Annotated in this window: 48 protein-coding genes and 2 pseudogenes (1 of these 50 cut by a window edge); 24 read left to right on the top strand and 26 right to left on the bottom strand. The window is 61.6% G+C overall.

Annotated features, from left to right (window positions below; genetic code table 11):
- Nucleotides 1-1,551: the 3' portion of a xanthine dehydrogenase family protein molybdopterin-binding subunit gene (locus CIT25_RS21305; RefSeq protein WP_095486464.1), read on the top strand. Its footprint begins 729 nt before the window's first position; the window shows 1,551 of its 2,280 coding nt (coding positions 730-2,280); its start codon lies beyond the left edge, outside the window; it ends in the stop codon at nt 1,549-1,551.
- Between the two features lie 54 nt (nt 1,552-1,605).
- On the opposite strand, the gene CIT25_RS21310 is transcribed toward CIT25_RS21305, so the two are convergent.
- The 3 genes from CIT25_RS21310 to CIT25_RS21320 all read right to left on the bottom strand — a co-directional run bounded on the left by CIT25_RS21310 (nt 1,606) and on the right by CIT25_RS21320 (nt 5,294).
- On the bottom strand, nt 1,606-2,466 hold the full coding sequence (locus tag CIT25_RS21310; RefSeq protein WP_095486465.1) for an NmrA family NAD(P)-binding protein: 861 nt from the start codon (nt 2,464-2,466) through the stop codon (nt 1,606-1,608).
- Between the two features lie 18 nt (nt 2,467-2,484).
- Nucleotides 2,485-4,197 carry an HAD family hydrolase gene (locus CIT25_RS21315; RefSeq protein WP_095486466.1) on the bottom strand — a complete coding sequence of 571 codons (1,713 nt, stop codon included), beginning with the start codon at nt 4,195-4,197 and terminating at the stop codon, nt 2,485-2,487.
- A gap of 125 nt (nt 4,198-4,322) precedes the next feature.
- Nucleotides 4,323-5,294, bottom strand: a complete 972-nt coding sequence (locus tag CIT25_RS21320; protein ID WP_095486618.1) for an SDR family oxidoreductase — start codon at nt 5,292-5,294, stop codon at nt 4,323-4,325.
- Nucleotides 5,295-5,327: 33 nt separating this feature from the next.
- Between CIT25_RS21320 and CIT25_RS36395 the strand changes: the two genes are divergently transcribed.
- On the top strand, nt 5,328-5,555 hold the full coding sequence (locus CIT25_RS36395) for a hypothetical protein (RefSeq protein WP_158302619.1): 228 nt from the start codon (nt 5,328-5,330) through the stop codon (nt 5,553-5,555).
- A gap of 150 nt (nt 5,556-5,705) precedes the next feature.
- Complete coding sequence (locus tag CIT25_RS21325; protein WP_095486467.1) at nt 5,706-7,238, top strand: FAD-dependent oxidoreductase; 1,533 nt, start codon at nt 5,706-5,708, stop codon at nt 7,236-7,238.
- Nucleotides 7,239-7,250: 12 nt separating this feature from the next.
- Here the strand turns inward: CIT25_RS21325 and CIT25_RS21330 are convergent, their stop codons facing one another.
- From CIT25_RS21330 to CIT25_RS21345, 5 genes and pseudogenes are all read right to left on the bottom strand, one after another.
- Complete coding sequence (locus tag CIT25_RS21330; protein WP_342587107.1) at nt 7,251-7,850, bottom strand: HAD-IA family hydrolase; 600 nt, start codon at nt 7,848-7,850, stop codon at nt 7,251-7,253.
- A gap of 82 nt (nt 7,851-7,932) precedes the next feature.
- Nucleotides 7,933-8,022, bottom strand: a pseudogene (locus CIT25_RS38275) (TIGR01458 family HAD-type hydrolase); the annotation flags it as partial.
- A gap of 105 nt (nt 8,023-8,127) precedes the next feature.
- Nucleotides 8,128-9,081, bottom strand: a complete 954-nt coding sequence (locus tag CIT25_RS21335; protein ID WP_280953380.1) for a dihydrodipicolinate synthase family protein — start codon at nt 9,079-9,081, stop codon at nt 8,128-8,130.
- The gene (locus CIT25_RS21340; protein ID WP_095486469.1) at nt 9,071-10,066 is read right to left on the bottom strand and encodes a Gfo/Idh/MocA family protein; all 996 of its coding nucleotides are present in this window, start codon (nt 10,064-10,066) and stop codon (nt 9,071-9,073) included. The genes CIT25_RS21335 and CIT25_RS21340 overlap by 11 nt, the downstream gene beginning before the upstream one ends.
- On the bottom strand, nt 10,063-11,034 hold the full coding sequence (locus CIT25_RS21345) for a Gfo/Idh/MocA family protein (protein ID WP_095486470.1): 972 nt from the start codon (nt 11,032-11,034) through the stop codon (nt 10,063-10,065). The genes CIT25_RS21340 and CIT25_RS21345 overlap by 4 nt, the downstream gene beginning before the upstream one ends.
- A 129-nt stretch (nt 11,035-11,163) precedes the next feature.
- Here CIT25_RS21345 and CIT25_RS21350 point away from each other — a divergent pair, with 129 nt between their 5' ends.
- The 7 genes from CIT25_RS21350 to CIT25_RS21380 all read left to right on the top strand — a co-directional run bounded on the left by CIT25_RS21350 (nt 11,164) and on the right by CIT25_RS21380 (nt 18,369).
- Entirely contained in the window at nt 11,164-11,895 is a 732-nt protein-coding gene (locus CIT25_RS21350) for a FadR/GntR family transcriptional regulator (RefSeq protein ID WP_245329942.1), read from the top strand.
- Between the two features lie 40 nt (nt 11,896-11,935).
- Nucleotides 11,936-13,522 (top strand): ABC transporter substrate-binding protein, encoded by a 1,587-nt coding sequence (locus CIT25_RS21355; RefSeq protein WP_095486472.1) that lies wholly within the window; start codon nt 11,936-11,938, stop codon nt 13,520-13,522.
- 84 nt (nt 13,523-13,606) lie between these two features.
- Nucleotides 13,607-14,566: an ABC transporter permease gene (locus tag CIT25_RS21360; protein WP_095486473.1), complete on the top strand. Its 960-nt coding sequence runs from the start codon at nt 13,607-13,609 to the stop codon at nt 14,564-14,566.
- Nucleotides 14,566-15,456, top strand: a complete 891-nt coding sequence (locus CIT25_RS21365) for an ABC transporter permease (RefSeq protein WP_095486474.1) — start codon at nt 14,566-14,568, stop codon at nt 15,454-15,456. Before CIT25_RS21360 ends, CIT25_RS21365 begins: the two co-directional genes overlap by 1 nt.
- 17 nt (nt 15,457-15,473) lie before the next feature.
- Nucleotides 15,474-16,391, top strand: coding sequence for a dihydrodipicolinate synthase family protein (locus tag CIT25_RS21370; protein WP_095486475.1), 918 nt, complete (start codon nt 15,474-15,476; stop codon nt 16,389-16,391).
- Between the two features lie 2 nt (nt 16,392-16,393).
- Nucleotides 16,394-17,401, top strand: a complete 1,008-nt coding sequence (locus tag CIT25_RS21375; protein WP_095486476.1) for an ABC transporter ATP-binding protein — start codon at nt 16,394-16,396, stop codon at nt 17,399-17,401.
- A 2-nt stretch (nt 17,402-17,403) separates the two neighbouring features.
- On the top strand, nt 17,404-18,369 hold the full coding sequence (locus CIT25_RS21380; protein ID WP_095486477.1) for an ABC transporter ATP-binding protein: 966 nt from the start codon (nt 17,404-17,406) through the stop codon (nt 18,367-18,369).
- Nucleotides 18,370-18,426: 57 nt separating this feature from the next.
- Here CIT25_RS21380 and CIT25_RS38280 read toward each other — a convergent pair.
- The 9 genes and pseudogenes from CIT25_RS38280 to CIT25_RS21425 form a co-directional block, all read right to left on the bottom strand.
- Nucleotides 18,427-18,516 (bottom strand): annotated as a pseudogene (locus tag CIT25_RS38280) (SAM-dependent methyltransferase); the annotation flags it as partial.
- A gap of 936 nt (nt 18,517-19,452) precedes the next feature.
- Nucleotides 19,453-21,099, bottom strand: coding sequence for an ABC transporter ATP-binding protein (locus tag CIT25_RS21390; protein WP_095486479.1), 1,647 nt, complete (start codon nt 21,097-21,099; stop codon nt 19,453-19,455).
- Entirely contained in the window at nt 21,096-22,019 is a 924-nt protein-coding gene (locus CIT25_RS21395) for an ABC transporter permease (RefSeq protein WP_095486480.1), read from the bottom strand. Before CIT25_RS21395 ends, CIT25_RS21390 begins: the two co-directional genes overlap by 4 nt.
- Nucleotides 22,020-22,022: 3 nt before the next feature.
- Nucleotides 22,023-22,937 (bottom strand): ABC transporter permease, encoded by a 915-nt coding sequence (locus CIT25_RS21400; protein ID WP_095486481.1) that lies wholly within the window; start codon nt 22,935-22,937, stop codon nt 22,023-22,025.
- Nucleotides 22,938-23,020: 83 nt separating this feature from the next.
- The gene (locus CIT25_RS21405) at nt 23,021-24,532 is read right to left on the bottom strand and encodes an ABC transporter substrate-binding protein (RefSeq protein WP_095486482.1); all 1,512 of its coding nucleotides are present in this window, start codon (nt 24,530-24,532) and stop codon (nt 23,021-23,023) included.
- A 93-nt stretch (nt 24,533-24,625) separates the two neighbouring features.
- Complete coding sequence (kdgD, locus tag CIT25_RS21410) at nt 24,626-25,531, bottom strand: 5-dehydro-4-deoxyglucarate dehydratase (RefSeq protein ID WP_095486483.1); 906 nt, start codon at nt 25,529-25,531, stop codon at nt 24,626-24,628.
- 63 nt (nt 25,532-25,594) lie between these two features.
- The gene (locus tag CIT25_RS21415) at nt 25,595-26,347 is read right to left on the bottom strand and encodes a FadR/GntR family transcriptional regulator (protein WP_095486484.1); all 753 of its coding nucleotides are present in this window, start codon (nt 26,345-26,347) and stop codon (nt 25,595-25,597) included.
- 220 nt (nt 26,348-26,567) lie between these two features.
- Nucleotides 26,568-27,017: a thioredoxin TrxC gene (trxC, locus tag CIT25_RS21420; protein WP_095486619.1), complete on the bottom strand. Its 450-nt coding sequence runs from the start codon at nt 27,015-27,017 to the stop codon at nt 26,568-26,570.
- A gap of 32 nt (nt 27,018-27,049) precedes the next feature.
- Nucleotides 27,050-28,612, bottom strand: coding sequence for a bifunctional aminoglycoside phosphotransferase/ATP-binding protein (locus tag CIT25_RS21425; RefSeq protein ID WP_095486485.1), 1,563 nt, complete (start codon nt 28,610-28,612; stop codon nt 27,050-27,052).
- Nucleotides 28,613-28,901: 289 nt separating this feature from the next.
- Here CIT25_RS21425 and CIT25_RS21430 point away from each other — a divergent pair, with 289 nt between their 5' ends.
- Nucleotides 28,902-29,732, top strand: a complete 831-nt coding sequence (locus CIT25_RS21430; RefSeq protein ID WP_095486486.1) for a universal stress protein — start codon at nt 28,902-28,904, stop codon at nt 29,730-29,732.
- A gap of 225 nt (nt 29,733-29,957) precedes the next feature.
- Here the strand turns inward: CIT25_RS21430 and CIT25_RS21435 are convergent, their stop codons facing one another.
- Entirely contained in the window at nt 29,958-30,284 is a 327-nt protein-coding gene (locus tag CIT25_RS21435; protein WP_127204106.1) for a hypothetical protein, read from the bottom strand.
- A gap of 351 nt (nt 30,285-30,635) precedes the next feature.
- Nucleotides 30,636-32,210: a family 16 glycosylhydrolase gene (locus CIT25_RS21440; protein WP_095486488.1), complete on the bottom strand. Its 1,575-nt coding sequence runs from the start codon at nt 32,208-32,210 to the stop codon at nt 30,636-30,638.
- 1,458 nt (nt 32,211-33,668) lie between these two features.
- Here CIT25_RS21440 and CIT25_RS21450 point away from each other — a divergent pair.
- On the top strand, nt 33,669-34,385 hold the full coding sequence (locus tag CIT25_RS21450; RefSeq protein WP_245329929.1) for a class I SAM-dependent methyltransferase: 717 nt from the start codon (nt 33,669-33,671) through the stop codon (nt 34,383-34,385).
- Nucleotides 34,386-34,798: 413 nt separating this feature from the next.
- Here the strand turns inward: CIT25_RS21450 and CIT25_RS21455 are convergent, their stop codons facing one another.
- From CIT25_RS21455 to CIT25_RS21475, 5 genes are read right to left on the bottom strand one after another with little or no spacing between them, the layout of a single operon-like run.
- Nucleotides 34,799-35,680 carry an NAD-dependent epimerase/dehydratase family protein gene (locus CIT25_RS21455; RefSeq protein ID WP_095486491.1) on the bottom strand — a complete coding sequence of 294 codons (882 nt, stop codon included), beginning with the start codon at nt 35,678-35,680 and terminating at the stop codon, nt 34,799-34,801.
- Nucleotides 35,681-35,687: 7 nt separating this feature from the next.
- Nucleotides 35,688-37,304 (bottom strand): GMC family oxidoreductase, encoded by a 1,617-nt coding sequence (locus CIT25_RS21460; RefSeq protein ID WP_095486492.1) that lies wholly within the window; start codon nt 37,302-37,304, stop codon nt 35,688-35,690.
- Nucleotides 37,289-38,482, bottom strand: a complete 1,194-nt coding sequence (locus tag CIT25_RS21465; protein ID WP_206072975.1) for a glycosyltransferase family 2 protein — start codon at nt 38,480-38,482, stop codon at nt 37,289-37,291. The genes CIT25_RS21460 and CIT25_RS21465 overlap by 16 nt, the downstream gene beginning before the upstream one ends.
- On the bottom strand, nt 38,483-39,007 hold the full coding sequence (locus tag CIT25_RS21470; RefSeq protein WP_095486493.1) for a glycosyltransferase family 2 protein: 525 nt from the start codon (nt 39,005-39,007) through the stop codon (nt 38,483-38,485). It abuts the gene before it with no gap.
- The gene (locus tag CIT25_RS21475; RefSeq protein WP_245329930.1) at nt 39,004-40,293 is read right to left on the bottom strand and encodes a glycoside hydrolase 5 family protein; all 1,290 of its coding nucleotides are present in this window, start codon (nt 40,291-40,293) and stop codon (nt 39,004-39,006) included. Before CIT25_RS21475 ends, CIT25_RS21470 begins: the two co-directional genes overlap by 4 nt.
- Before the next feature lie 358 nt (nt 40,294-40,651).
- On the opposite strand from CIT25_RS21475, the gene CIT25_RS21480 reads away from it, so the two are divergent.
- From CIT25_RS21480 to CIT25_RS21530, 11 genes are all read left to right on the top strand, one after another.
- Nucleotides 40,652-42,223: a glucosamine inositolphosphorylceramide transferase family protein gene (locus CIT25_RS21480; protein ID WP_095486495.1), complete on the top strand. Its 1,572-nt coding sequence runs from the start codon at nt 40,652-40,654 to the stop codon at nt 42,221-42,223.
- A 747-nt stretch (nt 42,224-42,970) separates the two neighbouring features.
- The gene (locus CIT25_RS21485; protein ID WP_095486496.1) at nt 42,971-43,777 is read left to right on the top strand and encodes a glycosyltransferase family 2 protein; all 807 of its coding nucleotides are present in this window, start codon (nt 42,971-42,973) and stop codon (nt 43,775-43,777) included.
- Nucleotides 43,777-44,922 (top strand): glycosyltransferase family 4 protein, encoded by a 1,146-nt coding sequence (locus CIT25_RS21490; protein ID WP_095486497.1) that lies wholly within the window; start codon nt 43,777-43,779, stop codon nt 44,920-44,922. Before CIT25_RS21485 ends, CIT25_RS21490 begins: the two co-directional genes overlap by 1 nt.
- An 8-nt stretch (nt 44,923-44,930) precedes the next feature.
- A complete protein-coding gene (locus CIT25_RS21495; RefSeq protein ID WP_158302620.1) occupies nt 44,931-46,895 on the top strand; it encodes a hypothetical protein in 1,965 nt (654 codons plus the stop codon).
- Nucleotides 46,882-47,640, top strand: a complete 759-nt coding sequence (locus CIT25_RS21500; RefSeq protein WP_126102956.1) for a hypothetical protein — start codon at nt 46,882-46,884, stop codon at nt 47,638-47,640. Before CIT25_RS21495 ends, CIT25_RS21500 begins: the two co-directional genes overlap by 14 nt.
- Before the next feature lie 14 nt (nt 47,641-47,654).
- Entirely contained in the window at nt 47,655-48,932 is a 1,278-nt protein-coding gene (locus CIT25_RS21505; RefSeq protein WP_095486500.1) for a glycosyltransferase family 4 protein, read from the top strand.
- On the top strand, nt 48,923-50,257 hold the full coding sequence (locus tag CIT25_RS21510; protein WP_095486501.1) for a lipopolysaccharide biosynthesis protein: 1,335 nt from the start codon (nt 48,923-48,925) through the stop codon (nt 50,255-50,257). Before CIT25_RS21505 ends, CIT25_RS21510 begins: the two co-directional genes overlap by 10 nt.
- Before the next feature lie 13 nt (nt 50,258-50,270).
- On the top strand, nt 50,271-50,594 hold the full coding sequence (locus tag CIT25_RS21515) for an acyltransferase family protein (protein WP_095486502.1): 324 nt from the start codon (nt 50,271-50,273) through the stop codon (nt 50,592-50,594).
- A gap of 9 nt (nt 50,595-50,603) precedes the next feature.
- A complete protein-coding gene (locus CIT25_RS21520; RefSeq protein ID WP_095486503.1) occupies nt 50,604-51,785 on the top strand; it encodes a GNAT family N-acetyltransferase in 1,182 nt (393 codons plus the stop codon).
- 96 nt (nt 51,786-51,881) lie between these two features.
- Nucleotides 51,882-52,211: an NAD(P)-binding protein gene (locus CIT25_RS21525; RefSeq protein ID WP_095486621.1), complete on the top strand. Its 330-nt coding sequence runs from the start codon at nt 51,882-51,884 to the stop codon at nt 52,209-52,211.
- Entirely contained in the window at nt 52,204-53,373 is a 1,170-nt protein-coding gene (locus CIT25_RS21530; RefSeq protein ID WP_158302621.1) for an FAD-dependent oxidoreductase, read from the top strand. Before CIT25_RS21525 ends, CIT25_RS21530 begins: the two co-directional genes overlap by 8 nt.
- Before the next feature lie 206 nt (nt 53,374-53,579).
- On the opposite strand, the gene CIT25_RS21535 is transcribed toward CIT25_RS21530, so the two are convergent.
- Nucleotides 53,580-55,415 carry a polysaccharide biosynthesis/export family protein gene (locus tag CIT25_RS21535; protein ID WP_158302622.1) on the bottom strand — a complete coding sequence of 612 codons (1,836 nt, stop codon included), beginning with the start codon at nt 55,413-55,415 and terminating at the stop codon, nt 53,580-53,582.
- Nucleotides 55,416-55,671: 256 nt separating this feature from the next.
- On the opposite strand from CIT25_RS21535, the gene CIT25_RS36400 reads away from it, so the two are divergent.
- Complete coding sequence (locus tag CIT25_RS36400) at nt 55,672-55,815, top strand: hypothetical protein (protein ID WP_158302623.1); 144 nt, start codon at nt 55,672-55,674, stop codon at nt 55,813-55,815.
- Between the two features lie 298 nt (nt 55,816-56,113).
- On the opposite strand, the gene CIT25_RS21540 is transcribed toward CIT25_RS36400, so the two are convergent.
- On the bottom strand, nt 56,114-56,953 hold the full coding sequence (locus CIT25_RS21540) for a LuxR C-terminal-related transcriptional regulator (protein WP_095486506.1): 840 nt from the start codon (nt 56,951-56,953) through the stop codon (nt 56,114-56,116).
- Nucleotides 56,954-57,671: the final 718 nt, after the last annotated feature.

The following is a 57,671-nucleotide window of genomic DNA, read 5'->3' on the forward strand; positions in this document are numbered from 1 at the left end:
GGCTCCAAGGGGCCGATGACCGCCCGCACGGCGATCGTGGCGGTCGCGGCCCGCCGGGTCGGCCGGCCGGTGCGCTGCGTGGTCAGCCGCCTGCAGGCTTACGACACACAAACCTATAGGGCGGAGACCCGGCACCGCATCCGTATCGGCGCGAACAGGGACGGCCGCATCACCGCCTTCGGTCACGAAGGCTGGGAAGTGACCTCGCGACTCGATCCCTATGTCGTCGGCGGCACCTCGGCGACCAGCCGCATGTACAATTACGGCTCGGTGCTGACCCGCGTCTCTCTTGTGCATGCAGACCGCAACACACCCGGCTACATGCGTTCGCCGCCCGAGACGCCCTACGTCTATGCGCTCGAAAACGCCATGGACGAAATGGCTGTGGAACTCGGCATGGATCCGGTCGAATTCCGCCGCATCAACGAGCCGGAAAAGGAACCGATCGGCGGCAAGCCGTTCTCCAGCAGATCGCTGATCAAGTGCTATGACCAGGCCGCGGAGGCCTTCGGCTGGTCAAAGCGCGAAGCGGCAGTAGGCTCGATGCGTGATGGCGACTGGCTGGTCGGCATGGGCTGTGCGACCGCCATCTACCCGACCGCCGCAGCACCCTGCGCAGCCCGTGTCCGCCTGACCGACGACGGCCATGTTCGTGTCCAATCCGGCTCGCACGAGATCGGCACCGGCGTGCGCACCGTAGCGGGGCAGATGGCGGCCGAACGGCTTGGCGTCGATATCGACAAGGTGAGCGTCGAGATGGGCGACAGCACCTTGCCGCCGGCGCCGGTCTCTGGCGGCTCGATTTCGACCGCAAGTGTCTGCTCGGCGGTTCTGAAAGCCTGCGACGCGATTCGCGAAAAACTCTTCGCCGCGGCTGTCGGGGAAGGCGGACCGCTGGCGGGGTCCGGCAAGGCAAAGTTGGAAATGGAAAAGGAGGCCGTCGTCACCGATAGCGGCAAGTCGGCCAGACTGTCCGACGTCTTCAACGCGATGCAGATCGGCGCGCTCGAAGAATATGCCGAGTTTGCGCCGAAAGGCTCGTCGCCGGAGGCCTTGAAGAAGCTCTATGCCGGGCAGGCGGAATTCCACGGCGGCGATCAGGACGAGGATTCGGTGAAATACGCCTATGGCGCAGAATTGGTTGAAGTGCGCATCAACAGCTACACGAGGGAGATCCGGGTACCCCGCATCGTCGGCGCCTTTGCCGCCGGCCGCATCATGAATACGCGCACCGCGCGCAGCCAGTTGATGGGCGGCATGATCTGGGGCATTGGTCAGGCCCTGCACGAGGCGACCGAAATCGACCAGCGCCATGCCCGCTACGTCAACCGCGATCTGCAGGACTATCTGGTGCCGGTCAACGCCGACATAAAGCAGCTTGAGGTGATCCTAGTCCCGGAAGTCGATCACGCGGTCAACCCGGCCGGCGTCAAGGGATTGGGCGAACTCGGCAATGTCGGAACGGCAGCCGCCGTCGCAAGCGCGGTGTATCACGCCACCGGCAGGCGTATCCGCGATCTGCCGATCAGAATAGAGGATTTAATAGTATAATTTGCTCCGGTAACGGGTTGAAAACACAGAGATAGTCACCGCTGCCTTGCGGCGCTAATTGCGTCGGGCCAGCAAATCGGAAATGTAGCGTTGCAGGGAAACAGTGCCACGCTCGGGATCGGCGGGCAGTTCAAGCTCGTCCAGAGTGAGGGCGGTCATGCGCGCATACGACTCGGCAGCCGCCCTGGAAAAGCCCATGCCCTCAAAGGTCTCTTGCCATTTTTCACGCGGTGCCGTCACCACCTGAATGTCTTTTCGTAACTCGTCGCTCAGACAAGCCGCGACATCAGACGCAGCATAGCGCGCCGGCCCTTCGACATAGTGGGTACCTGTCTGCTCGATCGGCTCTTTCAGCAAACGGGCGGCGGCGCGCCCAAGGTCGTCCGGGGCCACCATCGGCAATCTGAAGTCCGCCGGAAAAAAGGTGTTCACCACCCCATCCTGCTCCGCAGTTTCAAGAGCAGAATCCCAGTTGCTCATATAATATGCGGCCCGGATGATGCTGGCAGGGATCGGCTGGGTGCGCAGTTTCTGCTCCAACCCGTAAAGGATGTTCAGGTCGCCACACCGGTCGCCGGGCTGAGCGCCGTAGGTTGATTGCGCGACGATCTTTCGCAATCCAGATCCTTCAAGGGCCGCAATGATGGCGGCAACGGTCTTGCGCTCTTCAACGTCGGTGTCGGTCGATGGGTCTGCTGGCGGATTGAGCAGAAACAGGCGCTCGCCTTGACGAAAGACGTGACGAAGGGCCTCGCTGTCGTGGACATCCGCCACCGCGATTTCAGCGCCACGCCGGGTCCAGTCGGCGGCTTTGGAGGGGTCGCGAGTTACGATGGTGACCGCTTCGCCCTGCTGCAAAAGCGACATGGCTGCAGCAGAACCAACATGGCCCGTGCCCCCGAGAATGATGTTCATGGCCGATCCTTTCGCTCCCTATTCCTCCGGGGCGGTGGCGGGAGCCGTATAACGGCGACGTACTGCATCCAGAACGTGCTTGCGACTTTCCTGCGCCGAGAGCATTTCGTCCTTCTCTGCCTCGGCGGCTTCGCGCGCCAGCTCCTTGTCCCTGATCTGATGCCGAAACCATTCGGAATAGTCGCCGGCACGCAGGTGATGCTCCCAAGTCCCGTCGTCGATGCCTTCGGCGATCTGAGCGAAGATCATCAGGTTATGGGCCCGCAGGTTCATCGCGTTGTCGGGACCTCTGAAATAGAAGCTGCCGGCCTCGTCTAGGTGACCTTCTGCATATTTGCGGCTGTGACGCTTGAGTGACTGGCGCGGCTCGATCGCCTTGACCATGGCAATTTTCTTGCGGGTTTGAGGCCGCCAGAGCAACACGCGCTCGCCTTTTGGCGACGGAATATCCTTTGGCGGCTTGGTATCCGTCTCATGGCAAAAGGCCTTGATGACATTCTTGGCCTTGGGACCGAGCGCAATGACGGCAGTGACCAGGCGCAGGGCATCGGTCGAAATCGCTTCCGGATGAACGGTGATCAGGACGGTGCCCGGCAATTCCAACGATAGGACGGCGCGTGTGTCGTCGCGCTTCTTGGGCAGAAGATGATGTGCCTCGTCGATGACCAGCCAATGTGGCCTCGCCGTACGGTAGCGGAAACTGCCAAGGCCGGGGAGCAGATCGGCAAAGAAGTCCGGTCGCTCGTTGACCCGTAACGCCAGCCCATTGACGACCACGCTGGTGTCCGGCTTCTCGATCAGGTCGAGCACTTGTGCCTTTGTCGGTGCGCTCGAGCCATCGCCTATCCGGACGGCACCTTCGAGGCCATCATAGTCGCCTTCCGGGTCGAAAATGCAGAACTGAAAGCCGTTCTCGACGAAGCGTTCCGTCAGCGCGGTGGCCAAGGTGGATTTGCCGATGCCGGAGCTTCCGGCGATCAGAACCGTGTCGGTCGGCGTCAGATAGACTTCGTCGCCGCCGACCGAGCCGAGAAGAATGCCGTCGCGGCGTTTTCGGACAAGTTCCCGATCGCGCTTTACCAGTTTCTCGATCAGTTCCTCGACGCCTTTTCCACGCGCGCCGCGCGTCACCAGGTCTGCTGTATCCTTGACCGCCACAAGTGCATTGTCGACGGCGACGCTGCAGCCGCAGGCCTGCAGGAAGGCGTGGTCGTTTTCAGCATCGCCAATACCGACCACATTGTGTGGTGAAAGCCGCAGGTCCTCAAGTGCAGCGGCCAGCCCGGTTGCCTTGTTGATGCCGCTCGGCAGGATCATCACCGCGCCCTTATTGAAGATGATTTCCAGTTCCAGCCCAAGTTTTTTGATCACTTCAAGAACTGTTGCCTGGTGTGGTTCCCAGGTCGCAACGATCGACCGTCCGACTGAAAGCGGCTTGACGCCGTGCTTTTTTAGCTTGGCGACGAACTTGGGCGCCGGTGCCGGTGAAATCACACGTTCTTCCTCGCTGGCAGGCGTGTAGATCAACGCCCCATTTTCGGCGACGACCTTGTCGAACAGGCCGATCTCGGGAAAAACGCGCTTGAGGTCGGGCAGTTCTCGTCCTGTGACGAGAATGAGCTTGCGGCCACTTTTCTTGACCCGTTCGAGAGCCGCAACCGTCTTTTCAGCTACGATCCCCTCGTGCGCCAGCGTGCCGTCATAGTCTGTTGCCAAGGCGATGAAATACATTTGTCGACCATTTCATGTCTGAGATCGCCGCTACCACCGCCACACGCGAGGTCGCACGACGAGATGCCATTCCGCAAAGGCGTGATCGAGCCGAGCGGACAAGTGTTGCGGCGCAGGATACCCACTCAGTAGCCGCCGATAATCGGCAGTATCTCGCCGGTGATGTAGCTCGAGCAGTGCGGCGAGGCGAGGAACACATAGGCGGGCGCGATCTCCTCCGGTTGCGCCGGCCGTTTCATCGGCGTGTCTGCGCCAAATTTCGACACGTCACCGGCCTGCTTGTCCGATGGGTTGAGCGGCGTCCACACCGGGCCCGGCGCCACGGCATTCACCCGAATTCCCTTTTCGATAAGATTGCCCGAAAGCGCGCGCGTGAAGGCATGAATGCCGCCCTTGGTCATCGAATAGTCGACCAGTTGCTTTGAGCCCTCGATGCCGGTTATGGAGCCGCTGTTGATCATCGCCGAGCCGGGCTTCATATGCGGCACGGCCTCCTGCGCCATGTGGAAATAGCCGTAGAGGTTGGTCTTCAGCGTTGTGTCGAAATGCTCTTCGGTCAGCTCGCTGAATTCGCTGGAATGGATCTGGAAAGCGGCGTTGTTGACCAGCACGTCGATCCGGCCGAATTCCTTCACCACTTCAGCCACCGCATTGTGGCAATGGTCGCGTTCGCTGACGTCAGCCTTGATCAGGATGCAGCGCCGGCCTTCGGCTTCGACGGCCCTCTTTGTCTCTTCGGCATCCTTGTCCTCCGACAGATAGACGATCGCTACATCCGCGCCTTCGCGCGCATAGAGCACGGCCACTGCGCGGCCGATGCCGGAATCGCCGCCGGTAATGACAGCCACTTTGCCGTCGAGCTTTTTCGATCCGATATAGAATGGCGCATCGTAAAGCGGCGCTGGCTCGATCGCCCATTCGTGCCCCGGCTTCGGCTGGTGCTGCTCAGGAAAGGGCGGCTCGGGATATTTGCGTGCTCCGGCCTGCATGGCGCCTTGTTGCTTGCCGCTGGATTTAGATTTGTCCTTGGCATCGATCCGACGCTGGATGTGGCGCTGCTTGGCGGCCTCGCCGGCGATTTCCGATTTCATCTGCATGGCTGCCTCCTTGGCTTGGAGGATGAACAACGCATGTCTGGCGAAAAAGTTTACGCGACGGCGTCATTCTTCAGTCCGCGATGCGTTCGACAAGCGACCATTGCAGCCGCGGCAACGAGTGATGAGCGCCACCTAGCCTTCGACAAACCGCCGATGAGAATCGCCCTCCCAATTTGGCAGCAGGCGCCGAATGTTCTTGATCGCAGCGACCCCAAAACGCCAGGAATCGACGGCGCGTACTGCCCAACTGGCAACGAATGATGCGGCCGGACGTTTGGGCACAAGCGGTGTCCGAGAACCTGAAGGCGCGCTAGCCAGGCAGAAGGTATTCCGAGGCTGGTGACCTGAAGATTTCCCACTTCTCGGCCGTACAGGCGATTTTGACACTGGATCGCGCCAACGGAGAGGAAAATGGCTGAAGGTCATACCAAACCAAACGGGCCGGATCTGGTCGAGGGCATCGCGTTATCCGACCTTGCCGATGGCGGAAAGCTCCTCGGCCATTGCGGCGATGAGCAGGTGCTGCTGGTGCGCCGCGGGGCCGAGGTCTTCGCCATCGGGGCGACATGCACACATTATGGCGGGCCGCTCGTCGACGGTCTTGTGGTGGAAGACACCGTCCGGTGTCCTTGGCATCACGCGTGCTTCGATTTGCGTACAGGCGAGGCCTTGCGCGCCCCTGCTTTCAATCCACTCGCTTGCTGGTCGGTGGAACAACGCGATGATCGGATATTCGTGGGAGAAAAGCGCAAGCGGACGGCACCGAAGCAGCGCGATGGAGGCTCCGGCCAGGCTCCAGAGAAAATCGTCATTGTCGGTGGCGGCGCGGCCGGTTTCGCGGCGGCAGAAAAACTGCGGCGCGAACGCTATCAAGGTAGCATTGTCATGCTCAGCAACGACGAAGCGCCGCCCGTTGATCGGCCCAATCTTTCCAAGGACTATCTCGCCGGCAAAGCGCCGGAGGATTGGGTTCCGCTCCGCGGAGACAGCTTTTACTCGAAGAACGACATCGACCTGCGTCTCAACGCGAACGTCGCCAGCATCGATGCACGTTCTGGCGAAGTTGTGCTCGCGGACGGGACACGGACTCCTTACGACAGGCTGCTCCTTGCGACCGGAGCCGAACCGGTTCGCCTGACCATACAAGGCGCCGACCAGCCACACGTTCACACGCTGCGCTCGTTCGCAGATTGCAAGGCGATCATCGAGCGAGCCACGACTGCGCGCCGCGCCGTCGTGCTTGGCGCCAGTTTCATTGGCCTGGAGGTTGCCGCGGCCCTGCGCTCGCGCGAGATCGAAGTTCACGTCGTGGCGCCGGAAAAACGGCCCATGGAACGGGTCCTGGGTCCGCAAATGGGCGACTTCATCCGCGCCCTCCATGAGGAGAATGGTGTCGTATTCCATCTCGAGGACACCGCGAGCAGCATCGACGGCAGCAAGGTGAAACTCAGCAGCGGCGATACGTTGGCGGCGGATTTCGTCGTCGTCGGCATCGGCGTGCGACCGCGGACGGGGCTTGCCGAAACGGCGGGGCTCATCCTTGACCGCGGTGTCGTCGTGAACGCCTTTTTGGAGACGAGCGCACCAGGCATCTTCGCGGCTGGCGACATTGCGCGGTGGCCAGATCCTCACAGTGGCGAGAACATTCGGATCGAGCATTGGGTGGTTGCGGAGAGGCAGGGGCGAACCGCGGCCCTCAACATGCTCGGCCATCGCGAGAAATTCGTCGCCGTGCCGTTCTTCTGGAGCCAGCATTACGATGTTCCCATCAACTACGTCGGCCATGCCGCGCAATGGGACGAGATCGTGGTCGATGGAGACATCATTGCCAAGGATTGCCTGCTCCGCTTCAAGCGCGAAGGGCGCACGCTGGCTGTCGCTTCGATCTTCCGCGACATCGAAAGTCTAGGGGCCGAGGTGGAAATGGAGCGTCAAATGACCTAGCGAAGCGCGCTGTTATCCGCGGTGCGCAATGATCCAGTCGGTTGCCGCCGCGAGATCGGCGACGGTTGCGGTCGGGCGCGGATCAAACCGTTTCTCATCGCCCTGCCGGTATTTGCCTGTCCGCACCAGCAATGCGCACGAAAGTCCGGCGCGCAGGGCGCCAGCTATATCCGCCTCGGCGTCGTCGCCGACCATGATCGCCTGATCCGGCGGACAGTCCATGCTTGCCAGCGCCGACAGAAAGAATGCCGACGAGGGCTTGCCGAGAACGGTGGCGCGTTTCAGGGAGGCAAATTCCAATGCCGCGACGAATGGCCCTGCATCGAGGCTGAGCCCGCCATCGGCGTCCCGAAACGTCCGGTTGGTGGCAAGGGCCAGCAATTCGGCCCCCGCACTGAGCTCACGGAACGCGTTATTCAACGCCGGATATGTGAAGGCGTCTCCGGCATCGCCGACGATGACGGCGCGCTTGTCGCGATCCGGCAGTTCGTCAAAGTCCTGCGCAAGGCCGGGGTGGATCAACAAATATGGGGCACGGCCATTGCGAAGCAGCCATTCGCGTGCAGCGTGCGCCGGCGTGAAAACATCTGCCTCGGTAACGGTGAGTCCCATCGCCTCCAGACGTTCGAGAACCCTTTTGTTTCGACGAGCGCGTGGTATTGCTCACGAAGCGTACGGCCAAACCGGCCTGGCGTAAACGCGCGACGGCGTCGATCCCGCTTGGTATGGCGGTCTCGCCATCATAGATGACGCCTGCGAGGTCCAGCAGTACACCCCTTGTCATCGGTCCAGCATGACCACGAGTCCGCCATGCGTCAAATCCGGAACAAAGGCCATGGTTGTTCCTTTTTGGATCAGGGCGGGCAGGCGCACTCGATTAACCGAGGGGTCACAACCACCATTCGGGAAAGGCCTTGCGTGCGGCTTCGGCCAGCGTCGCGATCTCCTCGTCGGGAACCGAGCTGTAGGGCCAGAGCAGTCGCGGGCCAAGCGGCGCCCAGCCGCCGGCGGCCGCCATCGCTTTGTCGAGCGCCGCATCGCTGACACCGTAGCGAGCGCGAAAAGGCAGAACGTGCGTGGCGAGAAAGGCCTGGATGCGTGTCTCGACCTCGGCAGCGGCTGCCGCATCCGTGCGGATCATCTGCCACCACATCACAGCGCCTTTCGGGTTCAGGCAGGCGACGTTGGAGTAGCTGCCATGGGCGCCCTGGGTAAATCCCGTCGCCAGCGTATGGCCGGGCACGAAGACCGAAAATCCCGGCAGTTCGCGGCGCATGTCGGCGTACCAGCTGGCGTCGCCGGCCGGCAGCTTGGCGCCGACCAGCGACGGCACGGCTGCACGCAGCCTGGCGATGCCTTCGAGCGTCAGGCGGCGCTTGGCGTGCGGTGGATTGTACAGCACCAGCGGCATGTCAGGCGCAGTCTCGCAAAGACCACCGACGAAGCGCATGACCTCATCGTCGCTGGGCGGCCACCAGTCGGGCAAGGTGAATTGCACCGCCGCCGGGCGGAGCGCCGATACCCGCACCAGCCGCTCGCGCGCGACGCGCGGATTGGACTGGCTGATGCCGATCTGGAAGGGCAGGCGTGCGCGAGCCGCTGTCGCGGCCACCAGGTCGCAAAGCCGGTCGAACTCGGGCTCGGTCTGGCAATGGAATTCGCAGGCCGTGCCGTTGGAATAGATGCCGTCGACACCGGCCGCGCAGAGCCGCGCGATCGTCTCTTCCGTCGCCTCCCAATCGATTGCGCCGCGATCGTCGATGGCCAGCATCACCGCGCCCCAGACGCCGAGCGGCGCCTGTGCAGGCAAACGGGTCAGATGGTCGTTCAGCTCAGCGCGCACCGGCGATCTCGTGCTCGCGCCGGGTTTCGTTCGACGCGAAGGCGGCCTCGATGATGCCGATGATCTTGCGTCCATAGGCACCATCGACCGGCACCGGCTTGTCGTTTGCAATGGCATCGCCCATCGCCGTCCATTCGCGCACCAGCGCGTTGTGCATCCAGTTTGGCTCGAACGAGCCGGGCAGGTCGGTCCAGACCGCATCGCGCCCCAGCATCGTGCCTCGGTCCATGTCGATGCGCAGCGTTCCCTGCTCGCAGACCAGGTCCATGGCGTAGCTGGTCGCGCCATTGCGGTAGCCGATGCTCTGCACCTGGCCGAGCCCGCCGCCGGCGAAACGCAGTCCGAGCAGGGCGGTGTCGTCGGCTTCCTGGTCATGGAACTTGGCGCCGAGCATGGCGCTCACCGATACGACATCGTCATCCATCAGCCAGACCAGGCGGTCGAGCGCATGAATGCCGGCCGTCAACAGCATGCCGCCGCCGGTTGCCTTGCGCAGATGCCAGTCGCGGCGATTGTGCTCCATCCACAGCTTGATGATCCAGCTCGATCCGATGAGCGGCCGGCCGAGCGCTCCTCCCTCCAGCATTTGCCTGGCCGCCATGCAGGGCAGGGCGAAATGCATGAGATGAGCGACCATCAGCTTGACGCCGCCGGCGGCCACAGCGGCGTTGATCGCATCGCAGGCCGCCGCCGTCGGCGCCATCGGCTTTTCGAGCATGATGTGCTTGCCGGCCTCCGCTGCGCCGATGGCCATTTCGGCATGGAGATGGTGAGGGCTGGCGATGAGGACAGCGTCGACCTCCTTGTCGTCCAGCAGCTTGCGCCAGTCGGTATAGCCGCGACCACCGTGTTCGCTGGTGAAGCCGGCCAGGGCGTCATTGTTCCCGCGGCACGATGCGACGAGATGCAGCCCGTGCACCTCCTTGATTGCCCTTGCATGGGCCGCGCCGAAATCGCCCGCTCCGATAATGCCTATTCCAATCATCGTCCTGCCTTCTCATACGCGGCGTCGATCAGCGACATCGCCGCAACATAGTCATCGATCGAAATCGCCGGCGGCGCTTTTCGGGCCAGCCGGTCGAGCGTGTCGCTCATGCACAGACGGTAACGCGTCGCCGGCAATTCGATCGGCAAGTCGACGATAGCGCCATCGTCGAGCGTCGCACAGACGGCGCGGTCGCCATAGTCGATGAGGGTCGCATTCTCACTGACGATGCGCCATTCGAAATCGCCGCCGGGGCGCATCGACGCGAAAGTGTATCCTGCCTCGATGACGAACAAGGCTCCGGCAGCGTCTTCCAGCACAAGCAGCGCATGGTCCTCGACCTCGGCGCGGTGAATGCGGTTCCCGATCGAAACGGCTTTCAGCCCAAGCCCGCCGGTTGCCAGGCTGAGCGCGGCGTCCACGCCGTGTATGCCGAGGTTCCTCAGCGCGCCGCCGCCACCGATCGCCGGATCCACGACCCAGGCGACACCGTCGGCCGCATAGCGCTGCGGCGGGCCGTTGACCAGCCGGAACTGGCAATGCGCAACCGCGCCGGCGCGGCCTTGTTGGCGCAGCTGTTCAAAGGCAGTGACGGCCGGCCCAAAGCGGTTGGGCAGGGGAACACTGACAAAGGCCTGGTGCTGCCTCGCCAGGTCGCGCAGCGCGGCCAACGCTCCGGTGCTGCTCGCCGCCGGCTTTTCCAGGATCAGCGGTATACCGGCTTCGATAACGGCGCGCGCCCGCGCCGGCACCGCCGAAGGATGTCCCATCAGCAGGATCGCATCCGGCGGGCTGGAGAGGATTCTCGCGAAATCGGTGATGAGCGGCAAATGATGACGCGCCGCGAAGGCGCGCGCATGCTCCGCGTCCTCATCCCAAATGCCGGCAATCTCAGTGCCATAAGAGTGTGCGGCGTCGAGATGCATTTCGGCGTGCCAATGGCTCGATCCGGCCAGGACAATCTTCATTTCAGTGACGTATCCTCTTGCTTGCAGGATATCCTACAAGTCGCTATGCTACAAGCATCGACCGCTTTGTGACGCGCCATCGGGCGCAATTGCAGCGGCGCTGGGAGCAAAATGCCGGAACCCAAGTTGATCTCAGAACCCAAGCCGATCTCGGAACCTAAGTCGATCGAGCCGCTGACCAGACCGCCGCTGCTTCACGTCAGCGTGCAGGAGAGCCTCAGGAAATATATCCAGAGCAACAAGCTCAAGGCGGGGGATCCCTTGCCTCCGGAGACCTTCCTGGCGCAGCGGCTCGGCGTCGGCCGCAACTCGGTGCGCGAAGCTATCAAGGCGCTGGAGTCGATCGGCATTCTGGAGACGCGCCGCGGTATCGGCGTGTTCGTCAAGGAATTCTCGTTCAAACCCTTGCTGGATAATCTGGCATATGGCCTGCAGGATTCGTTGCGCGACGTGGAGGAGCTGCGCGAGATCCGCCGCGTCCTTGAAACCGGCCTCATCGCCAAGACCATCGAGATGATCAGCGCCGAAGACATCGCCGCGCTGCGCCAGCTGACCGAAAGCATGCGGCGGCGCGCCGAGCGCCAGGAGAGCTTTGCCGAAGAGGACCAGCAATTCCATCAACTGCTGTTCCGCTGCCAGAACAATCACATGCTGAGCGCGCTGATCGACATCTTCTGGGTGGCGTTCAACAAGGCCTCGAACTTCACCAGCCTCGACAATCCGACACCGCTGGCGACGTGGCGCGACCATCACGAGATCGTCGAGGCCGTTGCCGCCAAGGATGTCGACCGGGCGCGTCAGCGCCTCGACGACCACTACAGGGGGATTCAGCAAGTGATCGCCAAAAACCGAACGACCTGACCCAACGCCGAACTACCTGACAATGCCAAGGGAGGAAACCATGCGCATCAAGACTATCGCTCGTCATCTGGCCGTCACCGGGCTGCTGCTCGGCGGCATCGGCCTTGCCACCAGCGTCCAGGCACAGGGTGCCAAGACCATAACCGGGGGCTTCGACGTCGGCCCCGGCGGCTTTCCCAAGAACTTCAATCCGCTGGCTGCGACCGGCGGCTTTACCTGGCTCAGCACCTATTTTGAACCGCTGGTCATCTACAACTCCGACCTGACCGAACTCGAAGGCGATCTGGCCAAGGACTACAGGGTCAGCGACGACCAGCTGACCTATACGTTCAACCTTGTCCAAGAGACCTGGCACGACGGCAAGCCGTTCACATCCAAGGACGTCAAGTTCACGCTTGAGCTCGCCAGGAACAAAGCGTCCGGCAGTCTGTTTGCCGCGCGTCTCGGCGATATCGCGTCGGTCGACGCGCCGGACGACCGCACCGTCGTCGTCAAACTGTCGAAGCCCAACGGCTCGTTCCTGTCCATTCTCTCGCAGGTGATGATCCTGCCGGAGCATGCCCTGGCCGCGATGCCACCGGAAACGCTGGCCACAAGCACCTGGTGGTCCACCACGCCGGTCGGCACCGGCCCCTTCAAATTCAATCGCTACGTCAGCGATCAATATGTCGAGCTGGCCGCGGATGACGACTATCGCGGCGGCAAGCCGAAGGCCGACGTTCTCATCAACCGGTATTTCGAGAGCCCGGCGGCGGCCGTTGCCGCGCTGCGCGCCGGCGAGATCCAGTTCACCTATGTCGAGCCCGACGACGCGGTATCTTTCAAAAGCGACAGCAATTTCAAGGTGATCGAGGGCGCTTCTTATGTAGTCAACTACATCGGGCTCAACCAGAAGGTCGAGCTCTTCAGGGATGTTCGCGTCCGCCAGGCGATCATGTACGCGATCGATCGCAATGCCATCATCGAGAGCCTCTATGGCGGGGCGGCCAAACCGGCCAATTGCGGCTACGTCGCGCCGCATCTGCTTCCCGAAGGCCTCGAGACCTATGCTTACGATCCGGCAAAGGCCAAGGCTCTGCTTGCTGAGGCGGGCTGGGACAAGATCAACGGCGATAAGCCCATCACCTTGCTGACCTATTACGGCTCGCCGCAAGCGGCCAATGTGATGGCCGCAATCCAGTCGATGCTGGCCGAGGTCGGGATCAATGTTGTGCCGCGTGTCGTCGATACGCCGACCTATAATGGCATCGTCTACAAGGAAGGCACGCCGGACTGGAACGCGTTTGCGATGGTCTATGCCGGCCTGCAGAACGGTCCAAATCCGGCTGGCATCAGCCCGGGTCTCAACAAGTCCCAGATTCCGCCGGCAGGCTTCAACACCATGCGCATCGAGTTCGACGATCTGAGCGCTGCATTGGACGCCGCGCTCGGCCAGACCGATCCGGCCAAGATCGATCAATCCTGGCAGGAAGTCTGCAAGGTGATGAACAAGGATCTGCCCTGGGCGACATTATGGGTAGCCAACCGCTATGGCGTCGCGTCCAACAAGCTGCGTGATTTTGTCTGGACGCCGGCGCCTGCCGGCGGTCCTTTCGCGGCTCACCCGGAACGCTGGGACATCCAGTAAAAACGCCTGGCGGGCCACTCCAGGCCCACCTTTGCACGGAGCCGGCCTGATGCCGGCTCCGCTCACCATCACCACGGACAGCCAATGCTGAGTTTCATTGCCCGCCGCAGCGCTACAGGACTGCTGATGCTGGTCGCTCTGAGCGTCCTCATCTTCATCCTTTTGCGACTGGCGCCCGGCGATCCGATCGACGCGTATATCAACCCGTCCAGCCCGATGTCTGCTTCCGACCTCGAAGTCCTGCGTGACCGGCTTGGGCTCGACCAGCCGCTTCCCGTGCAATACCTCGCCTGGCTTCGCGCCGCGCTCAGCGGCGACTTCGGCTATTCGATCCAGCGCAGCGGCGTTGCCGTGCTGCCGCTGGTCATGGAGCGCATCGGCCCGACCGCGCTCTTGATGGGCACCGGCCTGGCCATCGCCATCGTGCTCGGCATTTCCGCCGGCATCTTCAGTGCCGTCCGCCGTAACGCGCTGCCCGACATCGCGCTGTCGGTGGTTTCTTTCATCGGCGTCTCCAGCCCGGCTTTTCTGACGGCACTTCTCGGACTGTACTTCTTCTCGGTGTTGCTGCGCTGGGCGCCATCAGGCGGCATGCAGACCGCCGGCGCACCTTTTTCCATATCGGACGTGCTCGCGCACCTCGTCCTGCCCGCCTGCCTGCTGTCCATCGGACACGCCGCGCTGATCATGCGCTACATGCGCGCATCGCTGCTGGAAGTGCTCAACCAGGACTATGTGCGGACCGCGCGCGCCAAGGGAGTGCGCGAGTTCTGGGTGATCATCAAGCACGCGACCCGCAATGCGCTTCTGCCGGTTATCACCCTGATCGGGTCGACGGTCGGCATCGCGATCGGTGGCGCCATCTTCCTCGAAAGCGTGTTCAACTGGCCGGGCATGGGCCTGCTGCTGGTCAACGCCGTAGGCACACGGGATTACCCGGTGATCATGGGCGCCACTCTGGTAATCGGCATTTGCGTCATTCTGGTCAATCTCCTGACCGACATCGTCTATGCCGCCGTCGATCCGCGCATTCAGGTGTCGTGATGACGATCACCGCGCCAGATCCGACAGCTGTGCCGCAAACCAAAGGACCGCTCCGCCGCGCGCTCGACCGCTTCTTTGAAAATCGTGCGGCGCGCGCCGGTCTGTTTATCGTTATCCCTATCCTGCTGGCGGTTTCGACCTATCATTTATGGTGGCCGTTCAGCCCCAACGCGATCGATCTCAGGGCGATCAACAAGGGACCGTCGGCCATTCATTGGCTAGGCAGCGACGGCGTCGGCCGCGACGTCATGGCCCGGTTGCTGCAAGGCGGGCGGATCTCGCTGCTGGTCGCCGTCTGCTCGGTCGCCATCTCGATCGTCATCGGCTTCCTGGTCGGCGCCGTCGCCAGCTTCGGCGGCCGTGTTGTCGACGGCACGGTGATGCGCTTCGTCGATCTCGCAATGACGCTGCCGCCGGTGATCTTCCTGCTCGTGCTCGCTTCGATTGCCGGCACCGGCATCGCGCCGACCATCCTGGTGATCTCGCTGCTCTCATGGCCGGTGCTGTCGCGCATGGTGCGCGCCCGGCTGCTCGAGCTGCGCGAGCGCGACTTCGTCGTCGCCGCCCGTGGCATGGGGGCGGGGCTGCCGCATCTCCTGTTCCGTCACGGCCTGCCGAACTGCATCGACATTCTTGTCGTCTACGCCACTTTGCAGATCGCCAACGCCATTCTGCTCGAAGCTGGCCTCTCTTTCCTCGGCCTCGGCATCGCGCCGCCCGAAGCCAGCTGGGGCAACATGCTCAATCTCGCCCGCTCCACCGTGGTGCTCGAGCAATATCCTTGGCAATGGATGTTTCCCGGCGCCGTGCTCGTGCTCACCGTTCTGGCCATCAACTTCATCGGCGACGGCCTGCGCGATGCATTCGATCCCCGTTCCGATCTCAACTGAACCTGAAGGTTTTCAAAATGCCCCTGTTTACCGGTGTCGTGCCACCTGTCGTCACCCCGCTCCATTCCGATTTCAGTGTCGACTTCCCGTCGTTCACGCGGACCATCGAGAACCTGCTCGCCGGCGGCATTCACGGGCTGTTCGTGCTCGGCTCGACCAGCGAGGTCGTCTTCCATGACGAGGCCGGCCGCAGGGCCATCATCGAGCATGCGGTCAAAGTCAACAATGGCCGCGTTCCGATCTTCGCCGGGGTCATCGACCCGACGACCGATCGTGTCATCAACCACGCCAAGGTAGCCAGATCGGCCGGCGCCGACGCCGTCGTGGTCACCGCGCCCTTTTATGCCCGCACCAGCCAGCCCGAGATCGGCGATCACTTCCGTTATATCAAGGATGCGGTCGACATCCCCATTATCGCCTACGACATTCCGGTCTGCGTCCATGTCAAGCTGGAGCGCAAGACCACCGTCGGCCTGGCCAGCGAGGGGGTTATCGCGGGGATCAAGGATTCCAGCGGCGATGACGGCAATCTGCGTTATGTGCTCAAGGACATGGCCAACGATCCGAATTTCTTCGGCATGACCGGATCCGAGATCCTGGTCGACAGCGTGCTTGCCATGGGCGCGCATGGCGTCGTGCCGGGCCTCGCCAATGTCGATCCGCACGGCTACGTCAAGCTGTGGAACCTGATGCAGGCGGGTCAGCACGTCGAAGCCCGCGTGGAACAGGAGCGGCTGTTGAAGCTGTTCGAGATCGTCTGGATCTCGCTCGGCAGGACAAGCGCCGGCTCGGCCGGCGTAGGCGCCTTCAAGACAGCGATGAAGAGCCTCGGCATCATCGCCTCCAACACCATGGCGCGGCCGCAACGCAGCTTGAACGACGAGGAAACCGCAAAGGTCGAAATCATCCTGCGCGACGTCGGGTTGATGCGCTGACCGTGGACGCTCCGATTCTCTCGATTTCCGGTCTGCGGGCCGTGTTCCGTATCGCCGGACGCGACATCGCCGCCGTGCAGGACGTCGATCTGACGATCGGATCGGGTGAAACGGTCGCGCTCGTCGGCGAATCCGGATCGGGCAAGTCCGTTACCAGCCTATCGATCATCGGCCTGCTGCCGAAGAAGATCGGACACATCGCCGACGGATCGATCGCGCTGCGGCGCAGGGACGGCACAGTCACCGAGCTGACCGGCCTCGATCCTGAGTCGCTGCGCAAGGTGCGCGGCAACGACATCGGCATGGTGTTCCAGGAGCCGATGACCAGCCTCAATCCGGTCTACACTATCGGCGAGCAGATCGCCGAGCCGATCCGCATCCATCTCGGCAAGTCGCATCGTGATGCGGCCGCCGACGCCGTGCGGCTGCTGGCTCAGGTCGGCATTCCCGATCCCGATCGGCGGGCGCGGCAATACCCGCATGAGTTGTCGGGAGGGATGCGCCAGCGCGCCACCATCGCCATGGCCTTGTCCTGCGATCCGACCTTGCTGATCGCCGACGAGCCGACCACCGCGTTGGACGTCACCATCCAGGCCCAGATTCTCGACCTGCTGGCCGAGCTGCAAGCGCAACGCGGCATGGGCATTCTGTTCGTAACGCACAATCTCGGCGTCGTTGCCGAGATCGCCGACCGGGTCGCGGTGATGTATGCCGGGCGCATCGTGGAATCGGGTCCGGTGAGCGAGGTGTTCACCCGTCCGCGTCATCCCTACACCGCCGGGCTGATGCGTTCGGTGCCACGGCTTGGCCAAGCCACCACGCTGAAGGCAGCGGGAACGCCGCTTCCAACCATCGCCGGCAATGTTCCGTCGTTGGCTCTGCTGCCCAAGGGCTGCTCCTTCGCGCCGCGTTGCGCCCTGGCTATCGATGCCTGCCGCGCTGCTGTACCGCCATTGTTCGCTGCGACGTCGACCCAGAAAAGCCGTTGTTTGCGCTGGGAGGATCTCTGACAATGGATGCCCCCTTCCTTTCGGTCAGGAACCTGACCAAGCATTTTTCGCCGACGGCGTTCTCGCGCGGTCCCATCGTCAGGGCGCTGGATGATATTTCCTTCGATATTGCGCGCGGCCAGGTGGTCGGCCTCGTCGGCGAATCCGGGTCGGGCAAGACCACGATCGGCCGCTCGGTGCTGCGTCTCATCGAGCCGACGTCCGGCGAAATAAGATTTGACGGCGTCGATATAACCAAGCTGAGCGCCGGGCCGCTGGCTCGCCAGCGCCGCAAGATGCAGTATATTTTCCAGGATCCGTTCGCCAGCCTGTCGCCGCGCATGACGATCGGGCAGATCCTGACCGAAGGCCTGGATATTCAGGGCATCGGCAACAGGCCCGAGCGGCGGGCGAGGGCGGAGAAAGCACTTGCTGCGGTCGAGTTGCCAGTCGATGCCTATGACCGCTACGCCCACGAATTTTCGGGCGGGCAGCGTCAGCGCATCGGCATCGCCCGGGCGCTTACGCTCGAACCCGAATTCATCGTCGCCGATGAGCCGGTCTCTGCCCTCGATGTCTCCATTCAGGCGCAAATCATAAATCTTCTGCGCGACCTGCAGATCCGGCTCGGTCTCACCATGCTGTTCATTTCGCATGACCTGGCCGTCGTCGAATATATCTGCGACACGGTGATCGTTCTCTATCTCGGGCGCATCATGGAAGTTGCACCGGCGGCCGCGCTCTATGCTCGGCCACAGCATCCCTATACGCGCGCGCTGCTGTCGGCCATTCCGTCGCTCGACCCGCTGGCCAAGCAGACCCGGCAGGTGCTGAAGGGCGACATCCCAAGCCCCGCAAATCCGCCAACCGGGTGTGTTTTCCGAACCCGTTGCCCGGTTGCCCTGGACGCTTGTGCCGGCATCGTCCCGCCGCTGCGGGCAACGTCAGATGGCCATCTGAAGGCCTGCATTCGCGACGACATCGCCTAGGCAAGCTGGCGTGAGGCGCAGCGCGCAGAACAGCGTCGTTAGTCTCCCTAGGGCACCACAAGGCCACGTCACATTCGCAAACGACCTCGTCCCGTCCGGGCGCCTTGCCTCGTAGGCATCGCGGACGGCGGCGCTTTCGGCGATGCGCCCCCAGGGTTTCTTCGTATTTCAATTGCAATCAGTTTCCGCCGATCATGAAATCTACGTGCAACCCTCATCGTCGATAGAACAACAAGACCAGCAAGGCAGGTAGCCGAGTTCGTCGAGAATAACGAGAGCGACGTTGACTGGTCGATGCAAACCTTCAACGCCGCCCCGGGTTGAGCGCCCTGAAGGGCCTGCGTGGGGCGACCAAGAGTGAACCAAGAGTGAAAGGACAGCACAATGCGCGGTAAATCAATCAACCGGACCACGGCTGGCATGAGCATCCTCATTGCGGCCGCCGGCGCTCTAATGTTGGGCGCCACAACTCCAGCTGGGGCTGTCGAGCGGAAGAAAATCGACTGCTCCGGACGCCCTGAGACAGGCGCCAAAGCCAACTATTCCTGGAATAACGGGATTCAGACCGCGCGTGTCTACTACAACAACCATTGCTCGAAACGGATGATGGTCACCCTGACCTTCATTTCCAATCCCGGGTCTCGCAGGGAGTGTTGGAGGACCCCCAGAGGGAAGGGCGACAAGTTGTTCACGTTTGGGCTGACTAGCATCAGGAAAGGCTGCCATGATCCCGGTCCAACCTAAAGCTGGCCGGATTAATCCCTTGGCGTGATTTCTATTGGTTGGCGCTGTCAGGCGGAAAACTGTGCGGATCACGTGAGACAGTTCCCATCGGTCGCGGAGATCGCGCCAGCCGCTCTGCGAGCGCCGGCCGGGGCGGAACCGGAAGAAAGCGCCCTAGAGCAATTCCAGGAAAAGTGCGGAGCGGTTTCCGTCCGGAATTGCGTAAAAACAAATGCTTAGAGCGGGTCAGCGGTTCTATCAAAAGCTGAACCGCTCTAGGCGCCCTTCGCATCGAGCCCGAGCACCGCGACGCGGGGGTGGCACCGGCAAGGCTTTGCTCGCGCTAGGCTTGGATGAGAGCTATTGAGCTTGCGTAAGCCATTTGGGCTTAGGCACAGCCTGCAACAGGCTTTGCGTATATTCGTGGCGAGGCGCCCCGAACAGCGCCGAGGTTTGACCTTCCTCGACAATCTTTCCATCTTTCATGACCATGATCCGGTCGGCGAAATGGCGGACGATCGGCAAGTCGTGTGTGATGAAAATATATGAGAGTCTAAGCCGCGTCCTAAGGTCGGCCAGAAGGTCGATCACCTGCGCCTGGATGGAGACGTCGAGCGCCGAAACCGCCTCGTCGCAGACGATCAGTTCCGGCTCGCTCGCGAGCGCGCGCGCAATGGCGATGCGCTGTCGCTGGCCGCCGGAAAACTGGTGCGGGTAGCGGTCGGCGTGTTCCGGCAACAGCCCCACCAATTCCAGGAGCTCTGCCACTCGAGCCTTCCACCTGTTCTTCGGCAGAATATCGCGGTGGATTACCCAGGGTTCGGAAATGATGGAGTAAACGCGCATGCGCGGGTTCATCGATCCGTACGGATCCTGGAACACCATCTGGACCTTGCGCCGAAACGCCATAAGACGCTTCTCGTTCATTTCGAAGATGTTCTCGCCGGCGAAGACGGCCTTGCCCGCGCTTGGCGCGTTCAGCCCCAACAGCATGCGTGCGACGCTCGATTTGCCGGAGCCGGACTCGCCGACGATGCCGAGCGTTTCGCCTCTCCTGACCTCGAAGCTTATGTCATCCACCGCCTTGAACGTCCGCTTGCTGCTGAAAGCTCCGGAAGCAAGCACATAGTGCTTGGTGAGATGTTCCACCTTGAGCAGGGTTTTGCCGGCGATCGTCGTCGAACGCCTGTTCGGCGCCTCCGCTGCGTTGCCGTGGGGCAGGGCGGAGATGAGGCGGCGCGTGTAGGCGTGCTGCGGATTGCTGAAGACCTCCTTGGCGATGCCTGTCTCCACCACCTTCCCGCCGTTCATGACGATAATCCGGTCCGCCATGGACGAGGCGACTTCGAGGTCGTGGGTGATCATGATCAATGCCATGCCGGTCTCGCGCTGGAGATCGCGCAGCAGATCGAGGATCTGCGCTTGCACGCTGACGTCCAGAGCGGTCGTCGGCTCATCGGCGATCAGGATGTCCGGTTTCAACGCGATCGCCATGGCGATCATCACGCGCTGGCGTTGTCCGCCCGAGAACTGATGTGGATAGAAGTCGACGCGGTTTTCCGGCTCTGGAATGCCCACACGCCGAAGCAGTTCTATCGTCTTGGCGCGTGCGTCCTTGCCGGCTCCCGCGCCGTGGCTCTCATAGACCTCCTCGATCTGGCGCCCCACCGTATAGACGGGGTTCAGGTAGGCGAGCGGATCCTGAAAGATCATCGCAATCCTGCTGCCGTTGATGCTTCTGCGCGCCTCCGCGCCAAGGCCCGAGAGTTCGACGCCATCGAAGAGGCAGGAGCCGGCCACGATATCACCTGGCGGACAGTCGATGAGATCCATCACCGTGCTGGTGCTGACGCTTTTTCCCGAACCGCTTTCGCCGAGGATCACGAGAGTCTCGCCACGGCTGACGTGGAAAGAGACATCGTCGACCGCGCGTACCGGCTCATCGTCCGAAAGGAAATCGACGGTCAGTCCGTCGACTTTGAGAATGGGATTGGTCGCGTTGCTCATCGGGCGGCTTTTCGCAATGTCTGAAGACGCCAGCGTTGCTGCGGATCAACGACGGTGCGCGCCCAGTTCGAGAGGATGTTGAGCGACAGCGTCGTCAGCATGATTGCAAGACCCGGCCAGAATGCGATCCACCAGGCGGTGGCGAGATAGCCGCGGCCGTTTGCCACCATTGCACCCCAGGTAAAGTCTGGCGGCTGAATGCCAAGGCCAAGGAAACTCAGCGCCGATTCCGAGAGAATGACGGTTGCGAAATCAATGGCGGAAATCGTCACCAGTGTCGGCAGGACGAGGGGTGCGATATGCCGGACGATGATCCGGGCCGGCTTCGCACCCATGGCTCGCGCCGCGCTCACAAACATGCGCTCGCGCAACTCCAGTACTTCTGCGCGCGCCGTTCTGAGATAGATCGGCATGCGCGTGACGGCGAGAACGATCACCAGGTTGGTAATGCTCGGGCCGAGCGTATAGAGCACGATGAGCGCCAGCAGCAGCGAGGGAAAGCTCATGACGACATCGGCCAGGCGCAGAATGAGATGGCTGTACCAGCGCTCCGAATAGCCCGCTATCAGGCCCAGTGTTCCACCAACGAGCATGGACGCGAATACCGCCGCCGCGGCAATGCCGAACGTATTCTGCGCGCCGACAATCAGCCTGGCGAGGATGGGCCGGCCAAGGGTATCGGCGCCAAGGACGTAGATCCAGCCGCTGGCCAGCGAGAAGGGGGCGAGGTTGCGCTGGCGCAGCCCAAGCCGCGAAGCGGCGTCGCCCACCAGCCACGGGCCGAGGACCGCAGCGATCACGACGATCGCCAGGAAAATAGCGGCGGCGAGCGCAAGCTTGTCGCGCTTCAAATAGGCGAGAAGCACGCTGCCGCTGCCTGGAACCGCCGCTGGCTTGATGTCGGGGGTGATGATCGTCATGGCTCAGTACCGGATGCGCGGATCGAGAACCGCGTAGAGCAGATCGATCGCGATGTTCAGGATGAAGATGGCGGTGGCCGTCACCAGAATCGTCGATTGGACGACGGCAAAATCGCGCTGGATGATCGAGTCGATCATCAGCTTGCCGATGCCGGGCCAGCCGAATATCGACTCCACGACGACGGCGCCGTTGACGAGACTGGTCGCCAGGTCGCCGGCGACCGTGACGACGGGCAGCAGCGAGTTGCGAAGCGCATGCCCGAAGATGATCTTCTGTCGGGGCAGGCCTTTGGCCCTTGCGGTCTTGATGTATGGAGAGGCAAGCGCGGACAGCATCGTTCCACGCACGACTTGCACCAGGAGACCGAAGGGGCGAAGCATCAGCACGAAGGTAGGCATGATCCAATGGGCCCAGGTTCCGGTGCCGGATGTCGGCAAAAGCCCGAGCCCCACAGCGAAGACAAGGATGCCGACGATGGCGACCCAAAAATCCGGCGCGCTTGCGCCGGCCAGAGAGACGAGGCTGGCGACACGGTCGAACATGCTGCCCGGTCGCGCGGCCGCAAGAGAGCCGACAAGGATAGCCAAAGCGGTCGACAGTGTGATCGCGACGGCGGCAAGCTTCAGCGTTTCCGGGAACGCCTCAAGCGCGACCTGCATCGCCGAGCGGTTCTGGCGTAGCGATTCACCGAAATCCAGCTGCAGAAGATCGCGCAAATATTCCAGAAACTGCCAATAGATCGGCTGATCGAGGCCGTTCAACCGCGCGAACGCGGCCCGAGCTTCCGCAGTCGAGTCCAGAGGCAGGTACAAGGCGGAAGGGTCGCCGGTGAGCCGTGTCAGGAAAAAGACCAGCGTCAACAGACCTATGACCGACAGGATGCTGTGGAACGCCCGGCGTCCAAGATAGGTAATCATTTGGGATGCCCTTGGACGGATATCGACGGAGGCAACAGGTCAGGGGCGCAGGATCACGATCGGACCCAGCGCCCCCGTATCACTCAGTCTTTTTTGATAGCGATATTGGCCAGCGGTATTTCGCTGTTGGTGGTGATATCGGGCTTCCATTCCAGCCTGGTGCCAACGCGGGTATAGCCGATCATGTGGAACATCGGGATGTCCGCCACCACTTCGTTGCGGGCCTTGCCGAAGATCGCCTTGAAGCTGTTGGTGCGGGCTTCGCCGGTCGCAGCCAGGGCCTCGTCTATCTCCTTGTCGAACGCCGGATCGGCCACGGTCGAGTAGCTCCCGCTCGATCGGTAGAAGATCGGAACCGTGAAGGCCGCATCGCCCTTGTTGTTGTCGTGCATCATCTGCAGGAGATTGGGGCCGCGCTCCGGCGGGAAAGGCTTTTGCAGATAGCGCAGCCAGTCGGCGACATCGAGCATGGTAAGCTTGACGTTGAGGCCGGCATCCTGCCACATCGTCATCATGGCCTCCATCGCTTCCGCGCCGTTTGGATAGATGCCGTTTCGCCCGATGAGCTTGATCTCGGTATCGACCGCGACACCTGCCGCGCGCGCCTCTTCGATGAGCTTTTTCGCCTCTTCCGGATCGTACGGCCAAGGCTCGAGCGCATCGTCATGCCCGTTGATCCCGGAGACGACCATCTGCGACGCACGCTTGACGTCGTCGCCGAACAGCTGCGCAAGGCCTTCCCAGTCGATCGCGAGGTTGAGCCCCTTGCGGACGCGCAGGTCATCGAGCGGCGGCTTGGCGGCATCGATACGGATCGCGGTGGTCTCGGAGTTCAGGTAGGCGAAATCCGTCTCCGGATTGCTGGCGTCCTGGATAGCAATCGACGGCGTCAGGTCGGCTTCCCCGGTTTCCACCATGGCAGCTCTGATCGAGGATTCGGGCCGCCAGACATAGGTTGCCTTCGTGATCTCCGGCTTCTTGCCCCAATAGCCGTCGAACGCGTCAAGCACTACGGTTTGCGGGGAAAAGGTCGACAGCTTGAATGGGCCGGTCCCGACCGGATCGTTCACCGCCTTGTCGACCGGTGTCTTCGGCGAGACGATCATGACCACGCTCAACAGCGTCGGCATGATGGGCTCGGGCCTGTCCGACTTTATCTCGACGGTTAGATCGTCGACCGGCGTCAGCGTTAGCTTGGCATCGCCGAACTTCGCTATGTTGCTGCAAGTGATCTTGCCGCTGATCATCCTGTTGATGGAGAACGCAACCGCATCCGCGTTGAGCTCCGTTCCGTCCTGGAACTTCACGCCCTCGCGCAGCTTGATCCGCCAGGTCGTCGGGTTCACGCTGGTCCACTCGGTCGCCAATTTCGGCTGAGGTTGTCCGGTGATCGGATCGATGACGGTCAACGATTCAACGACGTTTTGGCTGAGTATCTGGCCGACATTTGTGATGATGGTGCCGCAGGGCTCCAGATTGGCCGGCTGCTCCGGCAGGACGATACGGATTTCCTGCGCCGCCTCTTGTGCGACGGCCGATGGCGCGGCAGCGGTCATCAGTACGACAGCTGCAATCGTATGAACGCTTCTATCCATGTCTTTCCTCCCTTTGATCTTCCGTTTTGGCTGTCGTGCGCAGGGCGAACCTCCTCGTCCCGTTCGTCCGACAATTTGCCGATTTCCCGGCGACTAGGCGGCGATCTTCTCGATCAGTCCGCGCAGCATGTCTTTTTCCTGCGGCTTCAGATCCGTCAGCGGCGGACGAAGCGGGCCGGGCGTCCGTCCTATGAGCTCGACGCCTGCCTTGATGATCGACACTGGATAACCTTGTTCGCGATCGCGCAAAGCCGCGAAGGGGAAGAAGAAGCTGTGCAGGATTTCTTCCATTGCAGCGCGATCGTTTGTCCGCATGGCCCTGTAGAAGCGCTGTGCCAATTCCGGCACGAAGTTGAACACCGCAGAGGAATAAGTCGTCACTCCGGCACCGTTGAAGCCTTCGGCAAAGAGCTCATGCGTGGGCATGCCACCGATGTAGCAGAGTCGATCGCCAAGTTTTGCGGTGACGTGGCGGACAAGATCGACCTTGCCTGTGCCGTCCTTGAAGCCGATGAGGTTTGGGCAGGCGTCGGCAAGGCGAGCAACCGTGTCGGCATTGGCGACCGAGTTCGCACGGTTGTAGATGATGACGCCGAGGCCGGTGGATTCGCACACGGCTTTGACGTGTCGGAATATCCCTTCTTGGGAGGCTTCCATCAGATAATGAGGCAGAAGCAAAAGACCGTCGGCCCCCGCAGCTTCAGCGCGGCGTGCAATTTCCGTGGCGAGCGCCGTGCCGTAGCCACAGCCGGCGATGATAGGCACGTCTCCCGAGGCTTCCTTGGCCGCACGGGTAACGTCGGCGACCTCTTCCGGCGATAGCGAGAAGAACTCGCCCGTGCCGCCGGCCGCGAACAGGGCAGCGGCACCGAACCCCGAGAGCCATGCCACATGCGCGCGATAGCTTTCGAGATTGAGGCTGAAATCCTCATTGAAGTGTGTGACCGGAAACGACAGCAGCCCTGAAGCGACACGCGACTTGATTTCATCTGGCGACAAAGGAACTCATCCCACAAATTAATATGATGTCATCCAGAGTCATATGATGAGTGTTCGGACGAGTCAACCGCCGGTTTTGTCCTGGTTTGTCGAGCGCCGGACGGTCAGCGCGCGATAGCGCTTTATACCCGTCACCAGATGGCGGCGCATCGCCTCACGCGCCTTTTCCGGGTCGCGGGCCAGAATCGCATCCGCGATTTCCCTGTGCTCCTCCAGAATCGGATGGTCGCGATTGGGCAAGGGGTCGACGCCGCCCATCATCGTCTTGAACTTCACCCGCGGGATCATCCGCCGGCCGACATGTTCGAGGAATGCCTTGAACCTGGCGTTGTTCGTTGCGGTGGCGATCGCCATGTGGAACTGGAAGTCCGCCTCGTCGGTGGGTTGCCCTTGCGCCATAAGATCGGCGAACCTTTCGACCTGGGCCTCGATTTCAGCCTCCTGCGCCGGCGAACTGCGGGCTGCGGCAAGGCCCGCTGCCTCGACTTCGATGCCGATGCGCAACTCGAGCTCTTCGATGATATCCGAGATCTTGTTCGTTTCGTCGGTGAAGAGCTTCAATCCCTCATCGACAGGTTTCGGGCCGAGAACGAAGACGCCGGCGCCTTGCCGCGATTCCACCAGCCCGTCGGCGCGAAGGGCGGCGATGGCCTCCCGGACCACAGTGCGGCTGAACCCGAACCGGTCAATCAGCGCAGGTTCCGTCGGCAACTTGTCGCCAGGTGCATAAAAGCCGGCTTCGATCTGCCCGCGCAACGCATCTGCAACCTGAGAAACGAACGACCTGCGGGACGTTCGATGTTCGACCTGCTGCATGGGTCCTCCAAACTTTTGCCGGGTCGAGACATTGCATACTCCCGGCGCAGGGCAAAAGCGAGGTCATCATATGAAAATTCGTATCCGAGGTCGAATGTCTTTATGTCATCATATGGCTTCTGCGCTCCGCATATGGGTCTTCAAGTCGCCTGGAGCGATTTTCGTGGGCACCTTTGCTGATACGGTCACGGCGATGAGCGGAGCCACGGCGTGGCGGCTTTCAGGCTGCGGCCGTCGGCAGGTGATCGCGGACCCACCTGACGATCTGCCCCGCCGTCATTGCCCCGGATGTGCGCGCAACCTCCTGTCCGCCATGGAAGAGGATCATGGTCGGGATGCTGCGAATGCCGAGCCTGGCTGCAACGGCCTGCTCATTGTCGGAATTGAGCTTGATCAGGCGAACATGCGGCTCCAGTTCGTTTGCTGCCGCTTCATATGCCGGCGCCATCATCTTGCAGGGGCCGCACCACCGTGCCCAGATATCGACGACGACGGGGAGGCTGCTTCGCGCGACCTGGCGATCGAAAGTCGGTGCATCGACGTCTGCCGGGTGACCCGAGAACAGCTTGGAGCCGCACTTTCCGCATTTCGCGTCCCTGGCATTGCGTGCCGGCGGCAGGCGATTGACCCCGCCGCATTTGCCGCAAACCACCAGATTTTCCTGCGCCATGGCCATTCACCTGTTGAAGTCGATCGCCGCCGTCAGGATGCAGTCTTGAGTGAAGCACCCTGCGCAGAAGCTGCCGCATCCGAGAAGCTCGCCAACTCTGCGGCGATGTCCCCGAGCTTTCGATCGGCGTCGAGCTTGCGCCATGTGGACGGGGTGGCATTTCGCTGCAATTGCCGCGACAAGATGTCGACGGTCGCGTCGGAAGGACCGCCCCTGCGCTCGCTCACCCGCTGCCAAAGAACGAGCGGATCCGCCTCCAGCCAGAATCCGGCGAAAGCGACGTCTCTGCCATTTGCCGCCTTCTCGATGCGGTCGCGATCGCCCGGCCTGTCAAAGACGGCATCGGCGACCACCGAACCGCCTTCGGAAAGGATCAAATCGGCGCGCCATGCCATTTCGCGGTAGACGCGGTCGGACACATCAGGTCGATAAGCCCTATCCGGCAGCTTCGTCTCGGCCGGTACCCCATGCATCGCTTTGCGGATGCGGTCGCTTTCGACAATGCGCGCACCGGGCGGCGCACCGACATGTGCGGCGAGTGCCTCGGCAACGGCCGTCTTGCCAGAACCACTTAAGCCGCCGATGGCGATCAGCCGAGGAGGCCTTGGCTGGAGAAGTGTTCGGGCGAGCTCGAAATAGGATCTGGCCTCGGTAATCAGCCTGTCGGAATCGGCATTGCCTTCCTCGATCTGGGTTGCGGTGACATGCGCGCGCACTGCGGCCCGCATTGCCATGAAAAACGACAGGAGAATGAAGCCGTCCTCGTCGTCTGCTTCGTCGAGGTAGCGGTTCGCCACCAGATTGGCGAGTTCCGGAAAGCCGCGATGCCAAAGGTCCATCAGCAGGAACGCCAGATCGTAAAGCACATCGATGCTGGCGATCTGGTCATTGAATTCGATGCAATCGAAGAGGCAGGGCTCTCCATCGAAGAGACAGATATTGCGCAGATGCAGATCACCATGGCATCGCCGGATCTTGCCTGCCGCCGACCGCCGGTCGAGCAGTTCGCGATGACGGGCGAGGGCGGTGCGGAAAATCCCGGTGAATGCCTTGATCTCGGCTCCCTCGAAAACATTGCTGGTGGCAAAGCCGGCTTCGTTGATGTCGAGCACGCCTGACAGGTTCGAGAATCCACTGCCGTTGTGGATCTCCGGCGCGCCGCGATGATAGCGCACGATCATGCGCGCGACCGCCGTCATCAGCGCAGGCGTCAGTTCGCCACCGATTGCCATTCGATCGAGTAGCTTCGACTGATCGAAGCGGACCATCTCGATCGCTGCATCGACCAGTTTGCCGCTTCCGTCGCAGGCGAGCTTGCCGCCAGTCTCTCGCGTGATGCGCCGCACACCCAGATAGAGGCCGGGCGCGGTCTTGGAGTTGAGCTCCACCTCCTTCTCGCAAGCGGCGAGCCGCAGCACCGGGGTCGAGAAGTCGACATAGGGCAGCTTGACGGCTCGCTTGATCTTGTAGGCGCGCTGGCCAACCAGGAAGATACGCGAGATGTGGGTTTCGATCGTTTGGACCGGCCCGGTCTCGCCATACGCGGCAGGGTCCATCAACATCGCGGCCACGGATTCCTGATCCTCGACGATCATCGCATGCCTCTTTGTTTGTATCGAACCTTTGGAATCCGACGAGCGTGTTCGCTGAAATTCCGCGCCATCGGGCCCTTACTGCCGCAGCGTCTGGGTATAACCAGCCAAGTCACGGATGCGTTCCCTAGTGCGACTTCTCCCGGCGCCGATCGCATGTTCCGGCACACGTGGGCGCGTTAATAAGGATCGAATGATGCGCGGCGACGTTCTTCACTCAGCGCAAGGAACGCACCGAGCTGTCTCGCTATTACGACGATTGGACTTTGACGCAAAATCGGGAGCAGCCGCCATGGCTTTCAGGACGATACTTACCGTTACCGGGCCGAACACGGGAGACAACGATCTCAAACTCGCCGCCGACCTGTGCAACGAAATCGGCGCGCATCTTGCTGTTCTCGTCGTTGCCATTGCTGCGCCGCCACCAGTCGGAGAGTATGCCGCGGTGGTTTCAGAAGCCTGGCTCGAGGCGCGTCAGTCCGACGAGAATCTGTTGAAGAAGCGAGCTACTGCCGTATCGGCTTTTCTCGCCGGCAGGGCGCCTTTGGCCGATGTCTCCAGCGAATATCCGGAAGCCGGCTGGGCCGACGACACCATCGGCCGTCGTGCCCGCTATGCCGACATCACGGTTTTTGGACCGGAGTTGCTTGCCAACGAAACGCTGAAGAGCAAAACGATCGAAGGCGCATTGTTTTCGTCGGGAAAGCCTTTGCTGCTCATCCCCCAGGGATCGCGGCCGACACTGAAGCCGAAACGCGTGCTGGTCGCCTGGGACGCCCGTCTGGAATCATCGCGTGCCGTCCGCGAATCCCTCGACATGCTGGCAGGCGCCGATGAGGTGCACCTCGTCATGGTCGATCCGGTGGAGGACGACCATGGAGCGGAACCCGGAGCCGACGCCGCTGCCTATCTCGCGCGGCACGGCGTGAATGTCACGGTCGACCGGCTGCCCAGCTTGAACCATTCAGTCGTCGACGTGCTTCGCCGGCACGCGGCCGACATCGCCGCCGACCTGATGGTGATGGGCGCCTATGGTCATTCCCGGTTGCGCGAGCGCATCTTCGGCGGCGTCACCATCTCGATGCTTGAAGATCCGCCGATGCCGATCCTTATGGCGCATTAGCAATTTAAGGACTGAAGACGGTTGGGCCGACGCGATCCGCCGCGGGAAGAATCCGTCACGCCAGCTGCGGAACATTGGTCAGTCCGCCGGCCAGTGGCGAGCGAATCTCGGGAAAACGCTAAGTATTTGTTTTTTCTGGTCGGAGTGGCAGGATTTGAACCTGCGACCCCATCGTCCCGAACGAGCGTGTCGGCCAGCAAAAGCCCGGATTTCCGGCATTCCTCATCACGGCCGGCGGCTCCTGTTCACCTTTGTTTCCGGCTTATCTGTGGGGATGTGAGGAGTGACGGGAGCGTTCGCCTTCTGTGCCCCGGGCATTCGGACGACGTTTTTCGGTAGATTTCGCGAGCGCGCCTTGGAGACGATCGCTTCGGCGGCATCCGCCTGGAAGTCGGGGTGATGGTGGCTATAGGTCTGGATCAGCATCTCGACGGTCATGCCGAGGAAGCCGGCGGCCGCCCAAGGGTCCGAGCCTTGCTGCATCAGCCGGGGTCGCGGCCGTGTGGCGGAAGATGTGCGGGGTGACGCCGGATCGACGCCATCGACCAGCACGCGCCCAGCCGCGGCAGGCCAGCTCGCTTCGACACACCATACGTCAGAGGGGCATTCTTGTGGATGTTCATTCGGACCGTCCGGTGAGTGCTGAAGCTTGGTAACTCCAGTCTCCTCGGTTCGGTCCGAATGGACAACCTACAGAAAGCTCACAACTAGAGCCTGTTCCATCCCTGCATCGGGATGGAACTCCATCTCTTTTATTTGAGCATGATCTCCTCCGAAGACCGGGCTCCCGCTTTTTGCTACCCTGACCTACGGTTCGGGATCATGGCTTTGAGGTGTTGCTTATCCAGTCCTTGTTTGGCCACGGCGAACCCTCGCGGGATGTTGTTTCCCCGTGTAGGTCCTTCAGGTCACAAAGAATGCGCCTGCCGTAAGCGACAGAGCTGGAGAAAGGGTGGCGAACTGTGTTTGAGCTGCGCCGCCGATCCCGTCGCTGTCGAACGAGAGCGCCCCAGTCGAACTGTTGTAGATGATGTGGTCAGAGCTATCATGCGCGGCCTTGCCGGTAAAGAAAGCGTCCGATGAAAGCCCTCCCAACTTAAGCCCGGCAAAAATCGCGTCGTCGAGGTGGACTTTGTCCTGGGACTTGTTGAAGTCGGTGACCCTATCAATATTGCCGGCTCCAAGAGCGGTTTTGAAAACGAACGCATCGTTGCCGCCAAAGCCGCTCAACTTATCGGCACCGCCGCCGCCGTTGATGACGTTGGCGCCGGCATTGCCCTGGATGGTTTGGGCCAACTCGTTGCCGGTCAGGTTGATTGCCGTGGTGCCGGCGTCCCTCGTGGTGCCAAGGACTTCAACCGACGAGCCGGCTGAGAGCGCATAGCTCACAGAGGCCCACACCCTGTCTTGACCTTGGCCAGAGGCCTCGACCACCTTGTCGCCCGCGTTGTCGACATAGTATTCGTCGTTGCCGAGGTAGCCTGTCATCGTGTCGGCACCAGTTCCCTGAAGTACATCGGCGCCGCTGGTGCCGTACAAGGTGCCATCGCCGGTGCCGCCGGAAGGAGGGACAGTCCCAGACCCAGTCTCGGTCCCAGTCCCGGTCCCAGTCCCAGTCTCGGTCGAGCCAGTGGTCGGGGGAGTGACGTTCGCGCCCGTTACAGTGTCGCCGCTACCTGCCTTTTGATAGAGCTGCACCTCGTCGATCTGCATCTGCATCGACGAAGGGGTCGAGCTATCGAGAGTCGTATGCCATCCGGCCGCGTTCGAATTCGCGACCCCATTATTCATGATCAATTCCATCGGTTCATCCGGGATCGGGGCCTGTGCGCTGGTCACTTGCGCCATCTGGTGCCCATCGAGATACCAGGTGATCGATTCACCGGGCACCCAGTTGATCCCATACGTGTGGAAGCCGGCCGTGAGGTCGGTGCCGGTATCGATGCTGTTGCCGACCCACCCTGACGGCGAGTGGAGGTGCCAGGAGAACATCTGGTCTGCCGGCCCCGAACCGGTAAATCCACCCTCCTGTATATCGATCTCGAAATTGTCGCCGCTGCTGCCGGCGCCTTCGCCGGGCAACATCCAGAGGGCCGGCCATGCGCCATCGCCGCTCGGCGCCTTCATGCTGATCTGAAGATAGCCGCCATTGAATTCGAAGTTGCCGTAGCTGCTGACCGCGCCGGACGTGACCGGGTATGTCTGTGTCGTCCCCTGATTTATGCCGCTGATGGGCTGCTTGATCGCCGTGAGATCCAACTGCCCGTTGGTCACGGACACTTGGCTCGGCACATCGTAGTCGGCATAATACTGCGAGCCTGCGTTGCTTCCTCCTGATCCATTGCTATTCCATGGCCAGCCGTTGGCGGCATTGCTGGTGATGTAGGTATTCCAGTCGCTGTCGAGCGCCGTACCGGAGAAGGTTTCCTCGAAGACGAGATCGCTAGAGGCAAAGCCTGCGGGTGCGGAAAGAGTCATTCAGTGATCCTCTGTGGCGTTGAAAACAGCCGCGCATCGCCAAGGCGCACGACATATCGCATGCTCGCAGTTCGGCACCGCGAACGGATTTCAAAGTAGCGGAGATTTGGAAGTCCTCGCCCAGACATTATTGTCGAGCGAACTTAACGTTGAACTCGCCATAGAAGGTGAGTTTTGTCGACGGGAATGCTCATCAGGCCCTCGTCCTCGAAACCATAAACGGTGTCGCTGCAGACGGGCGCAAGGGGGTCAACGGATCGAGCCGTAGCCGGACAAAAGTCGAGCGCAGCTGTTCCGGCAGAAGTATCGCCGGGCTTGCATTTTAGTATAATCACAGTAGAATCCTTAGTCGTGCCTGTTTTTTGTTTTCATTACGCCCACACCCCTAAGTCAAGCGCTGGTATTTCCGCTTTCTGGCTTACTCACGCACCGTCTTGTATCTACGTGAGTTGATCACTCGAGGACGATGTACGTAACCCAACCTGCCATATGCGGCGAGAATGAGGCTGGGCGAAAACTTATTAACACCTTCTAATGTAGGGGTGTGTCGAACGGCCGCACCGAAACAGCCTTCCGGACGTCCTACGAAAAACCGTGTCCGTCGGCTGAAATGTTGCGCTGGTTTGGGCGCCAGTGGTTCGAGCGGGTCGTTCGCATATGAGATCGTCGAGAAGGACGGCCGGGATGTCTTGCGATGCTGCGTGGCGGACGAGCCGTCGGAGCTATGGCTGGAGCTGCCGATCCCGATGTTCGACCGTGCCGTTTGCGCGGCAGATGCGCTTGGCCGAGGTCCGCCGTTGCGGCGTTGACTACGCTCCAGTCTCTACACGTGTTGCTGAGCGACGTCGCCGGCGGCACGGGGCGGCGATGTCCCGCATCATCCGCTTTCAATGATCGAAGATGGAACCTGGCACCGTTATCGAGCGCAGCCCAATGCAGGCTAGATTGACGCACCCAGAATTGGCCGTTTTCGTTCAGGACGCACAGCGATAATGCGGCATCGCTTGTCCCTGATCGGCGACAACATTCTACCGGCAGCGTCGCTGTGGAGTGAAGAGTTTGGTTCTTTCTTATGAGCTACCTCAGATGGGCCGCGTGCTTGAGGGTGCCTCCCCCGGAAGCTTCGCAGCCGGCGGCTTGACTGGATCGAGGGTGTCGTTACATTTGTTTTGTTTTTATCCGGTTGCGCCCACTTTCTGAGGTGCGCGGTCCCTAACGTGCAGCCCGGGCAAGGGAGGAACTCTAGAACTCTGGAGCGACCTCAATGCCGTCCTAAGATCCGTTCATTCTCAAAATGTGAAATTCGATCAACTGGAGCGACTTAGGATTCCCCTTCTGGAACTGGCATTGGGGCCATGCAGAGATTTCGATCGCTGGTTGTTTTCATTCAAAGCAACAAAGCTATTGTTAGGTCGAAGTATTCGAAGAGGCAACTCAAGCGCACTGATGTGGGCAGAGATGATTTCAAGTAACGATCTCTATACCGGAAAAGACTATGCTGCTGCCAATCCGACTTGGCATGACGAAGATGGCGGTGTTAAGGCCGCGAACATCGCCAAGATCGTGCGCGCCAACAAAATCAGTTGCCAGAAAATCGTCGACACAGGTTGCGGGACGGGAGGCGTTCTGAATGCCCTTCTTCAACACGATATCTTCCGTGACTCAGTGGCTACCGGCTACGACATCGCTCCCTATGCTATAAATTTGGCGAAGCAGCGAGAAAGAAAAAACCTAAGATTTCACTGCGGCGACTTCCTGCAAACCAACGAAAATTACGATCTTCTTTTGTGCATCGATGTTTTCGAGCACATAGATGACTATATGGGCTTTCTTCGGAGGCTCAGAGGACGTTCAAAATACTATGCGTTTCATATTCCTCTCGATATCAGTATTGTCGGCCTTCTGCGCGGTCAGCACCTTAAGCAACGCAAGGAGGTCGGTCACCTGCATTACTTTGATCAGGCAACAGCTCTAGCGACTCTGCGCGACACAGGCTTTAAGATTATTGACGCACAGTACACTAGGACGGAAGATATCCTGCTGATCCATCCCGAATGGCGAACCACGACAGCCATCCTCGGTAACGCCGCACGGCGCATTGTCCGGACTATTGCCGGAGAGGATCTGTCGGTGCGCTTACTCGGCGGCGCCTCACTGATGGTCCTCACTAGCTGAGGTGGTGTTAGGCGTCAGAACAACCGACTCCAAGTGGTGGCAGCAAGGGAGATGGCGAGACTCGAGGGCGAGACGCTGCAGTATCGTATTTTGCTCGACGCCGGCGATCTTCAGCAATGTCGGGTGTTCCCGAGATCGGGTCGGCTTGCTCCTTGCGATCGCGCCGACCGCATGAATTCGCTATTCGCGGAACCTCGCCACGGTGCTTGCGCAGATGCCCATACGACCTCTTGCGCTGATACTTCAGCATGAAGCGACGTGGCAATTTGTAGTCTCGGCTGGTACTCAAACTCGTCCAGCGCGAACTGACCTTTTGTGTGCGTGGAGGCTCACGAAGGCAAAGTTGACAGTGGTCCCCGGAAAACGTCAAACTGCTACGGTCACCCGCAAGGCCGGGCGGATCTCGCATACTTTCAACGTTGATCGCCGTCCAGCGAGAAGCTCCGAAACTCGATTCCGAGTTGCTTGAGCCGCTCTACACCGGGAACCTCTGCCGCCGGGTGCACGAGCCCAAGGATGGAGTCGGATCGGAAGGGGAGGGGGACACGCAGGGCCTCAGCTGCCTTGAGGACGCCACTGACAAGCTGCCAGGGCACTGGGACGGCGCGCAGTGTTCTGCCTTGTGACGCGGCGATCTCTTTCATGAGCCGTCGGAACGGCACCGGTTCGGGGTTGGCCAGCCCTACCGGTTCCGGCAGGGGCATGTCCGACTCGGCAATACGCACCATGGCGGCTGCCAGGTCCGCCTCATGCACAGTGAACTGATGGGAGCGCGCCCCGATGAGAGGTGTGACCGGCAGGTTGGTGAGCTTGCGGAGCGCGCCCGCCATCCCGCCCCAACCGGGGCCGTACACCAGTCCGAGGCGGGTGGAGACACCTCCCAGACTGCTGCCGGTGCGCTCGCAGGCCAGCTTCGCCTGGCCGTACAACTGTCGGGTTCCCTTATAGGCGGACATCGAGGAGATAAAAATAACCCGGCGAACCCCTGCGTCGGCGGCATTGCGGAGGAGCTGCTGCGAGCCGGACACATTGACACCCCACACATCGCCGGCGCTGACGAGAGTCAGGTCCCATGCACCGTGGATGAGCACATCTAGGTCGCTGAATGCGGCCCCCGATGGCGGGCGCTTGATCTCGTATGGGCGCCACTCGGCGATGCCGACCATTGCGGCAGCAGATTCGGAGGTCACCCGGTTCGAACGGGCGAACGCGATGACCTCATGCCCTTCTTCGGCGAAGGCGGCACGCAGGATAGTCCCGACATATCCGTTGGCTCCGGTGATACCGACCCGCATTAAACCCTCACCCCGTCAGCTCCATCGCTTCGCAGGCGATGCGATGAGAATTGGCCATCACAGTCAGGGTAAAGGTAGTAGCTGGAACATTTGGGAAAACCGACCCGTCGATAAGATGGATCCGGTCCCAGCGCGCCAGCCGCCCGAGGCGGTCTGTCGTCGCCCTCCCAGTATTCCGCTCACTGGCGTGGGGAAAGCTGCCGCCAAAGTGGTAGCTCTTGGCCCCGCCCGACCACAACATCTGCGGTGTGACTGGCCACAAATCAAGGTAAGGTGCCGCCCTGCGGATCCGCTTTATTACGTCAGGCAGCATCGGAGGCACGTCTTTGCCCTTGACCTTGGCCTCGCTGAAGCCCTCCGAAGTGAGGGTGATCTGGGGTAGCTCATCAGGAGCTGCGGACATCTGGGCGGTGACCCGGACCTTGGGTGATGCCCAGGACGGCAAGTAGCCCAGGCCTACCGTCAACCGGCTCAGGAGCCGATCCGTCGCGAAGGCGGCGGCGGGATGTTGGAGGAAGCCGGGCAGCGCATCGTAGTATGCCTGGTTGAACGGATAGAAGTGAATTTGTGAGACATCGAAGCCCTCGTCGTCCTCGCCGATGACCATGTTGAACTGGTTGAGTGTGAACTCGCGCCTTGTACGTGGGTCGGGGGTCGGCTTCATGGACATCATTGGAAGAACGAACTGAGCCGATTCCGAAAGATGTACCGGCTGGTCCGATCCGAGCGAGCCCAGGATCAGCCGGGTGGTCCCGATTGGCCCGCAGCCCACGAAGACCCGGTCGGCTGTGAATCGCTGGATCCGGCCGCTGGACAGCTCCCGGGCGTGTACGACGGCCGTGTCGCCCTCCTGGTCGACTCGCACCGCGAGCAGCCCGCTGCGGTAGTCGATCCTCCCGCTGCGCCTGAAGCGATCGAAGCTGTGCGAGGCCGAAAAGATCAGCGACTGCGGGCACCCAGTCATGCATAGGCCGCAGGGCTGGCATTCGGGCGCTGAGAAGGCGAGCCGGGCGCGGCCTATGGTTATTCCCGTGGAGCGCACACGATCGCGGTGCCGGTCGTAATTGGCCAGGACCATCTGCGTCCGCGGTGCCAGGGGCGGAAGCGGGTCCGGGGATCCGATGAGCGGGAACCACTCCTCGAGATCGTCGGACTCTCCAGCGAAAGGAATGTGACCCAGGATCGTCCTGTAGTGCTCTTCCATGTCCGAGAAGTCGAACGGCCATCTTCTGAACGTGGCGGCGCTGAAGGGCATGATCTGGGCCCCCCAGACATTGCTAAACCCCCCGTAGGCGCTTGAGATGACAGCTGAGTTGACTCTACCCTCGCAGTGCACGCCGTCGAGCTGGCCCTTGTTGACAAACGGGAAATCGGATCCGTAGCTTCTTTTTTCTGGCAGCGAATCGGACTGGACCTGCTTGGGTTGCAGGCTGACCCGGCGGACGTCCTCCTCATCCCAGTCGTCGACACGCAGCTTGGACAGCCTGGAGATTACCTCCTGCGTCTCCGCGTCCAGCACGGTGCCCGGATCGAACACGGTTATCTTCTCGTCTGGCTTCTCGGACAGCGCCAACACGGCGGCGGCTGCAGCTGGACCCGAACCAATGATTATCGAAGACGGCATTTACTTCCCTCGCCCACCGGCTGCGCGGCTGTGTCCAGCATCTGCTTGGTTGCCTGTTGGCCCTGCCGGCGCAATCGCCGCGCCAACTCGATCCGGCCGGCGACGTGGCCTGCCGCGGCCAGCCCCACGCCAGCGATTATCGCCGCGGACCGGGCCAGCCCGTGGGCGTCACCCTTGGCCGCTTGCGAAATCCCCCGCGGTACGCCCTTGGTCAGCGCGTACCAGACGAAGCGGGCCTCTGCACCCAGTGTGGCGGCGTCGCCCATCTGGGCAAAGGCCTCGACCTTCCCCTTGTTGACGAAGAAGCAGCGGCGCCAGAAGTACTTCCAAGTCGGCCGTGAGGCGGGTACAAAGTGGCGGACGGTCGCCGCCGGTTCGTAGATGACCGCCTCACTGCCCTTGATATGCGCCACGCGGTGGCACATGTCCATGTCGTCGTGATTGTCGGAGTGGAACCCTCCCACCTGCTCGAGGAGGGTCCGCCGCACCGACATGTTGGCTCCTATGAGGTGAGCCAAAGGGCCTCGGCTGGTCGGAAGGCCGTCATAAGCGCATCCGAACACCCAGTCGAACTGCACAGGGAACCAGGCCGGGCGGCCAGCCTTGAAAACCGGTATGGGACGACCGCCGACGGCCCCGATGCGCTCATCCTGATACGGGTCGGTGAGAATCCCGAGCCAGTCCTTGTCGGCCGCTGCATCGTCATCCAAGAACGCCAGAATGTCTCCGGCAGCTATCTCGGCTGCCGTGTTTCGGGCCGACCCCAGGTGCCCGTCGTACTTGTTCTGGATCACCCGTATCGGAGGGGTGGATGCGGCGAAGTGAGCCCAGTACGCGGCACAACGGTGGAACAGGGTCTCATTATGGTCGATGCAAACGATGATCTCACAGGGTTGCAAGGTCTGCTCCTGAACCGAGGCCACCGACTGAAGCATCAGCTCCCATCTGTCCTCGGTGTAGGCACAGATAATCACCGAGATCGTGGGGGGGCGCGGGACCTGCTGGCGTTCGCTGGTGACGCCATCCTCGGTCTGCCCGGTTTTCGATCCAGGCTGACCGGTTGTGGCAACGGCAACGTCATTACCGCGGCGGGCGAGACCGATACTTAGGTTCCGGACGTGGCCCCGCTGGCCAACGCCAATCGGCGTACAGGATTGCGCAAGCATCAGAATACGCATCTAGGAATTCTCCCGACTTGAGCTGCCAATGTCTGCCCCCAAGCTCTTCGATAGACGGTGCGATGGTCTTGGTTTTTGAAAAGCCAGACTTCCACGCGCTGGATTCGGCTTACCCGGAAGCCGGTTCTCAGCATAAAGAAACCACGAGGGCCGAGGTTTGCGCCACAGAGGCTCGAGGCGGCCGCCGACGCCAAGCACGCGCGGGTCGGCGTAGGGCATCAGCAACTCGTCCAGCCAGCGCTCATCGGCGATCGCATCGTCATCGAGAAACGCCATGACCGGCGCGGACGCCAATCCGGCTCCCGTCGTGCGACCGCCGCACAGTCCACGCACGTTGGTATTAGGTGTGACGACGACACCCTCGATCCCGCGCCGGGCGCGCTCCAAGAGCGCCTCATCGTTGTCGACGACGAGGATGATCTCGCGGGCCGGGCAGGTCTGGCGGCGCACCGACGCGATGGCCGCGTTCAAATCGTCCCAGCGATCGAGTGTGTCGGCGCAGATCACGACGGAGGCTTCGGTCATGGCAACTGCCGGCTGGTTTCTGAGGCCGGGCTGGTTTCGCGTGTCTGCGTCGCCCGAGCCGTGGCGGCTTTGAGGATGCTCCAGAGCGGACCTCCGTCGTTGTGAATATCGAACTTGTCATATTCGTCGACGGGATAGCGTCCGCTGTCCTGCCGCGACACCAGCCGCCACACCATCCAGCCGGCGCAGTTGCGCTCGCGCGTCAGCGTGTCGAGCCACATCGCGTAAGCCTGGGCAAAGTTCTGATTGGAGCGGGCATAGCCGAACTCCTCCAGAAGCACCGGCTTTCCGGCGCGAACTGCCAACCGGCAGAACTCGGTGATCAAGCTGTCGAACTGCTGGACGGTGAGCTTGTAGTAGAGCGGGTAGCCGTGCCAGGTCCCGAAATCGAGAGTCGGGATCGTCAGATCCGATAGCTTCGACTCGACGTTAGCGTGCCCTGAGGTGACGAGATGGTTGGGATCGAGCGACTTCACGTAGGCCGTCATTTCGGTGGTCCAAGCCAATCGTAAGGCCTCCGGCTGCGCATTGCCTTCGTTCATTAGCTCCCAGGCCATGATGGTCGGATCATCCCGGTAGGCGAGCCCGGTGAGCGGGTTGACTCGCTGCACGACGTGGCTGACCCAGGTCCTGTAGTCGCGCTTCGTGCGCGGATCCTGGAAGAAAAACTCCGACTTCTCTTTGCTGAGGTCGGTGTTGTACTGGCTCTGCACGCCTGGGGCGTCCCGGCTCCCATACCAGGCCCGCATCTGCTGGGCGCCGCCTGTGAAGGCCCAGAAATCCAGGACGGCGATGATCAGCCTCAGGCGTCGCTTGCCGGCCTCGGCGATGAGGAAATCAACCTTCTGCATGCCGTCGGCGCCGTCATTGACCGCCATCCTGTTTTGGCTCGGGTCCCAGTAGAGCAGGTACGTGCCCTTGACCGCGAGATTGCTGGCTTCGCCTTCAAGCCGCCAATCCCAGATCGTAGGCTTGCTTCCGTCGAGCGACCCGATCACCGGCTGGAGGAAGGTGCGGACCACATTGGCGCCCATCGCCACCGCGTCATCGAGAACGCGGGTGACCTCATCCGGCGACCCGTAGGTCAGATAGTGGTTGTTTACGCCGGTCACGAAGAACGGCCTGCCGTCCAAGGTGAAGTTCGTTCCGGAAGTCTTGATGAAGGACGTTGCCGACGGATCATCCGCGGCGCTCACGACTGCCGGAACGGACAGCAACGCGCACACCAGCACCCGCAGTCCGGCGTTGCGCAGCCTATTTTTCACTCGTTGCCAGCCGACAATCACCCGGGCATGTGGCTCTCGCCGGGCGCCGAGTGCAACAGCCCCGAAGGATTACCTCCTCTGACCTCGCACAGCCCGGGCGTCGTTCGGGCATAGTGGTGCTTGGCCGATTCCGGTCGCTCGAGTATAGACCCGTGCTGTCAGACATCGCTCCCAACCAAGAGTTCGGCTCCTCGTATTGGCGAGTCCCCGCGGTAGTAATAGGTCGGAAGTATTCTCGCGCTGTGGCACGCGCCATCGCTTTCCATCTACCTCCCTGGCCCGCAGGCCCGCGGCGGAGTCTTGGTAAGGCGGATCGCCGCAGGCGGTTCTCGTCAAGCTGTGAGCCGGCGTCCTTTTGAAATCCGCGGTCAGAACAACAATGCGCATTTGCCTGAGTCTCGATCCATCGCGGCTACTTCGGTGGCACCTCTGGCTGGCAGAAGCGCTTGCTGAAGTGCCCGGCAACGAGGTCTCCTGCGCTTTGGCGGCCGGTCGCCGCCCGCTGCCGTTGACCTGCCGTCTGCTGCTCGAACTCGAACGACTGGTCTATGGCTTTCGCGGGAACGGCGCCACTGACTCCGTCGAGGCGGCGCTGCGGTCCCTGCCGCCGCCTCCGTCCGACCAAGTGGACGTGGTGATCGATTTGAGCGGAGAGGAGACGCGCCCGGCGGGGCTGCGCGTGCTGACGCCGCTCTTCAACGGCGTACCCGGCGAGATCGGCGTCATGGCGGCCGTGGCGAATGATCAGGACCTTCTCGTCGACCTGCACGACACGGCGCGCCCGTTGCGGCCGTGGATGGCCCGTCCGGCCAGTGTAGACCGTGGAGTGTTCTCAGCGAGTCTCGACAGCGTCCTCTCCTGCGCTGTGCTGCTGATCCTCAAAGTCTTGCGCGAGGAAACCGGTTCAGCTGCGTCCGGTGTCCCCGGTTCACGGACGGCCGTGCCTTCGCTTGGCGCATTTTCGGCCCTTGCAAGGGCGACCGGCACGGTTGCATCGAAGGCGATCGGGCTTTTGGACGTCCTGGCGAGGGGCGGCAGGATGTGGGGGATTGGCTGGCGCTTCGATGAATCGGCGAGCCTGCTCGACAAAGGCGAAGCGACCTTCCGGGTGCTCACCGGAAATGCCGACAGCTATCTTGCCGACCCGTTCCCGTTCCGGCACCAGGGGCAGGATTTCATCTTTGTCGAACAGTACCTCTACTCGAAGAACCGGGGGTGCATTGCGGTCGTGACAGTGAACCGGGACGGGACCGCCGGCGCATCCCGGATCGTCGTGGAGGAACCGCATCACCTCTCGTACCCGTTCCTGTTCGAGCAGGATGGGCAGATCTGGATGATCCCCGAATCGGGGGCGGCCAGGAATGTCAGCCTCTACCGGGCAGTGGAATTCCCTTACCGGTGGACGCGGGAGGCCTGCCTCATGGAAGGCATTGAGGGCTACGATACCACGCCGCTCTGCCATGCGGGCGGCTTTTGGTTTTTCGTCAGCCCAAGGCTGTGGAGGTCCACGTCCTGGGATGCCCTCAGCCTCTACCGTGCCGAGAGCCTGACCGGGTCTTGGATGCCCCATGCCGCCAACCCCGTCCTGCTCGATGCCAGGCTCAGCCGCCCCGCAGGCGCCGTCATCCGACACGGCGGACGCACGCTACGCCCGGTCCAAGACTGCGCGCGCGGTTATGGCGGCGCGGTGACGTTCTGCCAGATCGATGCGCTCGGCGTGTCGGAGTTTGCCCAGACCCCGGTCGGTCGCATTTGGTCCGGAGCGTTGGGGTGTCACACCTACAACCGCCGGTCTGGCCTGGAGGTGATCGACCTGTTCGGGCATATCCGGGGTTTGCGAGAGGTCACGACCTCCTATCGTTTGCTGGTACCCGACGCGCCGGTCTCGGGACCGCGTGGGGTCTCGGGACCGCGTGGGCAGTCCCTCTCTTGGCCGGTCTCGTCCGGCTAGCTACCCGTAGCCAGGCGGTCGAGCGCAAGGTACCCCGCCTGCGAAGGGCCGGGCGCGCTCGACCCTTCTCGGGCACAGAATAAGCTCGGAAATCACGGCCGAGTGAAGGAGCGAGCCCACCTGCACATCGCAGCTTCTGGCCAGTGGCAATGTCAGCGTTGCGCTGGACGTTCATTTCTTCGCCCCGACGGCTCGCTCAGTAGAAATTGTCGCTTGTGAGCTAGTGCCGGCCGCGGGTCGATGGATGTCCTCGCTGGCGTTGAAGGTGGCCCCAGAGGTCTAAACGGGTTTGGCAACGCTGCCAACACAGCTGCTGAAGATGATCGGTGCCGCTGCCGTGCTATCCGCGCTGGTGGTATGGGCTGGAAATACCCTGAAGGGATACCCCAAGAGAGCTAATCATCTATTGTCTTTTCCTAACCATCCATCGTCCTTCCATTTAAGATATGCATCAGTAATGCTCGCATAACAAACTAAGATTAGGGGGCTGCAAGCGTACCGATCTTCATCTCATCTTCATTTTATTATGGCCGGGAGTCCGCATATGGTTGGATCAAGCACATCCGTGGATGTGGCGGTCATTGGATCTGGCCCCCACGGCTTGTCGCTGGCCGCGCATTTGCGTGCGCGCGATGCGGAGCACCGGACGTATCACCCGGCCCATCATCTCGCCCGATACCTATCGGCAGTCCTGGCGCGCTTCCAGCCCGCCCCCTGGGTCCCATCGTACGACCTCAAAGCGCTGCCATGAACGCCCGTCTTTCCAGCATTGTCGCCCCCATCGGTGCCGCATCGCCGCCTGACCCGATCGATTTCGCGCTGCGGCGATCGTTGACTCTGCCTCGAGTCAGCTTCGTCGTCCCGACGCTCAATGAAGCCGAGAACCTCCCTTGGCTTCTGCCGCGCATCCCCAACTGGGCGCATGAGATCATTATCGTGGATGGTCGTTCGACCGACGACACGGTCGCGGTCGCGCGCCGCCTGCGCGAGGACGTGAAGGTTGTCATGGAGCCCCGTCGGGGCAAGGGCGCTGCACTGCAAGCGGGATTCCTGGCCGCCACAGGCGACATCATCGTCATGCTGGACGCCGACGGCTCCATGGTCCCGGAGGAGGCGATCGTCTTTGTAAGTGCGCTGATGGCCGGCGCGGATCTCGTCAAGGGTTCACGTTTTATCCAGGGCGCCGGCACCGACGATATGTCCCTGGTCCGGATGTTCGGCAACAGGGGGCTGACCCTTTTCGTGCGGCTGCTCTATGGCGGTTGGTACTCCGATCTATGCTACGGATACATAGCCTTCTGGACCAAACACGTCGCCACGCTGGACTGCGATTGCGATGGGTTCGAGATCGAGACGCTCATCAACGTGCGGGCCTTGAAGAACCACCTCAATATCGTAGAGGTGGCGAGCTTCGAGGCTCAGCGCATCAGCGGTGTGAGCCATCTGCGCGCCATGCCGGACGGCTGGCGCGTCCTCAAAACCATCCTGCGCGAGAGGATACACCAACAGCGCAGGCGGAGCGCGACAGCCTGTGTTGTCGGTGGACAGACCTGATGCGAATCCTGATGGTTGCCGCCCGCTGCTACCCCCTCATAGGCGGCATCGAAACTCACATCCAGGAAGTCGGCCCCCGCTTGGTAACGCTGGGCCACGCCGTCGACGTGCTCACCACCGATCCCTCGGGGGAGTTGCCGGTTGAGGAGGAGGTGCGCGGCATGCGCGTCCGGCGCGTGCGGGCCTGGCCGAGGGAGCTGGACCTCTATTTTGCGCCCCGCATTTATACCGCGATCCGGCGCGGGACTTGGGATCTGATCCATTTCCAAGGTTACAACACCTTCGTGGCGCCGATCGGACTGTTCGCGGCCGTGCGCGGGGACCTGCCGTTCATCCTGACCTTCCATAGCGGCGGGCATTCCTCCCGGCTGCGCAACACCGTGCGCGGCACGCAGCACGCGCTGCTCCGGCCTCTGGTGGCCCAGGCCGCGCGGCTGATTGGCGTCTCCGAATTCGAAGCCAGCTTCTTCAGCGGGAGGATGGGCGTGCCACGGGAGCGGTTTGTCGTTATCCCGAACGGCGCCGCGATGCCAGCTCCGAGCCCCGGCATCAAGGTCGATCCGCACCTGATCGTCTCGGGCGGCAGGCTGGAGCGCTACAAGGGCCATCACCGGGTGATTGGGGCCTTGCCCGAACTGATCCGCAGGGTGCCAGACGCGCGACTGCACGTCGTCGGTACAGGCCCGTATGAGAGAGAGTTGCGGCGCCTCGTCGCGATGCTAGGCCTCGAGAAGCGGGTCACCATTGCGGGTATCGCCGGATCCGAGCGGCAGAAAATGGCAGACCTTCTGGCGAGGGCTGCGCTGTTCGTGCTGTTCAGCGACTACGAAGCCCATCCGATCGCCGTAATGGAAGCCCTGTCGCTGCGCCGTCCGGTCCTTGTCAGCGACACGTCCGGTCTGCGGGAGCTGGCCGCCAAGGGCCTGTGCCGGGCGATTCCGCCCAACGCCGGTCCGAAAGAGTTGGCCGCCGCCATGGCCGACGAGCTAAAGGCCCATCGGGAGGTCCCGGATTTGGCGCTACCGGACTGGGATGCCTGCGCTCAAGTGCTGAGCGACGTTTATTGTGATGTCCTGAGCAGCCGATCCGTGGTCCGCTTGCCCCCCGGCGGCGTGATGTCGTGGCCTCCTGCGACGGGGGTATGAGGCTGATGATGCCGGCTCATTTCACCGCGGGAACCAGGATCAACCCGCTCCGGGCCGGGATACGATTCGTCTCGGCCGTTATCGGCCCCGACCTTCGCGACGGCGGCGCCGATGCCCCGTCGCAACGCGCCAATTCCGGGTGGATCGCGGTTCTATGCCTGACGATCGCCACGGCTCTACTCCTGGTCGTGGCCGGGCACGCGGCCGGGCGCCGGGGCTATGACGTGGCGCCGCTGCTCTTCTGGTCCGGTGTCGTCCTCCTGGTCGTTCCGACCAGCCTTCGCATCACCTGGCCGATGGTAGCCCGGGGTGAGCGCTTGTTCCTCCTGTTTCTGCTTGCCGAAGCCCTGTTCTACTACAAGACGGTCTATTCCCCGACGAGCTTCATCAATCACGACGAGTTCTTGCACTGGATCGCAGCCGACGATCTTATGACGGCCCGCCGGCTATTTCTGTCCAACCCGCTTTTCCCAATCGGGCCAACGTATCCCGCCCTGGAAATCCTGACGACGGCGATCGTCAATCTGACGGGCTTGCCATTGTTTGCGGCGGGGACTCTATTGTTGGCCGTCCTCAGGGGCACGTTCATCGGTGCCCTGTTTCTGTTCTTCGAAAGCATCACCGGATCGCCGCGCATCTCGGCCATCGCCTGCCTGGCCTATATGGGCTGCTCAACCTTCGTCCTGTTCGAGTCGATGTTCTCCTACGAGAGCCTCGGCATCGTGCTGTGCGTGCTGGCCTTCGCGGTCGAAGCAGCGTCCAAGGATCTCGTCGGGCGACCGAGACTGAAGGCGCTCGGGCTGATTGCCTTGCTGTTGGCGAGCCTCGCGGTCACGCACCACCTCTCGGCCACTTTCACCGCCACCTACTTCGGAGCGCTGGCGGCCCTCGAGGCTTTGCGCCGGCAGGGGCCCTTGCGGATTGGGGCCAGGACCGCCGCGGGCTTCACGGCGCTTCTGGCTATAGCCCTGCCGTCCCTTTGGGTGCAGGCCCGTGGCATCCCTCTCACAGGCTATCTCGGCCCGATGGTCGAATCCGGCTTCGACACATTGCTCGGGAAGATCCTGGGCGCGCCCACTCCACGGTCGGAGTACCCCGGAGCGCCGGACAAGGCCCTCTACATGCGGCTGACCACCTTGCTGGCGATCCTGCTGTTGGCACTCGGCCTGGCAACGGGATTCTTTCGGTCGCTGGCCATGGCAGCGCCGAGTGGTGCGCGGTCGGGTTGGCGTCCGATCCGGGACATTCTCAAACGCCGCTGGCGCGACAGCCGCCTCGTGCTCCTCGCCTTGCTGGCTTTCGGGCTCCCAGTCTCGGTGGCCTTCCGACTGACCATCGCCGGATGGGAAATCGGCAACCGCATGGGAACGTTCGTGTTCATCGCCGTCGGGCTGGTCGTCGCGGTGAGCATCGTCCACTTCTGGCAGGGCCGCACGCCACGCGGGTGGCGCCGCATCGCACCGGCCGTCGCTCTGGCGGTCATCGTCCTGGGCGGCGTCGCGAGCTCTACGATTAATCCGATCCATGGGCGCTACAGGGTGGCGGCAGATCAGGCATCAATCGAGCCCATGGGGATCGAAACGGCACGCTGGGCCAAGGAATGGCTCGGTGCCGGCAACCGCTTCACCTCCGACCGCATCAACCGCCTTCTGCTTGCGAGCTACGGCCGGCAGGACGTGAGGGTCAGGATCATCGAAGGCGTCTATTCCGCGCGCATATTCGAGGCCGAGACATTGGGGCCCGACGAGTTTTGGGCCTTGGCGCGAAGCGACATCGATTTCCTGATGATTGACCTACGCCTGACGACGGCTCCCCCGGTGCTCGGCTTCTACTTCGAGCCGTGGCAACGGCAGGGAACGCCGCTCTCGGGCGCAGAGCTGCTCAAGTTCAATGACATCAAGGGCGTCACCCGCATCTACGACAACGGCTGGATCGTCATCTATGACGTGAGAGGATTGCATGAGAATTTGTAGCAAGCTGGACCTTCTGGCCGCGTGCCTGTGGGCGGGGGCCGCGGTGGCGGCTGTTGCGGTCAGCGACAGCTTGCTCATCCGTACTGCCCTGGGCGCGCCCATGGTGTTCCTCGTCTCGGGCCACACGGTGCTGCGGGCCATTGGCGTGAGGACCGGCTCCGCGTTGCAACACTTCGTCTACGCGGTCGGAGCAAGCCTCGCCGCCGGCATCGCCGGGGGATTTGCCCTGAACGCCGCGGGCTCCCTTACGCCGCTCGGCTGGGCGCTGTGGTTCTGGGCCGTGACGGCCGCCGCGGCACTGGTGGCCGCCGGCCGCCGCGACACTCCCGATCTGCCAGCCTGGCCGGCTCCGGCGCGGGTCCGGCTCTGGCAGGGGGCCGCGTTCATGCTAGCGCTGCTTGTGGCGACCGGAGCCTATGCGCTGGCCGTCCGGGACGAAGCGGCCTACCGGGAATTCAAATACACCGCGTTCTGGTTGTTGCCGTCGGCAAGTGGCGAGTCCGGCCGGATCACCGTCGGCATCAGGAGCGCCGAGACTCAACCTCAGCTGTTCGACCTGGAAATCACCCTCGACGGGCAACCGTTCGCCATCTTCCGATCGCTCACCATCGCGCCGGGCGAGACCTGGGCGCGGGAGATCCCGGTGCCCGTCTTGGCCACCCCGCAGAAGGCAGATGCCCGGCTCTATCGGCCGGAAGACAACCGACTCTATCGCAGCGTTTCGACGCTGGTGCCGCACATCTGAAACGGAGCCCGACCATGCGCATCCTGCTACTGTCGCAGTTCTATCCTCCGGTGATCGGGGGAGAGGAGCGGCATGTCCGCAACCTCGGCGCGGCGTTGGCGCAGCGGGGCCATCACGTGAGCGTCGGCACCTTTATGCATCCCGGATCGCCCGAAACCGAGCTGGACGGCGCGGTCCGCGTGCACCGCCTGCGCGGCACGCTCCAGCGCCTGTCAGACCTCCACAGCGATCCCGAGCGCCGCCACGCACCACCCTTCCCGGATCCCGAACTGGTGCTAGCCCTGAGGCGGCTGGTCGCCCAGGAGAGGCCGGACATCGTCCACGCCCATAACTGGATCTACGCGTCCTTCCTGCCGCTCAAAGTTCTGAGTGGGGCACGCCTCGTGGTCACGCTCCACGATTACGGCCTTGTCTGCGCCAGGAAGAACTTCATGCACTTGGGCACCCATCTCTGCGGTGGCCCAGCACTGGCGAAGTGCCTGCCCTGCGCTGCCGGGCATTACGGGGCCGTGAAGGCAGCCGTGACCACGTTTGGCAACTGGGGGTCGAGCTTCGCCGCCCGGCGTGTGGTGGACCGTTTCATCGCGGTGAGCCACGCGGTGGCGCGTCACAACGGCCTGACCCAAGGCCGCGCCCCCTACGAGGTCATCACCAATTTCGTGCCCGACGATGTCGAGGTGCTTGGCCCGGAAGATCCCTGCCTGCGGGAGCTACCCGGGGATGGATTCATCCTGTTCGTCGGCGATATGATGCGCCTCAAGGGCATTGACGCTCTCCTGCAAGCCTATGCCGACCTCGAGCGCGCGCCTCCGCTGGTCCTGATCGGGCGCCCGCTCGCCGATACACCGACTGAGTTTCCGCCGAACGTCCATGTGTTCACCATGTGGCCTCATTCCGCCGTCATGCACGCATGGCGGCGCTCACTGTTCGGCGTGGCGCCATCGGTTGGGCTGGAACCCTGTGCGACCGTCATCATGGAAGCGATGGCGTCCGGCAAGGCCGTCGTCGCAACCGACGTCGGAGGCATGCCCGATATGATCGATCACGGCGAAACGGGGCTTCTCGTGCCGCCCGGTGATGCGTCAGCCTTGGCCCACGCGATGCAGACACTTCTGGAGGACCGCGCCTTGCTTGCCCGCCTGGAGGCGACAAGCCTCGCCAGGGTTGGGCGCCTCAAGGCCGGAGCGGTCGTGACCCGGATCGAGCAGGTCTACCGGGACGTCCTGCGCCCAACCGCCAGCAGGTCCGCGGTGCCGGCGCACCAAGGTTCGGGAGAGCCATCATGCCGGTAGGCCTCGTCGGGACGGCCACTATTCGCGCCCGACGAGAGCTTCGAAAGAGCGCCGCGCTCGTTCTGAATTCCGGCGCTCTGGCGATCGGAACGATTGCAGCGGCCGGTCTTGGGTTTGTCTATTGGTGGCTCGCCGCCCGGCTGTTTCCGCCGGAGGTGATCGGCAAGGCCTCCGCCCTCCTGTCCGTGATGGGCCTCGTCGGTCTGCTGGGGGAGGCCGGGCTGGGGACCTTGCTGATGGGGGAGATCGTCCGGCATCCCGGCAAGGAGCGCGGCCTCGTGGCCGCAGCAGCGTCCGTCGGGGTGGCGCTGACGGTCGGCCTGGCCTTGTTGTTTGTCTTCGAGGAGGCGCACCTCAATAGCTCGACCGGGCTGATCGGCGGCTGGTTCGTGGGCGCTGCGTTCGTCCTCGGCTGCGGCCTGACTGGTCTCAGCATGGTGGGCGATCAGGCGCTCGTCGGCCACTTGCGGAGCAGCGGCAAGATGATCCGGCAGGTGCTGTTCTCCGTGGTCAAGCTGATGCTGATCGCCGCCCTCGCGGCTGCCGGCTACGCCTCCAATGCCGCGATTCTTCTGTCGTGGGTGGCCGCGCTGCCGGCGTCCTGGATCGGCTTTGATCTCCTGACCCGGGGCGGTGCGCGTCGCCTCGTTGGGCGCCCCGATTTCCGGCTGCTCCATACGCTTCGGCGCAAGGTATTCGGTCACTACGCGCTCGATGTGGCCGCACAGGCCCCGGGCGTCATCATGCCCTACCTTGTGCTGGTTCTCCTGTCGCCGACCACCAATGCCGCCTTCGTGCCGTTGTGGATGCTGGTCTCCATGGCCTCCTTGATTCCCGCAGCCATGGCCACGGTGCTGTTCCCCGTGGTCAGAGCAAGCCCGAAACAATCCAGGCACGATATCCTTTTGTCGCTGACGGCGTCATTGCTCTTCTCACTGGTCTGCGCCGCCTTCATCTTCACCTATTCGCAGGAGATCCTTGCGGTCTTCAATCCCGTCTATCCTGAGATCGCCGGTTCGAGCCTGCGCTTCCTCGGCTTCAGCCTGTTGGGATCAACGCTCAAATTTCATGCCTGTACGCTGGCGCGGTTGCGCGACAGGATGCGCAAGGCATCTCGCTGGTTCGCGCTTGGCGGATTGCTGGAGCTGTGCTTCGTGGTCGCGGGGGCGAAGCTTGATGGACTTCAAGGCCTGGTCCTAGGCTGGACGCTCGCCGTCAGCATCGAGGGTGCATGTGCGGCCCTGATTTTGGCCTTCGCGATGAAACTGGATTCTGCCGCCGGCCCCGCGCACGAACGACCGACCGCGTCGCCGCTCCAGACTTGAGGAGACACCGATCATGGCGCTGGGTTATCGACCGCAATTGGATGGCCTGCGGGCCATCGCGGCCGGACTCGTCGGCGTCGAGCACTTCGGCGGGCCGCGGGTCAGAACGCACTTCCCCATCGGGGCGGGAGCGCTGGGGGTCCAACTGTTCTTCGTCCTGAGTGGCTTCCTGATCACGCGCAACTTGCTGTTCAGACTGGAGCAAGCCCCTGCGGGCGAAGTCATCCGCAGGTTCTTCCCTATAATTCGATCGGCGACCCGGACAAGGCACGCTAGCTCTTGGGATTTCAACCAGAACATCTCTAGCAGCAGACTGGCTAAAACCTTTGTTACATAGGCACACCCAATGACGACGGCGAATATTGCTCTGCAAATCTTCACCGATATGGACGCGGTGGAAGCTCAGTGGAGAACATTAGAGCAGCATGCGGATTGTACCGTATTCCAATTGTTTGATTGGCAGATGGAATGGTATCGCCACATCGGCTCCAGAGAGAAACTGATTCCGGTGATCGTGCTGGGTCTCGACGATACGGGCGCGGCGATTTTTATTCTGCCATTGGCGATCGAACGCCATGGTCTGATCCGCCGGCTTGTCTGGTTTGGATCGGAATTGTGCGATTATAATTCGCCCATTCTGGCGATAAACTTTAGCGATCACGTGAAACCTGGGCAATTCGGCCGCCTGTGGAAAGACATAATTCGGGCGATTCAAAACTATCCTCAACTTCGTTTCGACGCTGTTGAACTTTACAATATGCCTAGTGTTGTCGGCTCTCAACCTAATCCCTTTCTCGACTTGCCAGTCTTGCTGGCTAATTGCGCCGGACATGTCGCAACCCTCCCGGAAGCGAACTGGGATCGGTTTTATGCGTCAAAGTTTTCGAATTCGACGCTGCATACCCACCGGCGCAAGGCCAAAAACCTCGCCAAGCAAGGTGGCGGGGCGGTTCGCTTTGTAGACGTGCAAGATCAGGCCGAGATCGAGTGCACCATTGCAAAGCTGATCGAACAAAAACGGAGCAGCTATGCCCGAATGGGTGTTCATGATATGTTCGAACGTCCGGGTTTTCGCGAATTTTATTTGGCGATTGTCGCCAATCCTCGGTTGCGCGAGGTCATCCATGTCACGCGGCTGGATTTGGATGGGATTCCGGTGGCGACGGGTCTGGGTCTCCAGTTAAATTCCAGTTATTCACTGGTGATGTCGAGTTATCAGGAGGAGTTCGCCAAATACAGTCCCGGGCGTCAGCATATTCAGGAAATTATGCAATATGCCATTGGCCAAAAGATGCAGAAATTCGATTTTACGATCGGCGACGAGCCTTATAAGCTCTCATGGTCCGATATAAATTCGCTTTTGTTTTTCCATTTTGATAGCAGAACTTTGCGCGGTCGTATTGTCATTGCGATGAAAATGGCAATCAATTATGTGGATACATGGTATAATCAAACGCCGTTATTAAAGCCACCGCTGCGGCAGGTTCTTCGTAAGACGAGACGATCCTTGCATCGCATGTTTCTCTGACCGGGCGATCACGAGTTTTTGATCTCGGCGCGGGATGCAATCATCGAGCTTCGCGAAAGAGTATAGTATAATGCGATTACTTTGTGGGAGACGATGATGTATAGCGCAGATATTGGGATTGTCGGCGGCGGTCTGGAGGGTTCTATCGCCGCCGCGACGCTCGGGCGAGCCGGATTCTCGGTCGTCCTGATCGACGCGCATCATCCCTGTCCGGAGGATTTTCGCTGCGAGAAAATTGGGATTGTTGCCGCGTCAACGCTGTTTACCGAACTGTGGATTGCGCGGTTTGGTCGGGTGATAAACAAGCGCCCCTGGTTTGGTTTTGCAGCAAAAGACGGAGTCTTGAATTTTCTTCGACACCGTTTGGTTCGCCGTCACGATCGTGCTGTCAATGAAGTGGTGGGCGAAGGAGCGGGAATTGAATAATATTGATGTAGCGGTCCTCGGGGGTGGTACCGCCGGCTCGTTAGCCGCTGCGATGCTTGGCCGGATGGAGATTTCGACCATCCTTGTTGATATCCATCAAGTCTATCCAGGGGAGTTTCGCTGCGAAAAACTCGATGACGATCAAGTCGACTTGCTCAAAAAAACCGGGCTGGCGGATGCCGTATTGGCGGCTGCGACACCGATGACTGAGATATGGGTGGCCCGTCACGGTTATGTCATCGGTAAAAAGCATGGGAAACACGGCGAGCCCTGCGAATATGGGGTGGCTTATCAGGATTTGGTTAATGTTATTCGCCGCCAGATTCCAGATAGTGTCCAATTCATCTGCGCCAAAGTGACCAAAATAACGACGAGTTCCGACCGGCAGGAAATTACCCTGTCAAATGGTGACACATGGTCGACCCGATTGATTGTGGTGGCGACCGGCTTAAACAATGTCGTCCGGGGTGCGATCACGCGATCCGAGATCAGCAAATGCCACTCGATCAGTGTTGGTTTTGATCTCACCTCTAAAGCTGGTTTCAAATTTCAAGCTTTAACGTATTTTGCGGAAAAGCCAGGGCCTATGGGTTACGTGAGCATGTTTCCGATTGGTTCAAGAATGCGCGCCAATGTGTTCGTCTACCATGGTGATATACGCCATCCGTGGTGTCAGGAAGTGCGCACATCGCCGTTATCTGCATTGTATGCGGCAATGCCCCGATTGAAGCGTCTCCTCGGTGATGCTGTCGTGTCAAGCGATATTCAAATTCGACCCGTTGATCTTTACGCCGCGCAGAATCACGAACAGCAACCCGGTCTGGTATTGGCCGGTGACAGTTTTGCTACCAGCGATCCGGCGGCGGGTACCGGTCTCAATAAAGTGCTAACCGATGTTGATCGGTTATGCCATCATATTCCGACATGGTTAGCCACGCCCGGAATGGGCGTCGAGAAAATTCAGACGTACTACAGTGATCCCGTCAAAGTTGCCTGTGATGAATGGTCGCTTGCTGAAGCATCTTACAACCGATCACTGGCGTCCGATACAACGCTATTATGGCGTATTCGTCGGATGGGCAGGATTGGTCTCGACATGATGGGAATCTCGATCCCACAACTTCGCTTGGCGGCAAGCGGAGTTCGTTGGGGAGCAGGCTGAACTTGGCGGTATCGACAGCGTTGTTGGTCTTCATGCCGCGTCTGCCGCCTGCGCGGGCCGAAGCCGCTTCGTCGCGGCGAAGGCCCGTCAGGCTGGCGCCGATCAGGGCTTTCGACGTTTCCAAGACCAGGCTTAGAAAGTAGTGACCGCATCAACTGGCACGCATCACTGGCAGAAGCCATTCTGGCAGGAGACAAGCAGCCACATCAATTCGGATCGATCCTCTCCTCCCTCACCACGCGGGCAGGGTCGACGTCGCTTGGGTTGCACGCGGCAGGCAAGCTCTCGCAGGTCGGCGACAAGGTCGGGACCGACGAATCGGCCGGTTCTCTTGGCTCGCTTTCGCCCACGATGATGTTGACGAGGTCGCCTGGCTGCAACAGGGTCATCCCAACGGTCTCGATGCTGACCGGCCCGGCTGCCGATTGCCGCACGATTTGATAAATTACGCTGTTTGCGTCCTTCGCAAATTGGGCGCGGGTCACCGGCAACGTGTAAAGGATGCCTTCGCTGGCGTTCAACTCGCGCACATTGGCCGCGATCTGGCTCTCCGCGGTCTCGATCTCGACCTCCAGATCGTTCCTGAGGTCGGCCCGGGTCCGCAACACCTCAGACTCTAACCAAGCGAGGCGCTGGTTGGCGCTCGCGTACTGGTTAAGGGCGTCCTGCCGACGCTGTTCCGCGTCGGACAACTCACTCTGGATCTGAGCCATCACCGTCATGCTGAGAACTTTGCGGTCCACGAGCGTGCGCATGCTGTTGACGCGCTCCTGGCGCAGCTTGACCAATTCGTCGAGCGACTCCATGCGCCTATAAGCGACAACATCCTGCCTGGCCGCCTCCAGCGCCCGCAGGCTCGCGCGCTCGCGATCCTTGCGGGCCGTGGCGACGGCCTTGCGCCGGTCGCTCTGCTCGTTGACGAGGTTAGCAGCTTCGGTCGCGCCGGCCAGCTCCAGCAACTGGCGCGGGATAGTGGGTGCCGTGCCGTCGCGCTCGGCCTTCAGCACCGCCGCGCGCGCGAGCAACTTCAACATCGCATCGATCGCCGCGCTCCGCTTCTGGGTCTCACGCACGGTTTCGATCTTCTGCCACGGTTCGCTCTCGGCCCGGTCGAGTCCGCCGGCCAGCGCGATCGCATGCAGGATCGTCATGCCGGCCGCATACTTGAACGAGCCTGGATTCTTGACCGGCCCCAGCACGTAAATGGGTGGGCGCTCCAGCGGCAGGATGTTCACCAGTCCCTCGCGGCCCAGCAGTTGATTGAAGGTTTCCACCAGGTCGGCCTGTACCTGTTGCGTCGACCGGTTGGCGACCGGAATGGAGCCAAGCAAGGGCACGGAAATCGTGCCGTCCTCTTGGATAATATATTCGCCGCTCAGTTCCGGACGCTGCAGGATGCCGTGCAAGGCAGAGGACGCGCGCCCCCACTTGTCTTCCTCGACGTCGACGCGCTCGTAGAACGTGACCTTGAGGCGGTCGCCGATGCCAAACAGGGCTCCGGTTGGCACGCCTGGCGCATTGCTGAGGGTTTTGGAGCCCTCGGCACTGGTGGGGACGGCAGGGACGACGCTCCGCTCGACCAACGCCGCGGCGGACGCATCCGGTCCCGTGCTGAGAGTTTTGGGGGGCTCGGCACTGGTGGGGACCGCAGGGACGGCGCTCTGTTCGACCGGCGCCGCCGCAGCCGGTCCCGACACGATCGCGCGAGAGGGTTCGGCCGTGGCTTGGACCGGTTGTCCTTGCCAGCTATCGATAGCAGCAGACACCTTCTGCACCACGGCTCCGGAGGCATCCTCGACCTTCTGCATCACGGCTCCGGAGGCATCCGCGACCTTCTGCACCACGGCTCCGGAGACATCCGCGGCCTTGTGCACCACGGCGCCGGAGACATCCTCGGCCTTCTGCATCACGGCTCCGGAGATATCCTCGATCTTCTGCATCACGGGTCCGGAAACAACCTCGACGGCCGGCCAGTTTCCGATCGCGGCCCCTCCCAGGGCGGCGACCCCGCAGAGCCCAAAGGCAAGCAGGATGGCCTTCATTCCCCTGCGGCGAGCCGCCCGTGACGAAGGAGCGACGGGGTCGGAATTGTATTTTGTATCCATGGCCATGGCGCGTGGCTTTCAATGGCGGCCATCCCGTCCCGAACTGGTCGAGCACGGGTCGACGGGCACGGCTCTGCCTTATCGTGACCCTTCGCCGCCAGCGGCACAACTATCCCTTTGTGGGCACTCCTTCCGGATAAAGCGCGGCCTTCGTCCAATAGCCAGACTGCTGCGCTGCAGGAGAACTTGTTTGATGGCAAACGGGACAAAAGCGATCGAACGCAACGAAGAGGCGGAAATCTTGGTTACCGACGCAGCGCCTCGAACCGTCTGCGGCTCCGGCATGCATTCGCAGGATGGCTGGGCTGTTTCCAACTTCATCATCGAGGTGAGGTAACCATAGCGGACCTGGCCCCGCCTCATATTCCTTTCGTCAGCTCTCACGTCCTCGGCCGAAGCCCGTGCCGCTTGGACAACGCTACCGCGTCGCGCACGTCCCGCCGACGCAGGAACAGACGACAACGCTTGCCGCATCATTTGAGGAAAACCGATCGGAGACGGCCCGCTGCCAGTACAAACGGCGGACCTCCTTCGCTGCCACCGCCGAGGGTGATTTGAACCTGGACGTTCTTGATCGCGGAGCCTCGTATCAGGGTGAGGCTTGGCAAGTGAATGCACCAGCCCGAATGACGATATCAAGGCAGGGAAGCGGGTCTCATTGAATGAATATTATCGAGAAAGTGGTACCCCTTTTGTGCCTTAAGTAGATCTTGCGGATGGTGAGACGGTTGAGTTGCTATCTTTTCGTTCCCTGACGGGCCATTGCCAGACGCGGGAGTAAGCATGCCATGGTTCATCGCCCAAACTGCAGCCTGTGTACGGTTGCGGACCCGGATCTTTCGGAGGATGGCCTTGACGTGTACCTTCACCGTAGCTTCGGCAATGTTGATCTCGCGCGCGATGGCTTTGTTAGACTCCCCTTCGATTAAGCGACGTAGAATACAGTTTTCCCGATTCGACAAAATTGATAGTTCTTGATCCTCATTCTCCAATTTAACAACCACCTTTGTTAACTCATCAGCTACCGCGTCAGGTTTCAGATCATGCCTTATATCTTGAATAGCCGTTGAAGTTTCGGCAGGTAACACCGTCTGCCCAAGCATAACCAATTCGAGAGCTTTGATAAAGGTGTCGTAAGCAGCGACTTTTATCAAATACCCGTCTGCCCCCGCACGAAAAGCTGAAACTATATCGGTCGATCGACAGTGATCGGCTAGCGCGACGACATGGCTGGTCGGATAAATCGCTTTGAATTCTGCAATTTGTGCGAATTCAGCGCCCGCATCAGTACCGCCGACATCTATGATGAGCAAGATGGGCCGGTGCTGGGCTAGCGGCTTCTGCAGAAGATCGTGAACACAAGCCGCCGAGAAAAGGACACGAAACTTTGCCGCATTCAGGATTCGACTAAGGCCTTCTCGGAGTAACTCGCTCGGCCCGACAAGTACTGTTATAAAAGATTGTCTTGCCATCATTGCCTCTCAATCCGGCGCGATTGAGGTACACGCGTCGAGTAGGGCACTCCACGCGCCAACCGCACTCGATGCCCCCGGTTTGAGTCTCTTGCAGTTCCTCACTCCCTCCTTGGCGAGAACAGGTTGGGCAGTGTAAGGTCTATTTATAAGCAGTCTCTAACATAGGTTGCTTTTTCGGTAAATTTTGCCGGCAACGGACGCCAAACTGGAACCCTAGGCGCTGCAATCTGCCTGAAGACGCAAGTGTGGGACGGCTTAGCCATCTCAAGCCTTAGGAGTTGAACGAGGATGGTGCCTGCGGCGATTGCAGCGATAGGCGAGGATTCCTGAAGGGGTGGTTGGCATGGTCAGGTCGCAGCGCTTTGATATCGTTGCCCAACGCTTTAGGTGTGAGAACACCCGATGGATCTGCTGCAGTGTGTGAACCACTTGCACTTATTCGGCGGCACGCTCTCGCCGCGCGATAGGCCGTGTCGCCGTCGGTCATGATGGCCGGGCCTTTTTGCATATTGCTCAACACGAACGAGGTTAGGTTCCGCTCGGCCCGTCCTTCACCGCACGCCGGATGCTGATACCCTGTGGTCGAGATATATCACTGCCCGCCAGGCTGCGCACGACCAGTCGCCCGGAAACATTTGGCTGGAACCGGTCCAGCAACGGCGGAGGGTCGTCTTCCAGCGGAAAACTTGCTAATGGCCCGTGCGCTGCCGCTCTAGGA

Source organism: Mesorhizobium mediterraneum, assembly GCF_002284565.1.
GTDB classification, from domain to species: Bacteria; Pseudomonadota; Alphaproteobacteria; order Rhizobiales; family Rhizobiaceae; genus Mesorhizobium; species Mesorhizobium mediterraneum.

Coding starts and splice junctions, on each gene's coding strand:
- CIT25_RS36400 (WP_158302623.1), top strand. CDS start 55,672: ATGGCAAACGGGACAAAAGCGATCGAACGCAACGAAGAGGCGGAAATC.
- CIT25_RS21520 (WP_095486503.1), top strand. CDS start 50,604: ATGACGACGGCGAATATTGCTCTGCAAATCTTCACCGATATGGACGCG.
- CIT25_RS21325 (WP_095486467.1), top strand. CDS start 5,706: ATGGCTGAAGGTCATACCAAACCAAACGGGCCGGATCTGGTCGAGGGC.
- CIT25_RS21390 (WP_095486479.1), bottom strand. CDS start 21,099: ATGAGCAACGCGACCAATCCCATTCTCAAAGTCGACGGACTGACCGTC.
- CIT25_RS21330 (WP_342587107.1), bottom strand. CDS start 7,850: ATGGGACTCACCGTTACCGAGGCAGATGTTTTCACGCCGGCGCACGCT.
- CIT25_RS36395 (WP_158302619.1), top strand. CDS start 5,328: ATGTCTGGCGAAAAAGTTTACGCGACGGCGTCATTCTTCAGTCCGCGA.
- CIT25_RS21470 (WP_095486493.1), bottom strand. CDS start 39,007: ATGACCGAAGCCTCCGTCGTGATCTGCGCCGACACACTCGATCGCTGG.
- CIT25_RS21395 (WP_095486480.1), bottom strand. CDS start 22,019: ATGACGATCATCACCCCCGACATCAAGCCAGCGGCGGTTCCAGGCAGC.
- CIT25_RS21365 (WP_095486474.1), top strand. CDS start 14,566: ATGACGATCACCGCGCCAGATCCGACAGCTGTGCCGCAAACCAAAGGA.
- CIT25_RS21455 (WP_095486491.1), bottom strand. CDS start 35,680: ATGCGGGTCGGTATCACCGGAGCCAACGGATATGTCGGGACTATCCTG.
- CIT25_RS21355 (WP_095486472.1), top strand. CDS start 11,936: ATGCGCATCAAGACTATCGCTCGTCATCTGGCCGTCACCGGGCTGCTG.
- CIT25_RS21415 (WP_095486484.1), bottom strand. CDS start 26,347: ATGCAGCAGGTCGAACATCGAACGTCCCGCAGGTCGTTCGTTTCTCAG.
- CIT25_RS21515 (WP_095486502.1), top strand. CDS start 50,271: ATGGCGCTGGGTTATCGACCGCAATTGGATGGCCTGCGGGCCATCGCG.
- CIT25_RS21405 (WP_095486482.1), bottom strand. CDS start 24,532: ATGGATAGAAGCGTTCATACGATTGCAGCTGTCGTACTGATGACCGCT.
- CIT25_RS21320 (WP_095486618.1), bottom strand. CDS start 5,294: ATGCAGATGAAATCGGAAATCGCCGGCGAGGCCGCCAAGCAGCGCCAC.
- trxC (WP_095486619.1), bottom strand. CDS start 27,017: ATGGCGCAGGAAAATCTGGTGGTTTGCGGCAAATGCGGCGGGGTCAAT.
- CIT25_RS21340 (WP_095486469.1), bottom strand. CDS start 10,066: ATGATTGGAATAGGCATTATCGGAGCGGGCGATTTCGGCGCGGCCCAT.
- CIT25_RS21425 (WP_095486485.1), bottom strand. CDS start 28,612: ATGATCGTCGAGGATCAGGAATCCGTGGCCGCGATGTTGATGGACCCT.
- CIT25_RS21535 (WP_158302622.1), bottom strand. CDS start 55,415: ATGAAGGCCATCCTGCTTGCCTTTGGGCTCTGCGGGGTCGCCGCCCTG.
- CIT25_RS21505 (WP_095486500.1), top strand. CDS start 47,655: ATGCGCATCCTGCTACTGTCGCAGTTCTATCCTCCGGTGATCGGGGGA.
- CIT25_RS21465 (WP_206072975.1), bottom strand. CDS start 38,482: ATGCGTATTCTGATGCTTGCGCAATCCTGTACGCCGATTGGCGTTGGC.
- CIT25_RS21525 (WP_095486621.1), top strand. CDS start 51,882: ATGTATAGCGCAGATATTGGGATTGTCGGCGGCGGTCTGGAGGGTTCT.
- CIT25_RS21315 (WP_095486466.1), bottom strand. CDS start 4,197: ATGTATTTCATCGCCTTGGCAACAGACTATGACGGCACGCTGGCGCAC.
- CIT25_RS21400 (WP_095486481.1), bottom strand. CDS start 22,937: ATGATTACCTATCTTGGACGCCGGGCGTTCCACAGCATCCTGTCGGTC.
- CIT25_RS21370 (WP_095486475.1), top strand. CDS start 15,474: ATGCCCCTGTTTACCGGTGTCGTGCCACCTGTCGTCACCCCGCTCCAT.
- CIT25_RS21450 (WP_245329929.1), top strand. CDS start 33,669: ATGATTTCAAGTAACGATCTCTATACCGGAAAAGACTATGCTGCTGCC.
- CIT25_RS21380 (WP_095486477.1), top strand. CDS start 17,404: ATGGATGCCCCCTTCCTTTCGGTCAGGAACCTGACCAAGCATTTTTCG.
- CIT25_RS21460 (WP_095486492.1), bottom strand. CDS start 37,304: ATGCCGTCTTCGATAATCATTGGTTCGGGTCCAGCTGCAGCCGCCGCC.
- CIT25_RS21490 (WP_095486497.1), top strand. CDS start 43,777: ATGCGAATCCTGATGGTTGCCGCCCGCTGCTACCCCCTCATAGGCGGC.
- CIT25_RS21510 (WP_095486501.1), top strand. CDS start 48,923: ATGCCGGTAGGCCTCGTCGGGACGGCCACTATTCGCGCCCGACGAGAG.
- CIT25_RS21440 (WP_095486488.1), bottom strand. CDS start 32,210: ATGACTCTTTCCGCACCCGCAGGCTTTGCCTCTAGCGATCTCGTCTTC.
- CIT25_RS21310 (WP_095486465.1), bottom strand. CDS start 2,466: ATGAACATCATTCTCGGGGGCACGGGCCATGTTGGTTCTGCTGCAGCC.
- CIT25_RS21345 (WP_095486470.1), bottom strand. CDS start 11,034: ATGAAGATTGTCCTGGCCGGATCGAGCCATTGGCACGCCGAAATGCAT.
- CIT25_RS21360 (WP_095486473.1), top strand. CDS start 13,607: ATGCTGAGTTTCATTGCCCGCCGCAGCGCTACAGGACTGCTGATGCTG.
- CIT25_RS21540 (WP_095486506.1), bottom strand. CDS start 56,953: ATGATGGCAAGACAATCTTTTATAACAGTACTTGTCGGGCCGAGCGAG.
- CIT25_RS21495 (WP_158302620.1), top strand. CDS start 44,931: ATGCCGGCTCATTTCACCGCGGGAACCAGGATCAACCCGCTCCGGGCC.
- CIT25_RS21500 (WP_126102956.1), top strand. CDS start 46,882: ATGAGAATTTGTAGCAAGCTGGACCTTCTGGCCGCGTGCCTGTGGGCG.
- CIT25_RS21430 (WP_095486486.1), top strand. CDS start 28,902: ATGGCTTTCAGGACGATACTTACCGTTACCGGGCCGAACACGGGAGAC.
- CIT25_RS21480 (WP_095486495.1), top strand. CDS start 40,652: ATGCGCATTTGCCTGAGTCTCGATCCATCGCGGCTACTTCGGTGGCAC.
- CIT25_RS21485 (WP_095486496.1), top strand. CDS start 42,971: ATGAACGCCCGTCTTTCCAGCATTGTCGCCCCCATCGGTGCCGCATCG.